We start from the raw sequence: 57,280 nt of genomic DNA, 5'->3' as shown, positions 1-57,280 counted from the left end.
GTGCTCAAGCACCAGCTGCGCCCGCTCATCAGGGGCATCGACGACGTGGCGATGACCAGTATTGCCGCGTGCGGCGACGTCAACCGTAACACGCTCGTCTCCAACAACCCGCACCTCTCCCCCGCCCACGCCGAGGCGCTCGACTGGTGCCTGAAGATCGATCGGCACCTGCTGCCGCAAACCACGGCCTATCGCGAGATCTGGCTTGGCGACAAGCGTTTGGGCGAGGGTAAGGAAGATCACGAACCGATCTACGGCAAGCATTATCTGCCGCGCAAATTCAAGATCGCGATCGCCATTCCGCCGAACAACGACGTCGACCTCTACGCCAACGATCTGGGCTTTATCGCCATCGTGGGCGACGACGGCAAACTCGAGGGCTTCAACGTGAGCGTCGGCGGCGGTATGGGCATGACGCACGGCGATGCGGCGACGTACCCCCGCACGGCGACTGTCATCGGCTATATCCCCGCGGATCGCATTGTTGAGGTGTCGGAGAAGGTGCTGCTCGTGCAACGCGACTTTGGCGACCGCACGAACCGCAAGCACGCCCGCCTGAAGTACACGATCGACGACCGGGGCGTGGAGTGGTTCAAGGAGGAACTCAACCGCTATCTCGGCTGGTCTCTCGCGCCGGCCCGTTCGTTCCGGTTCACGACCAATGGCGATCAGTACGGCTGGCTCAGGGGCGCGGACGATTTGTGGCATCTCACCCTCTTCATTCAGAACGGACGGGTGAAGGATTGGGACGACTACCGCCTGATGACCGGTCTGCGCGAGATCGCCGGCGTGCATGACGGCGACATTCGCATCACGGCGAACCAGAACCTGATCGTCGCTCGGGTGAGCGACGCGAAGAAGCCGCAGATCGAAGCGCTCGCGAAGCAATTCGGCCTGCTCGACGGCAAGCACCAAAGCGCGCTGCGAATCAATTCGATGGCGTGCGTCGGGTTCCCGACCTGCGGTCTGGCGCTGGCCGAGAGCGAACGCGCGCTGCCCGGCCTCGTCACACGGCTGGAAAAAGTGCTCGACGACGCTGGGCTCGCGGGCGAGCCGATCACTATCCGTACGACAGGTTGCCCGAACGGCTGTGCGCGCCCCTACCTCGCCGAGATCGGTCTGGTTGGCAAATCGGCGGGCAAGTACAACCTATATCTGGGCGCGGGCTTCCACGGTCAGCGGTTGAACAAGCTATATAAAGAGTCCCTCAGCGAAGAGCAGATCGTTGCCGAACTCACGCCGGTCTTTCAGCGTTACGCCCTGGAGCGCGACGACGGCGAGAAATTCGGCGATTTTCTCGTACGTCAGGGAGTGGTGAAGGAAGTGGTTGAAGCCCGCGAGGACTTTCACGGCTGAGTGCCCTGTGTACCAACGAAAAACCCCGGCAAGACTCGCCGGGGCTTTGGTACTGCTGAATCGCTGACTGCCGATGTGCTGACCCACCCCTTCGCGGTCTTCAAGCGGTGCATCGACGGTTAGTCGGTACTGCCGGAGTACGGCACCATGCAGCGCCTGACAGTCTTCTCGTAGTCACGCGGCAGGTTGCTGCCGGGTGTTTCGTAATACTGAAGACGCGATCCGAAACCGCCTTGCATGATGTCGACATACGGGTTGTAGATGGCGGTGCCCTGCGCATCCCGGCCGCGATAGACACGCACGCGGTCGGCGCCCTGGCGGGCATACGACGTCGAGTCGACATTCTGCGACAACTCGCTCCAGCCGTGATAAATGCAGTTGAGCACCATGAAGCGATCGGCCTCGGTTCCCTGGTCGAGCAGTCGACCCGTTGCCGGATCGGGCCGGCTCATCTGGTTGATCGGGCCACATCCCGCCATGCCAGCCGCTACGCCGACCAGAATCGTCACCGCCGCCATCCGCGCCACTCGCTTCATACTTCGACACCCTCAACTGAGCAAAAGATGGGCAATGGTACCCGGTTCGGCGCGTCGCCGCCATGAACCCGCCCTACCTGCGCCCTCGCCGGGCCCTTTCGCGGCGTCTTCGTCAGGCGTGCATCATGCGACTCATGCGACTCACGCGGCCAGCGAAAGCGAAGCTGCGCCCACGGCATGCAAGGCAGGGCGCCGCCCCCCGCCATGCGCGGGACCTTCGTCGCCCAACTGGAATCGCGCCATTTCCTCGCGCAGCGCGCTCGTCTGATCCTCCAGCGACGCGGCGGCCGCAGCGGCTTGCTCCACGAGCGCGGCGTTCTGTTGCGTCACGGTATCCATCTGCGTGACGGCCTGATTCACCTGCTCGATGCCGCCGCTCTGCTCATCCGATGCCGCCGAGATCTCGCCCATGATGTCGGTCACGCGGTGCACGGCCTGAACAATGTCGTCCATCGTGCGGCCGGCCTCAGCCACGAGCGTCGAGCCATCGGCCACCTTCTGCGCCGACGCCTCGATGAGCGTCTTGATCTCGCGCGCGGCCGTGGCGCTGCGCTGTGCCAGTGTGCGCACCTCGCCCGCCACCACGGCGAAGCCGCGTCCCTGTTCGCCTGCGCGGGCCGCTTCCACAGCAGCATTGAGCGCAAGAATATTGGTCTGGAACGCGATACCGTCGATCACACTGATGATGTCCACGACTTGCGACGAACTCGTCGAAATCCCCTGCATCGTGTCGACCACACGGGCGACAACCTGACCACCGCGTGCCGCGATATCCGAGGCATTGACCGCCAGTTGGCTTGCCTGACGGGCGTTGTCGGCGTTCTGTTTGACGGTCGCGGTCAATTGCTCCATCGACGACGCCGTTTCCTCCAGCGAAGCGGCCTGCTGCTCGGTGCGGGCCGACAGATCGGTATTGCCCGCCGAGATCTCCGCCGTAGCCGTGGCCATGGCATCGCAACTTCGGCGCACGCCGCGAATCGTGCCGGCGAGGCGCGACTGCATCGTGTCGAGCCCGCGCATAAGCATCGACATTTCGTCTTTGCCGCGCACCTGTACCGCGTTGTCGAGCTGACCGGCCGCGATGTTCTCGAAGGTCGCCAGGGCTTCGCCGAGCGGGCGCATGATCGCGCCGCGCAGCGAAAAATAGCAGGCGATGGCCATGAGCACACCGAGCACCGTCGCGCCGATACTCAACCAGCGGAACGCCGCCAGTTCCGACATGGACGCTTCGTACGTGTCGTGCCCGAGCTTCATCTTGTAGGCGGCCAACGCATCGCTGGCCGTGGTGAGCACGGCATAGTGCTTGGGCAGCACGTTCATCGTGATGTCGTCCATCGCCGTACGATCGCGCGCGTCGATGGCGGCGAGCATCGGGTCCATCCCCTGATCGAAGAACGTGGCGCGGCGCGCCGCAACGTCGTCGGCCAGACGCTTCTCCTGCGCGCCATGCGGCAACGCCTGATACGCCGCCCAGGCGGCGTTCGCTTCCTTAATCATGCTTCGGGCGCGGGCGGCCACCTTGTCGGCATCGGGCGATTCGGGATGAAGCACCACGCGATCGAGAATGGCGCGAGTGCGCGCAAGCGTGGCGTTATCCTTGCCCAACGCCACGGTAGCGGCAAGGTGATTGGCATACGTCTCGCGAAGCGCATCTCCGGTGCGTGTCATACCGGCAATGCCGAGCGCGCCCAACAGAATCAACAATGCAGCCAACAGCGCCATCGTGATACTCAGGCGCGCCTTGATCGAGAAGCTACGCAACATGTGTTGTCTCCGTCTTATGTAGTGGTTTTCCCACCCCGGCCCGGCCTCTTTCGGGCCGGTAATACTTGTCACATCGGCGTGTCGCACGCCAGACTTGAGCATCCTGCGGGTTTACGTGCCCGCGCGCCAAGTCATCGGTCGACGTCCGATTGATGCAAATCAAGGGGTCGGCACACGAGGATACCGCTCGCCGCTTGTTTTGCAAGCCAAAACGACAGGCACCGGAGAAAAGCGACTCGACACGGCCGGTGACTCGGGGAAGCGGGCATGATCTTATGTCATTTTATATATTCATCCGATATATTCGAAACATGATCGAAGGACTTGAGAAACTGCTGGCCGCCGGCAAAGACAACGCGCTGTTGCGTTTCGGACTCGGGAAGGCGTATCTGGACGCCCAGGACTTCGCCGTTGCAGCGGTGCATCTGACCCGTTGCGTGGCCTTCGATCCCGCGTATACGGCGGCGTGGAAGCTGCTGGGCAAGGCACGCCAGGGGGCTGACGATATTGACGGCGCCCGCGATGCGTGGACGCACGGCATTGCCGCTGCGCAGGCGCACGGCGACCGGCAGGCCGAGAAGGAAATGACCGTTTTTCTCAAACGGCTGGGCTGAATTCGCATCGTACGAATCCCCGATTTCACTCTTCGGGCGTTCGCCTCTCGGGCGTGGTATCTTGCAGCTTGCCCTTTTGAGACGCAATCCAAATGCCTGCAATCTCGACCTGGCTGGCCTTCGCGCTGGTCGCCATCGGAATGGCCCTGACGCCGGGACCGAACATGATGTATCTGGTCTCACGCTCGCTGTGCCAGGGGCCGGCCGCAGGGCTCGTCTCGTTGGGTGGCGTGGCCTTGGGTTTCGTGTTCTATATGATGTGCGCGGCGTTCGGTATCACCGCCCTGCTTTTCGCCGTGCCGTTTGCCTACGACTTATTGCGCTTCGGCGGTGCGATCTACCTGTTCTGGCTGGCCTGGCAGGCGCTCAAACCGGGTGGCCGGTCGCCGTTCGAGGTACGCGTACTCGAGCGCGACAGCAATCGCCGTCTGTTCCTGATGGGCCTGTTCACCTCGGTACTCAATCCGAAGATCGCGATGCTGTATCTCGCGCTGCTGCCGCAGTTCGTTCATCCGGAGCACGGCAGTGTGCTCGCGCAGTCGTTGGTACTGGGCACCACGCAAATCATCGTTAGCGTGGCAGTGAACGCTTCGGTTGCCCTGTGCGCCGGCAGCATCGCCCGATTCCTTGGGCAGCGCCCTGCGTGGCTGCGCATCCAGCGCTGGCTGATGGGCGGTGTGCTTGGTGCGCTGGCCGTGCGCATGGCCACTGAAGCGCGCCGCTGAGCAAGTGACCGGCACTGCCCAGGCGTGTCTCGTTTCTTGACTTCGTCGCCCTGGACCGGCCCGGAACCCCTCCGGCGCCCTCACCACTCCAACGTCTCGCGGTTTGCCGTGCCTGCGCCCCCATTTTTTTGGAGGGTGCCGCGCCGGGCGTGGCATACTGCACCGATTTCGCCGCGCGGCGGGGATCCACGCAGCGCTAGGCCGGCTGGCCTGTTCCCATCCTGCAATTTTCGTTGGGTATGTCCTTGAAGCATTGTTTGCCGCCTCGTGCGCCGTCTGATCCGGCGCACCGCAACTCCCCCGTCATTCCGCCCCAGGCATCGTCTGCCCACGTTGCCTCGCCACCTGCCCCCGGTCGACAACGTGGTTTCGGCACTTTCGCCGCCATCCTCGTCACGTTGGCAGGCCTGGCCATCGTCGGCGCGCTGCTCACCGGTTACGCGCTGATCGTCATGCGCCCGAACCTGCCGCCGCTGGACGTCATCACCGACTACCGGCCAAAGGTGCCGTTGCGCATCTACACGTCCGATAACGTGCTGATCGGCGAATTCGGCGAAGAGCGCCGCAGCTTGGTCACCATCGACCAGATTCCGGATGTCATGAAGAAGGCCGTGCTCGCGATCGAGGACTATCGTTTCTACGATCATGGCGGCGTCGATTTCATCGGCATTCTGCGTGCGGGCGTGTCCGACGTATTGCACGGCGGCGCGGCGCAGGGCGCCAGTACGATCACGATGCAGGTCGCGCGCAACTTCTTCCTCTCGCGAGAGAAAACGGCCACGCGCAAGATCTACGAAATGCTGCTCGCTTACAAGATCGAATCTGCCCTGTCCAAGGATAAGATTCTCGAGCTGTACATGAATCAGATCTATCTGGGTCAACGCGCGTACGGCTTCGCGAGCGCGGCCCGCATCTATTTCGGCAAGGACCTGAAGGACGTCACGCTCGGCGAAGCGGCGATGCTGGCCGGACTGCCCAAGGCGCCGTCGGCCTACAACCCGATCGTCAACCCGAAGCGCGCGAAGATCCGGCAGGAGTACATCCTCAAGCGCATGCTCGATCTGGGCTATATCTCGCGCAATCAGTACGAAGACGCCCTGCACGAGCCGATTCGCACGCGTACCTCCGGCAACGAATACAACGTGCATGCGGAATACGTCGCCGAAATGGTGCGTCAGGCCGTGTACGACGAATACAAGGACGACACCTATACGCGCGGCCTGACCGTCATCACGACGCTCGACTCGAAGAAGCAGCAAGCGGCGTACGAAGCGGTGCGCATGGGTGTGCTCGACTACGAACGCCGTCATGCCTATCGCGGCCCGGAAGGCTACGTGGAGCTGCCTGCGGCGATGCCCGACCGGCAGCAACTGATCGAAGACACGCTGCTTGAACATCCCGACAACGGTGATCTGGTCGCGGCCGTGGTAGTGGCCGCCAGCGCGTCGCAGGTCACCGCGATTCCGCTCTCGGGCGATGCGGTCACCGTCAACGGCGACGGCATCGGCTTCGCAGCGTCTGCCCTCTCGGCCAAGGCCGGTGAAAAGGTACGTATCCGTCCGGGCTCGATCATCCGCGTGATGAAAGACGCGCGCGGGAAGTGGCGCATTGTGCAGTTGCCGGAAGTGCAAGGCTCGCTCGTCTCGCTCTCGCCGGACGACGGCGCCATCCGCGCGCTGGTCGGCGGCTTCGACTTCAACCAGAGCAAGTTCAATCGCGCGACGCAGGCATGGCGTCAACCGGGCTCGACATTCAAGCCGGTGGTGTACTCGGCGGCGATCGAGAAAGGCGTGAGTCCGGCGACGATGGTGATGGACGGCCCGCTCAACCTGCCACCTGCCCAGACCGGTGGCCAGGCGTGGGACCCGCATGACGACGACGCCTTTAGCGGCCCGATGACCGTGCGCGAAGGCCTGCAACGCTCGAAGAACCTCGTGGCGATCCGTCTGCTGCAATTCGCGGGAACGCAGTACACGCAGGAATATGCGACGCGCTTCGGCTTCGATGCCGACAAGGTGCCGCCGTATCTGCCGATGGCCCTGGGCGCCGGGCAGACCACACCGCTGCAATTGGCCGGTGCCTACGCGGTGTTCGCCAACGGCGGCTATCGTGTTGCGCCGTATCTGATCGGAGAGATCCGCGATGCGCGCGGCAACGTGCTCAATAAGGCCGCGCCCGTGATCGCCGGGGTAAACGCCGCCCGCGCGATTTCTGCGCCCAACGCGTTCATCATGAACAGCCTGTTGCAAACAGTGGCGCAACGCGGAACGGGCTCGGGCACGAACGTGCTCAAGCGTGCCGATCTGGCGGGAAAAACCGGTACGACCAACGACGCCCTCGACGGCTGGTTCGCTGGCTATCAGCCTTCGCTCGTTGCGGTAGCGTGGCTCGGTTTCGACCAGCCCAAGACGCTTGGAAGTCGTGAGTTCGGTGCGCAACTGGCGCTACCGGTATGGACCAAGTACATGGGCGTGGCGCTGAACGGCGTGCCGCAGCAACAGATGGCGATGCCCGAAGGGGTCAGCGTCGTGAACGGCGAGCTTTACGAGACCGACAAGTTGCCGGGCAACGGCTTTGTTGCGAGCATTGGTATCGACGACAACGGCGGTGGCTTCTCGCTGCCGTTCTTCGGCAACAATTCGCCGTCGCCCGCTGCCCCACCGCCTGCTTCCGGTCAGCCCCCATCGCCGGGGGGCGTCGACGTCAACGAGAAAGCGCGCATCCTCGACATGTTCAAGCGTCCGTGACCTACCGTGCGATGTCTGCCCGCGCAAGCTGACAGACGTTCGCCGAATCCGGGCGCCACGCACGGCCACCCGACAGGTGGCCGTTCTTGCATTTTCCCGCCCCCGGCTTCGCGCCCTCCCGAGGCTAGCGCAAGAACGTACAAGCGCGCGGCACGGCGCACGCGCTATCCTCAACGGACTCATCACTCACCTTTTACCCTCAGGAAAGCCCTCACCATGCCGGTTTCGTCCCGCGCGGCCAGCTTTGCCGCAGGTGCCCGCGATACCCTGCCGATGATCGTCGGCGCGGCCCCGTTCGGCCTGATCTTCGGTGCGCTGGTTGCCACCACGCCCCTGGCGACATGGCACGGTCAACTCATGTCGCTCGCCGTTTTCGCCGGGTCCAGCCAGTTCATCGCCGCCGGTCTCTTCGCGACCGGCGTGGGCTATGTCGTCCTGTGGACAACGACGTTGATCGTCAATCTGCGTCACATGCTGTACGCCGCCAACCTGTTGCCCCACGTGCGGCATCTGAATCTGCGCTGGCGTGCCTTGCTGGGATTCCTTCTGACGGACGAGACGTTCGCCGTGACCAGCAGCCATTTCCACCGGCACCCTGACGACCCCATGGGTCAGTGGTATTTCTTCGGCTCAGGCCTGTCGATGTACATCAACTGGCAGGTGTGGACACTTGCCGGCCTGTTGTTCGGCACCGCATTCCCGCGCTTGCAGACGCTCGGGCTCGACTTCGCGATGGTCGCCACGTTCATCGCGATCATCGTGCCGCAGATGGCCCGCATGCCGTGGGCTATCGCGACGGTCGTTGCAGGGGCGAGCGCGTATCTGTGTCAGGGCTTGCCGTACAAGCTCGGCTTGCTCGTCGCCGTGACGCTCGGGATCGCCGCCGGCATGCTGACGTTGCACGCAAGGCGTCGCGACGGCGGGCGGGCGTCGCCCACCGGAAAGCGAGATGGCGGCCTGGGCGCGAATCCCCCGGATGAGCGCACCGGCTTGCGCTCGCAGGAAAGCACCACGGGAGGTGCGCAATGAACTACGTGCTGGCGATTCTCGGCATGGCGACCGTCACCTTCGCCGTCAAGGCGGGCATCTTCGTGCTGGGTGACCGCGTGCGCTTTCCCGAATGGCTGCGCGAAGCGCTCTCGTTCGTCCCCGTGACGGTGCTCACGGCGATCATCGTACCGATGACGCTCGCGCCGCACGGCAACGGTCTCGAGTTGACGTGGCGCAATCCTCAACTCGTGGCGGCACTGGTAGCGATTGCGGTATGCGCCGCGACGCGTCACCAGTTGCTCACCATTGGCGCGGGACTCGCCGTCTTCTTTACGTGGCAGTTGGGCGTGTTGGGATGACCGCCGGGTGCGCATGGCGCGCATCACACACATTACGCACAAGACATCACGCCTAAGAAAAAAGCGCCCCGAGAGGCGCTTTTTTCATGGCATGGCAAACCGTGCGTCAGACGGAGACCGTACCGAGCGTGCCTGCACGGTAGGCGGCGACGAACACGTCGAAATCACCCACCTGCGTGCGCTCCAGTTCCGCCTGCGTATCGAGCGACTTGCGAGCCAGCGTTTCGAAGTGCTCGATCACGCTTGCATCGAGCGGCATGTCGCGCAGCGTCTGCGCATGGCGCTTGCTCTGCGCGAGCGCAAACGCCTGGAACGCACCGCCCTTCGTGCCGCGCAGCGGTTCAAGCGAGGCCATCACACGCGCGGACGGCGTGAGCGAGACGTCTTGCACCTTCGCGCGTTGCAGCGACATCGTATGCGCGTAATGCGCCCCGCCACGCTGCGCGTCGAAGGCGGCTGCCGTGCGGTCGATGCGATCGAGCAGCGCCTCGGCCCAATCGAACAGCGTGACCGCCTGACCGCCGCGGTGCAGCACGAGGCCCGGCTTACGGCCTTCTTTGACGACGTGAGCGAAGTTGTCGCGGTTCTCCATGTTCTCGGCGTTCGAGCACGACGGGCTGTCTTCGAACGCGCAGAACAGCAGAAAGGCATCGATGAAGCGTGCCGTGTCGACGTCGATGCCCGCCGGCTGGAACGGATCGATATCGATGCAGCGAACTTCAACGTACTGCACGCCACGGCGCGCCAGCGCCTGCACCGGACGCTCACCACTGTAGGTCACTCGCTTGGGACGAATGGTGGCGTAAAACTCGTTCTCGATTTGCAGCAGGTTGGTCGAGAGCTGAATCCATTCGCCGTCGCGCTTGGTGCCGAGCGCTTCATAAGCTGGGTGCGGCTGGCTTACGGCTTGCGTGAGCGCATCGATGTAGCTGGGCAGGCAGTCGTAGCACGGCGAAACTTCGGACTGCGCGCTGTTCTGATAGCCCAGATCGCTCATGCGCAGACTGGTCGCATACGGCAGGCCGAGCGTGCCTTCGTCGAACGATTCCAGCCCATGCTGGCGGCCGCGCAGGAATTCCGCGTGCAGCACCGGCGAGGCGCCGAACAGATACATCAGCAGCCAGCTATAGCGGCGGAAATTGCGGATAAGCGCGACATAGCGGGCCGATTGATAGTCGCGGGCCGAGTCCTTGACACCTTCGCTCTCGCGCAACAGTTCCCACACGGGTTCGGCCAGCGAGAAGTTGTAGTGAATGCCTGCGATGCACTGCATCGGCTTGCCGTAACGCAGGGCGAGGCCGCGGCGATAGACATGCTTGAGCATGCCAATGTGCGACGTGCCGTAGTCGGCGATAGGAATCACGTCTTCCGGCGGCAATGCCGGCGGCACCGAATCGCTCCACAGCAACTCCGCGCCGAGCTTGCGATAGGCGAACTGATGGATTTCGCCCAGACGCGCGATAACGTCGGCGGCGTCGTGCTGAGGCGGTGTGATGAACTCGAGCAGCGCTTCGGAGTAATCGGTCGTGATCTCTTCGTTGGTCAATGCGGAACCCAGCGCGCGCGGATGCGGCGTCAGGGCAAGCGCGCCGTTGTCTTCGACGCGCAAGGTTTCACGTTCGATGCCGGACAAGCCCTCACCGAGCAGCGCACGATGTGCGGGTTGCATGATGAGCGCCAGGCGCCGGTCAAGCAGCGCGTGGCCGGCATGTTGTCCGGTGTGAGCAGTTTGTTCGTGTTGACGATTCTGTTTTTCCAACTTCCATCCCTCTGGACTGGCGCAATGCTCTGGCATGGCTTTCGTCGCCGACACCCTTCACGGCGCGAGGCCATGACCGGTGCCAATTCGGCGGCGTATGCGGGTTCTACGGGGTGCCGATGGCAGCGGCACGACCGCCGGAGCCGGAACTCCGGGGGACACGCTCGATGCGCGGCACGGCGCGAATTTGGCCTGAGCATAACTGAAAACGCCAAAGCGCGCCGGACGCCGCCTCAATCCCGCATCAGTCCCGGCCGTGCAGGACGACTCACGCGAGTTGAGCGATGAACGCGCCTGAATGCACGATGAATGGTGATCGTCCGACACCTTGATCTGCCCACTGAAGGACCGGTGCCGGGCAGGACGGGACGCACGACAACAACGACCGGCCGCAGCCTCAGCCTCAGCCTCAGCGTCTGCCTGAGTCCCCCTGCGCGAAAGCCGCATTGGCGGCCCGGCGCAGCATGCCGATACTGGCGTCATGACGAATACTCAACACCTGACCAACCTCGTTCCCTTGCTATCGCTGGGGCTCTTCACCTTCCTGCTCGCCGGCTTCGTCAAGGGCGTGATCGGTCTGGGTCTGCCGACAGTGGCCGTAGGGTTGCTTGGCTTGGCCATGCCGACGGCCGAAGCGGCTGCGCTGCTCATCGTGCCGTCGCTTGTCACGAACGTCTGGCAATTACTGGCGGGCCCGCGCTTTGCCGCGCTGGCGAAGCGCCTCTGGCCGATGTTGATCGGCATCGGTATCGGCACCTGGGCGGGCGGCGGATGGCTCGCCAATGGGGGCGATTTTGCCGGGATGGCGTTGGGCGTGGCACTGCTCGCCTACGCCGTAATGGGACTCGCGGCGGTACGTCTGCATATGCCGAAAAGCTGGCCTGGCGCACGCGTGAGCGCGCTCGGCGGCGTGATCGGTGCCATGACCGGTTTGGTGACGGCCGCGACCGGCGTGTTCGTCATTCCGGCCGTACCGTTTCTGCAAGCGCTCGATCTCGACAAGGACGATCTGGTACAGGCACTCGGTCTGTCGTTTACCGTATCCACGATGGCGCTTGCCGCCGGTCTGGCGCACGACGGCATCTTCCACGGCCACGCGATCGGCGTGTCGCTGTTGGCGCTTGCGCCCGCGCTTGGCGGCATGTTCTTCGGCCAGTGGGTGCGTACTCGCGTCAGCGCTACCGTGTTTCGCCGCTGCTTCTTCGTGGGGTTGGCGATGCTGGGCGCGGAGTTGGTGATTCAGCATATGCGCTGAATGCCGTGGCGCGATGGCGGAATGGCGGGACAGCGGGACGGCCGCCGCTCGCCCACGCATCCGACACATCCGACGCATCGGCATCATTTGAGATCGGCGAAATCGACGTCCCAGAATTCCATCTCCCGGCGGTTTTGCAGATCTCGCCCCTCTTCTGCGCGGCGTAGTTCGACGCGACGAATCTTGCCGGAGATTGTCTTCGGCAGATCGCAGAATTCGATGCGCCGGATACGTTTGTATGGCGCCAGGTGATCGCGACAGAAGCGCAGAATGTCGAGGGCGAGTGTATCGTCGGCGTGAAAACCTGCGCGCAGGGTGATGAACGCCTTCGGCACGGCAAGCCGCACCGGATCGGGGCTCGGCACCACACCGGCCTCGGCCACGGCGGGGTGTTTGATCAGTTCACTTTCCAGTTCGAACGGGCTGATGCGGTAGTCCGATGCCTTGAAGACATCGTCCGCCCGGCCGACATAGGTGAAGTAGCCGCGCTCATCGCGCATGGCGACGTCACCCGTGTGGTAATAGCCGTCGCGCATGGCCTCGGCGGTCTTCTCCCTGTCGTCTTCATACCCCTGCATCAATCCGGTCGGACGCGACGACAGAACGAGCGCGATCTCGCCTTCGTCTGCCTCATTGCCGTTGTGATCGAGCAGCACGACGCGATATCCCGGCATCGGACGCCCCATCGCTCCCGCCTTCACCGGTTGTCCCGGCGAATTGCCGATCTGGCAGCACGTTTCGGTTTGGCCGTAGCCGTCGCGAATCGTGATCTTCCAGGCGCGTTTGACCTGCTCGATCACTTCGGGATTGAGCGGCTCGCCCGCGCCGATCAGTTCGCGGAACTTCACTGCGTGGTGTGCCAGATCTTCCTGAATCATCATTCGCCAGACGGTGGGCGGCGCGCACAGCGTGGTGACGCCGCAGCGTGTCGCTGTCTCCAGCGCGGCACGCGCGTCGAAGCGCGCGAAGTTGTAGATGAAGATGGTCGCGCCAGCATTCCAAGGCGCGAAGAAACAGCTCCAGGCGTGCTTCGCCCATCCCGGCGAGCTGATGTTCCAGTGAATGTCGCCCGGTTGCAGGCCGAGCCAATACATCGTGGCGAGATGACCGACGGGGTAACTCTGATGCGAATGCATCACGAGCTTCGGACGCGACGTGGTGCCGGAGGTGAAGTACAGCAGCAGCGGATCGGTCGCAAGCGTGGTGCCGTCGGGGGTGAATTGATCCGAGGCGTCGTAGGCGGGCGCAAGTGGCGTCCATCCGTCCGGCGGGTTGTCGCCGACGGCGATGCGCCCGTAGTCACCGGGCAGATTGGCGAACTTGAGGGCGTCGCGTGCGGTAGTGACGACGTGGCGAACACGGCCGCGCTCCAGCCGGTCGGCGAGATCGCCTGCGGTGAGCAGGGTTGTCGCGGGAATCATGACAGCGCCGAGCTTCATGCAGGCGAGCATGAGGTCCCAGAGTTCGACCTGGTTAGGGAGCATGAGCAGCACGCGCTCGCCGCGCGACACCCCTTGTTCGCGCAGGAAATTGGCAACCTGATGAGAGCGTGCGGACATCTCGGCAAAGGACAGGCGCGTCTCTCGACCGTCCTCTTCGACAACCCAGAGCGCGGGACGATCGTTGCCTAGGGCTTGGGGGTCGAAAAAATCGAGTGCCCAGTTGAAGCGAGAGAGAACCGGCCAGCGAAAATCGCGGTACGCCACGTCGTAGTGGGCACGCTGCGCGAGAAGAAGATCGCGCGCGGCCTCGAACCCCAGGATTTGCGGCATCGCTCGCTCCGAGCCCGGACGGGCAGGATTAGGCAGAATTCCATTATCGTGAGCCCCCTCGAATTCAACATCCGGAATAACCATCATGGGGTTTTGTCGGCGGCATACGCCGTACTGCCGGCGCATGATGTAAAAAAATATGCGGGCAATGCGCATTCCCCCTTCCTTTCCCGCACGAAGCTCTGCTATAATTGCCTGCTTTCGAGCAATGCATCTAAACGACGCATTTCTCACGGGGCGTAGCGCAGCCTGGTAGCGTACCTGCATGGGGTGCAGGTGGTCGGAGGTTCAAATCCTCTCGCCCCGACCAAGAATTGAACCCGCACAGTCTTTGGCTGTGCGGGTTTTTTCGTTGGCGACGAAATTTTGTGCAAGTCGGTCGGGATACTAGAAAATTTCTAATATTTTTGCGAGCGCGTAGGACTACTACGCAGATTTTGGTGCGGCCCTTGCACTCATTTGCGAGGCATCAGACAACGTCAAAAAAACGGCCGAGCCCATCGATCGAGCGCCGAGCCAGTCGTTAAACTAATCCTTATGACCTCATCGAGCCACTCACCGACCGGCGGCGGTACGCCATAGTATTCGCTGAACAACTGCCGATCCGGTACGCGGAAGTTGGCTCGCATGACGGGGATCCCTCGATTCGAGTGTGCAGCACAGTTACTGTGCAAAATCACCGCGATTGCGCTGATTTCCCCCCTCCCCACCTCCGTGGAAGCCACCATGCGTGACCGGCTCGCGCCGCATTTATTCTTCGTGGTTGATCCGAACCGCCGACGTAAGCGATCATGCCCCACAGATCTGCGATCTGCGAAGGAACGGGCAAAGAATGGCGGCAAATCAAGAGCCATAGCGCTCACTGTCGAACTGCGAACCTCAATCTCTTGAATCAATGGAGATGCGTCGGCTTCAGCATACATAGCGGCCCTCGCAGAACGCGACAGCATTCGAGACAGTTGAATCCAACGGGGAACCCTGCATGAAATCGAAACTCGCGTTGTTGCTGACGCTGCTTTGCGCATCCTTCGGCGCTACCGCAGCCGGTGAATTCACACTCTCTTACTTCGGCGACGGTAAGTCTGCGGATTTAGCGGCGCTGATAAGCGATCTCATCACCCCCGAATACTTGAAGCGTTTTCCCGCGAACCAGTACGAGATAGTCCTGATTTACCATTGCACGCCGGTTGCAGCCCGGGGGGATATCGTGTGCACGGCCACATCCGGTGTCTCCCCGAAGATCAATGCGGCCAGCCGTGCGGGTGGACTCGTACCTCTGGAACGCTTCAACACCGCCGCCCTTCAGCCGAAGGGCGCATCCACGCGCGACATTGACGAAACTCGGGACAAGGTGATCAGAGAGAGTATTCGCGCCATGATGGCGGACCTCCCAGCTGCGCCCAAACCTCGAGCAGATCGCCCTCGTCTTTAGACGAATTGCCACGAGTAAGTTAATACCGGGTTATTCCCATCTCGATCGCCCTCGACATCTGCGAAGCGAATCGAGAGCTCATGTTCCGCCGCGAGCGGTATTTCGTTATTGTCCTCTGCTGCTCTGACATCAAACAGCAGTGCCGAACACAGCCCCCACGCCCGCTGTCACCGCCATGGCAAATGTGCCCCAGAAAGCCACGCGCAGGACACTTCTGAAGAGGGGTGTTCCGCCAACGGCAGCAGCCGCAACGCCGAGCAGGGCCAGAAAGAGAATCGATGTCGCCACGATCCAATACAGCAGGCTCTGCTCCGGTGCCAGCAGAACCACGGCCAGCGGCATGGCCGCGCCCACGGCGAAGCTCCCGGCAGACGCCAATGCAGCTTGCAACGGACGGGCGCTCAACGCCTCCGAGATGCCCAGTTCATCGCGCGCATGCGCGCCCAGCGCATCGTGCGCCATCAACTGTGTTGCGACTTGATCCGCGAGCTGTTGATCCAAGCCACGCCGCACATAGATGGCCGTCAGTTCCCGATGCTCTGCATCGGGGCTGTTCTTGAGTTCTTCACGTTCACGCGTCAGATCCGCCTTTTCTGTGTCGGCCTGCGAATAGACCGATACGAACTCGCCTGCAGCCATGGACATGGCGCCTGCCACCAATCCCGCCACGGCCGTGGTCACGATGCTGGCGTGGCTTGCATGGGCCGCAGCTACACCTGCGACCAGACTGGCCGTGGAAATGATGCCATCATTGGCCCCAAGGACGGCGGCACGCAGCCAGCCGATATGTTCGGTGCGGTGACGTTCACGATGGGTGCGACGCAGAAACTTTGTCATTTTAGATTCCGATCCATGTAAAGCAGCTTCGGGCAATCCAGTTCGGGTAAAACGTCCGGGAAGCGTGCGAACCCGTGAAGCGGTGCATCGACACAGGTCGGCGAGTGGGCAGTCCCAAAGGAATGTTCGGCTTACGCGCTGCGCTCATGGTCAGCGACCCGAGCAACGGCATGGCCAACATGAACCGGCCAACGGCCCCCGTCTCCAGTGGCGCCTGGCAAAAGAGTCCATGGAATGCTGTGCGACCGGTTTCCGAGCGTGGGTGGCTAGCGCCAAGCGGTCGCTGCTTGCGCACTTGGCGCCTCGTAGGCTCGCTTGCAGGTTGGACCGGCGATGTGGTGCGGTCAGCGAATTCTGCAATGCCTCCCGCAGTGTCGTCAACCCGGCCGAGCAGCCCTGCGAGCATAACCGGCGGCGGCACGCCATAGTCTTCGCTGAACAACTGCCGATCCGGTACGTGGTAGTTCGAGCACATATGGTGGATACGTCCCAGCGTCAGCCAGAGCACCGCGACGCAGTAATGCCGCTCTGTGGGGCCGGCTTCCCATCGCGCTCAATCCTGCCGTAATGGTCCTTGTCGCTCATCCGATATACATCCCCATAGCCACTAGCGAGCGCTACCGCAAAATCGGTGTCGTTCAGGCGCGTTAAACCTCCCGTATTTCCAGAAGCCCCTGAGTCGCCAACGAAGGCGAACCTGATACCGCCTCCCGAAATGGAGATGGTAGTCCGTACGCATCCCTTGAACACCAGGTGCCGTCCAACAGCGTGGTCAGCGGCTGGGCAGACGCTGGGCCGGTGTCGGTCCTCACCTTGATTTCCCTGACTGAGAATCGTGAAGTACGGTGTGCGGTCGACGTAGTAGTCGACTTTCGAGCACTGCGGCGCCGTAGGAGCCTTTCGTCGACGTTGTCGGCGCAACGATAATCGACGCCTCACATGAACCTGTGTATTGCTGACAAGCACAATTGTTGCCCTGCGCGAATACCGCGACTGACGCAAACATCAGCAGTCCCCCGATGAGCCTCCGCATACCTCTTCTCCCCGTGGGGTTTGCCCGATTCTATCTCCGCAAAGGAACCGTCGGCGACCTGTTGCCTGTTGAGGTGCTTCCGGCCAGCACCAGCGTCGGGGCCGTACCCGTCGCCCACTCGATGCGCGGGTGTCACGCCGGCGGCGCGGCGCATGAAGTCCTGCTCGATCCCGAAACCGGCGCAATGGATTCGCCCAAGGTTCTGCTTCGGCAAGGCCGCATTCCAGTACTCGACGAATACGCGGCAGCATTGCGAACGGCGTGTGGTATGCCCGTCCATCCGCGGCCGACACAAGTGCACCGTCGTAGCCGGTGCAATGGTCGAAATTGCCAAAGGCGCAACAACGCTTCTCCACGATGGCGTGTCGCTGATCGCCGATTAGTCGGCCCAGCGAACACTATCGATCCGGCAAAGCGAGCAGGCATGCATTGATGCCACATCGGGAAACGCAATGAAGGAACGCGCAAATCAGGAGCGCTCGACCGCCCCGCCCCACAGCGCGCGAATTGTCGCAATGCCATGTGCCCCGGCGTCACGCGCCCCGGCCAGAGTGTCGAAAGACATTCCCCCAACGCATAGACGGGAACCGACGTCAGCGCCACAAGTTCGCGAAATCGCGACCAGCCGAGGGGGACCGCCGTGGTAGGGGGCGCGGTCGGAAGGACGGGGGAAATGGTCAGCAGATCGGCCCCCATCTCGCTGGCCTGTCTGACTTGGTGCTCGTCGTGACAGGCAGCGCTAAATTGCCCACGCGGCGGCAGCCGGCGCCTGCACGCCATCAAACGCGTGCTCGTGAGGTGTATGCCATCGGCCTGCAATGCTTCAGCCACGTCTAGCGGCGCGTTCAGCAGCAGCCGCGCATCGTAGCGTCGGCACCGAGTCAAGGATTTCTCCGCCAACCAAGCATATTGTGCCGGCGTCACGGTCTTTGCACGTAACTGCACCAATCTGACCCCTGCCCGCAATGCGCTGTCCAATTGCTCGACAAAAGCCTCCAACGGCTCGTTGCGCGACGGTTCGGGGGTAATCAGATACGTACGCGGGAATCGCGTGATCTGCTCCATCGAAATCAGCGTCCGGCTCCAGAAACGTGGGGGCTGCCGGCGTTCTCGTGTGGAAGCTGGTCGACCAACTGGCGACGATTCGCGCGGGAGACACCATAGGCCACCGGTGCCGCCAGCAAGCCGCTGGCGGCAATGTAGATCGCCGGTGCAGTCAGATCGCCCGTCACGTTGATCAGATACGCGCACACGACAGGCGCGGTCCCACCCAGAAGGGCCGTGGAGAACGAATAGGTGATGGCCACGCCGAAGTCTCCCCAACTGCGCTTAAACAGATCGGGCAGAATGACAAAGATCACGCCCCCCAAGCATCCATTCATGATGGCAAACGCCGCTTGGGCAGCGAGCAACGTGGCGAAATCACCTTGCTGCAGCATGTAGAACAGCGGATAGACGCTGAGCGCCATCGACACGATTCCGACAAAGGCTAGCGTAGATGCGTCGATGAAGCGAGAGACGTAACCTGACACCACCATCGAGAAGAACAGGATCAATAACGCCGCGACATTTGACAAGCGAGCGTCCGAGCTGGATACGCCGAGGTAACTATGCAAATAGCTTGGCATCCACACGAACAACGAATAGATGCCGATCTCCAGGAAGGCGACCAGGATGAAGGCCTGCACCAGTGGCCTTGCCGTTCGCGAACGGGCAGTCTGTGGTGTCCGCGGCTTCCGACCGACAGTGATAGACGATCGCAAGGAATAGACCAGGATCGACAACGGGATACAAAGAAGAAACGGCCATCTCCACGTATCGGGCACGTATGCCGAGATGGGCGAGTCTGCCAATCGCACCGCATTGGCGATGTATGGCAACGCGAAGATCGTCCCGGAGGCGAGCAACATGCCAAGCAAGCTACTCCCTGCGGCCAGCGCGCAGTACAAACCTCGATTCCTGCCGCTCACACTCAACGAAACGTAGTAGCCGGTTAATGGTGCCTCCCCCCCTGCGCAAAAACCCTGCATGACCTTCAGCATCAGCAAAAGGACGGTCGCGACATACCCCACAGACTGATACGTCGGCAAGAGCGCGATCAGCGATGCCGGAATCGCCATCCCGAGCAAACTCAGTTTCAATGCTGGCCCCGTACCGCGTCGACTGCCCAAGAGTCCAAAGAAAATGCTGCCTAAGGGCCGCGCCAGATAACTGCTCGCGAACACGAGAAAACTCAGCATCAGGACATTCTTGTCGCTGGAGGCCGGAAAGAAAAGCCAACCGATTTCCAAAGCCATGAATGCAGTGAGCGAGAACTCAAACCATTCGACGGTATTTGCCGTTAACGCGATTTTCAGGACTGGATTGAATTTTCGTCGCATGACATTTTTCTCTTGAGGATGTGTATGACGTGCGCAAGATCTCCATCAACGATCTTGTTCCGCAGAGTCGCGCAATGGCACTCGACGGTTCTGTCGGAGATGCCCATGAATCTGGCTATCTCCTTGTTGGAATAGCGCTCCGATCTGAGCAGGAATACGTAAATCTGCGCTTCGGTCGGCAGAAACAGGAAGTCAGTATCAGCACCAAAGAAGACCAACGATCGCTTGATTGCTTCGGCGATCGGATGGAAATACCGGTGAATCTGATAGACGCGAACTGGTGGAATTGTTCGTGTTATGTCGTGGCGATAGGTAACGATGCCGAGAACTTTCCCGTTGAACCCGAATATTGGGAATTTCGTTATCTCATCCATTTGCACATTGCCGCGACTGTCGACAAATGGACTCCGTTGGATCGCGGGAGATTTCGTTTCCCGAGCAGCGATATCGAGCATCTCCACCAATCTCGCGTATTGCCTCCCCCATTCCATGGTGGGAAATGCAATGTCTTGAAATTCTCAGCCCGGTAATATCCCTCCAATCCTGGACACCAAACTATCTGAGATTGTGAACATTGTTGATCACGTATCTGCCGGTATCGGCTTCTTTCAGGCTCGCTGGGACCGGAAAGTTCTCTGTCAGGCTGAACAGGTTGCTGTCGGATTTCGTCATGTGCGCGGCGTATTTGATTGAACTCGAAATGAGTGACCTTCCTGTACGCATCTAACCTCAGTGGTTAGCACCGATGCTCACACGAGTCGACCAGGAAGTAATTCCGCTTGCGTGGAGGCAAGGTCGATATGACGGCGCCGTTGGCGTGCCTTATGCGTTCGGTGCATAAGGCACGCCAACGAGCCAGGCCCTTCCCAGCCAGCACCGCTGCGCCCAGCAGGTCCTCCCGAGAATCGTTCACCGTCAACACGGGAAATGGAGTTCTCATGTCAAGGCAGGAACGCAACGGAGACGTCGTAAATTGGGCAAAAAAATCAGAACAGGCCCAAGGAAAGACGACTCGGGTGAAAGGCGCAGTGTCATACGCCCACCGGGTCAAGTGACCTTTTCAGGATTTGCGGTGTGGCAATCCTCGAAGGGCGCCTATGTCATGAACACATCGGACACCACAGACGGCAGGCTGATATTTGGAAATCCAAAACGGCACGTTTGCATTGCCCGACACGCCGATTTTGCGTCGGCATGGGAATGCGCTTTGAAAGTCGGCCCGTATGACCTGGTGATTTATGCGGAACCTGATGGAACGGTATTCATCGTCGGATAGGAAGCGTCGTCGCCGAAGGTCGATAACGCCAAACGAAGACGTTTGCCGGCAGACGTTCTGCGGCAGCGCGGGCAAGGAGGGAGCGAGGGATGGCCCGCACGAGGCAGACGCGACCGGAAAATACCGGTCGCGGAACTATCAGAGGGATCTCAGGCGGTCAAGCGTTCGAGCAATGTGCGGGGCCGCGTGGCGCGACCTTGCGCCGCCAGCGCCGCCTCATGCCAGCGCGCCGTCGGTACGTCCGCAGGCGAGAGCAGGCTGTCGAAGCCGCACGCCCACAACATCGCCAGTTGATCCGGCAGCAGCGGGCCGGCTGCACGAATCCCGCCTTCGAAATGCCACTTCTCGCGCAGGAATTTCGCCAGCGTGAAACCCCGTCCATCGCGCGACTTCGGAAACTCGATCACGATGAGTTCGAGTTGTGGCAACAGGGCTGCAATGCGCGCCGGATCGTCGTGGCCCTGTATGCGGATACCGGCCGGCGCCGCGCCCTGTGCGTTCGCGGCAAGCCATGCGTCGAGCGGCAACACGTGCTTGCTACGCGTCTCCGTGGTGACCGGCTCGTCCGCGCCGCGATAAGTCCAGACGTCTGCGGCAGGCAGTCCGTTTCGATCAATCAACATGCAAAGCTCCCTTGAATTCTTCTGCCCCGACGCGTCCGAGCGTATCGATGAAGCGCTCCCCCTCGTGGCGCAACGAGAGATAACGGCCGAGAATGTTCTCAATCACCTGCGGCACAGCCTCGTATGTCACCCCCGGACCGAGAATCTTGCCAACCGCAGCGTTCTCATCGGCCGATCCGCCCAGCGTGATCTGATAGTTTTCCTTGCCTGCCTTGTCGACACCCAGAATGCCGATATGCGCGACGTGGTGATGCGCGCAAGCGTTGATGCAACCGGACACGTTGAGTGTCACCGGCCCGATATCGCGTTGCTGCTCTTCCGTGAATCGCAGTGCGATACGTTGCGCCACCGGCACCGAGCGTGCGTTGGCCAGCGCGCAATAATCCAGCCCCGGGCAGGCGATGGCGTCCGAAATCAGCCCGATGTTGGCCGTGGCCAGTCCGCCCGCTTTCAGACGCGTCCACAGCGCATGCAGTTCGTCGCGCTTCACGTGCGGCAGTACCAGATTCTGTTCATGCGTCACGCGCAGTTCGTTGAACGAATAGCGCTCAGCCAGTTCTGCCAGCAACAGCATTTCCGTCGAGCTGGCGTCGCCCGGAATGCCGCTCGCCGGCTTGAGCGAGACGACCGCACTGATATAGCCGGGCACCTTGTGCTCGTGTGTGCAGGTGTCGACCCAGCGACGGAATTCGATGTCGCGCTCGTAGGCTTGAGCAAACGCGTTCGATGTCTCAGGCAGCGTTTCGAACTCGGGTACGATGAAACGGCCGCGAATCGCCGCGACGACATCGTCGCTGAGCGGGCGATGCGAGAGTGCGATGCGTGCGAACTCTTCCTCGATCATCTCGATGAACTTCGCGGGCTGCATCTCCTTGATGAGAATCTTGATGCGAGCCTTGTAGATGTTGTCGCGACGCCCCAGCGCGTTGTACACGCGCAGAATGGCTTCGACAAAACGCAGCAGGTCAGCCTCGGGCAGCCACTCGCGCACGAGCGTGCCCACGATGGGCGTGCGGCCCAGGCCACCGCCGGCGTAAATCTGGAAGCCCACTTCGCCACGTTCGTTCGTCCGCGCGAGAATGCCGATGTCGTGAAAACGCACGGCGGCGCGATCGGTCTCACCGCCGGTGATCGCGATCTTGAACTTGCGCGGCAGATATGTGAATTCGGGATGGTCCGTCGACCACTGACGCAGGATCTCTGCGTACACGCGCGGGTCGACCACTTCGTCCTTCGCCGCACCGGCGAACTGATCGGTCGTCACGTTCCGAATGCAGTTGCCGCTCGTCTGAATGGCGTGCAGATCGACGTCAGCGAGCTTCGACAGAATCTCGGGCGAGTCCGTGAGCGTCGGCCAATTGAATTGAAGATTCTGGCGCGTGGTGAAGTGGCCGTACCCCTTGTCGAAACGGTTCGCCACATAGGCGAGCTGGCGCAACTGGATCGCGCTCAACGTTCCGTACGGAATGGCAACGCGCAGCATGTAACCATGCAATTGCAGGTACAGGCCGTTCATCAGGCGATAGACCTTGAACGCGTCTTCGCTAAGTTCGCCGCTCAGACGCCGGGCAACCTGCTGGCCGAACGCTTTCGCGCGGTCCTTGAGGAACTCGCGCTCGGAGGGGTCATAACGGTAGATGCCGGCATGTTCCGGCGCCACGGTCAAAGCGGGGGCGTGCGCCAGCGCCGTTTGCACCGTGCCTTCCGCCGCCTGCTTGCCAAGGTCTTCACGAACCGACGGCCCACGCGAGCGCAGTTGCTCACGAAAATCCACCGGGACGGGGCCGGCCTCGCCCACCTCCGCCGCGCGCGGCACGGGATCGACGATCAGATTGGCCGCCTGTGCCTCCTGCGCGGCCGCCTGGGCCTGGTCGAGTTCCTGCGCGTCGAACACGTGCGCCTGCGTCAGGTCATCCACCCAGTTGTATTGCTTGTCCAGCCACACGACCAAGCCATCGTGCAGCCGGTTTGCCGAAATCAGGTTGCCTGCATTCATTCCACGCTCTCAGTGCTTTTAGTTTTGGTCGCAAGTCGCGAGTCGACCGGCAGGCTATCAAGAGGCACGGGAATATACGACCATTTAGTAGTTATTTACTCATTACGTGACGTTGTTTGGGCTGTGCAGCCCCGCCAGACAGCGCCCGGCCGTCGCTTCGGCCGACGGCAGAGAAGTGCCGCGGGCGCTCCATCCTGGCCGCGCGGATTCTCGCGTCCGCTTCATGCCATGCCCGTATCGATGCAATAAAGCGATTTCACGGCGTCCGATTTGCCGCAAAAATAACTGTATTTTTATACAGTAGTCATGCTACATTTCCGATCATCACAACTTCATCGCGAGTGACACCATGAGCGACGCCAAATCCGTCAAGTTCATCGTCGTGCCCTACCGCAAGAATAAGGACGGCGTACTGCAGCCCGGCGAGTTGCGCCAGGCGAGCACCGAATTCGGCGCGGTACGTATCGCGCAATCGATGGCGTCCGGGTTCGCCGGCATCGCCGCCTACGAAGTGCTGGTCGATGAAGAGGACGGCACGATGGACGCGCCACGCATCCTGTTTCAGGAAGGCGCCATTCCCGCCATGGCGGAGTAAGCGCGTCCCTGCCCGATCACTCCGGCCGCGACAACCGGGGGAGGCTGTCGAACGAGCGAGTCTGACGCGGATGCTGAAGATTTCGCGTGTCGAGCGCACGGGTCGTCGCCTCCTGTTCCTGTTGGCTCGGGCCAGTGGCCGGACCGTTGCGCTCGCTTGCCGCGCGATTAATGGTCGCACTGGCGCTCTGGGCGTCCACCACGCTGTCTTTGCGGCCGCCCAGCGCCGACACTGCCGGGGGGACGGCGGGCGTCTGATTCGTCTGCCGTATGCTGCCGAGATCTCCGGCCCCCAGATATGACTGGGCGTTCGCTTCACCGAACATCAGGGCCCCCGTCAGGCACAGGCAGACGGCGATGAATTGGCGATGGCGCATGGTTACCTCCGTTTGATATGTTGGATGTCTTGGATCTGTTCCAGGACGCGCCTGCATCGAGGCATCCCGATCACTTTCCGCTTTCCCGATATGGCTGCATTGTCGCAGCGACGAGACACCTTGTCGCCTGCATAAATCACAGTTGCCTCCCCTCTCAATTCCGACAGCCCTTTCTGCTACACTTCGCGAAAATCGAGCCTCAGGCTCAGCAGAAATACCGTGACCACGGGGGAATCTCATGTCGAACGACGTCAGTTTTCGGCGGGCATCGGATGCGGTCCGGGCGGTCGGCGCCGGCGATGCAGGCTGGCTCGATGTGGTGCACACGGCGCGCGAGTTTCTCGGCGCGGACGCCGCCACATTCCTGTGTCATGATAAACAAAGCCGCTCGGTTCGCTTCGTCGAACAGTCCGGGCACGAAGCCCGGTTGATCGAGGAATACGCTCAGCTTTACTACCGATACGACGATTCCGCCCGCCGCTTCTGGGACGCCCCGGCCGGCACCTGGTACAGCTCGTCCATCGCACTCAAACACGAATCGCAAAACGACCGCGTGTTCTGGAACGAGTTCATGCGGCCCAATCAACTCCAGCAGTTGGTCGGCGTCCTGATCTGCAACGACGACGATACCCTCACTGCCCTGAGCATCCAGCGCACGCATGTCGTCGAGCCAACCTTCGCTAACACCGCGAAGATCGCGGAGTACGAGCGTCAGCTTACCGCAGCCTTCGCGGCCCGGCGGGCGGCCGCCCGGGCGAGCCTCGACGCACTCAGCCAGATGCTCGACCCCACCCTTGAGGGCTTGCTCATCGCATCGCCAGATGGGTGGGTGCTGGCATATGCGCCGGGGCTCGACGTGCTGCTGGGCGGCAATGACAGCCAGCTCATACTCAATCAGCGCCGGCTCGTGCATCGCCAGCCCGAATGGCAAAACCGGTTGACGAATTCCCTCCGGCAGGTCAACGTCAGCCGGCAACCAGCGTCGCTGGTCTTGCCCGATTCGTGGGGACATGCCTACCGGACGACGCTGCGTCCGCTTGGCAGCCAGATGAATCACGGACTGCGCGCGGCCGTCGGAGTGCGCATCGAACGGCGCAGCATCTTCAATGTTCCGAGCGAAACTGCCCTGCGCCAGCATTTTTCGCTGACGCAAGCCGAAGCCCGCCTCTTCCATCATCTTGTCGCGGGATTGACGATCGGCGAATGCAGCGAAGTACTGGGCCTGGGTACCAGCACGTTGCGCACCCAGCTATCGGCCATTCTGCGCAAGACGGGCTGCCATCGTCAGGGAGAACTGCTGCGACTTGCCACCATGCTGGCGCCGTAGCCGTCGGGGCGGTGCACGCCTCGGCGCGCGCCTTTACGACACATCGCCCGCCTTGCCCACCTCGTCGCTGGAAAGGTCTGGCTCGCGCAGCACGACGGTGCTGACGCGATTGCGTCCGCTTTGCTTCGCAATGAAAAGCTGCTCGTCGGCTGCCTTCAGCACGGCATCGGCACTGTCGCATGCGCCCGGGACACCCGTCGCAGCGCCAACGCTGACCGTGACCAGGCCCGCCGCGCTGCCCACGTGGGCAATGTGCAGACGCTCTACGTCGCGGCGAACCTGCTCGGCCACGGCGGCCGCGCCTGCGGCATCCGTATCGGGCAAGACCACCGCGAACTCCTCTCCCCCGTATCGCGCCACCATATCGGCGTCGCGTCGTATATGGCCGCCGATGTTCTTCGCGACGGCGCGCAATACGCTGTCGCCGGCCGAATGGCCGTACTCGTCGTTCAGGTGCTTGAAATGATCGATGTCCACGAACAGGACGGAGAACGGACTGCCCGAGCGTTTTGCCCGTCGCCACTCGCGTGCGAGCTTGGCGTCGAGTGCGCGCCGGTTACTCAGCCCCGTCAGACCGTCGGTCACGGACAGGTTCACGAGCCGCGCCGCCGTACTCGCGCGCGTACGAATCGCCGCGACGAGCAACCAGGAGCCTGCGATGAGCGTTGCCGCACAGATGGCCGCTATCGAGCCGAATATCAGGGCGTGACGGCGCCACTCACGCGCGAGCGCCCGTGTCGACGGTGTCACCACTACATACATCGATGCGCCCGGCACACGTACCGACCGGTAGTCCGCAGCGCGCGCGCCCTCGGGAAACGAGAGTGCCGCCGTCAGATTCTGCTCGCGTGTCGCGTCTCCCGGCAGATTGACGAGCGTTCCCGGTCTGGCGCGCTCGCACGGGCTGCACGCCAGCACAGTGCCCTTCTCCTCCACAACGTCGATGCTCCTCAGATCGGACGAATCGTTGACGTTTGCCTGCGCACCCAGCCGATCGAGCCGCAACGCGATGACCGCCACACCGGCAAACGAACGATCCTCAGCGGAAATGCGGCGGGTGAGCGCCACCGACAGCACGCCGCCATGCGTTCGCGACGCGTAAGGCTGAGAGATATAGAGTCCCAACGACGGATTCGCTTCATGGGAGCGGAAATAATCGCGGTCGGCCACATTCACGATCTTGTCGTGGACAGGGTCGAGCGGCGCAGAAATCCGCCCAGACTTGTTCACGACATACGCGTCATAGAGAAAGTCGCGGCTCAGCGTCTGCCCGAAACGCACCCGGTCGCGCACTCGTTCGGGAAAAAGCGGCAACTGCGAATCCTCGGCCTCGCGCACCATTTCCTTGAGCAGCGTGTCGTAGATCGCGATATTTCCACCCAGACTCACCGCCACGACAGACGCCACACTTTGGGCTCGCTCGAGCGCGTGGTCGTAGCGGGCTTGCCGGTCGGCGCGCAATAGCATCGCCACTCCGATCAGAATCGCCAGCGCAATGACGGTGCCCACGATGCCTACCATCGATGGATAGTCGTCAAACTTGTCGAACAAGGCGCGTCGACGGCGCCCAACCCACGTCCGAAGACTGGGCACACTCAAGCGTGTAGTCATAGTTATTGGCCTGATGGGATGCGAGCGCCGACGTCAGTGAGGATGTCGCGCAATGTCGTCGAGCAACGGCACGATGGCCAGCGTGACGAGCACCAATGCGAGTGGAATGGTCGCCGAGAAACCCAGATGCTTGAAGCCGAGCGCACCTGCCAGCCCGCCCAGGAAGAACATACCCAACAACGAACAGAGCAAACGCAGCTTCTGCCGGTCCCCCATCACACGCGGTAGCTCGCGTGCGACACCGGGCCGGTTCCAATAGACCAGCTTACCCAGCTCGATGCCGATGTCGGTTACCAGCCCCGTGACATGCGTCGTGCGAATCTCGGCCCGGGAAATCTTGGTGATGATGGCATTTTGCAACCCCATGACATAGCACAGCAAGCCAACGGTAGCCGGCACATACAGCACGCGATGGTGTTCGAGATTGGCGCCCATTGCACCGAACGTCAGCAGCAGCACTGCTTCAAACATCAGCGGTGCGGCATATTCGCTATGCGTATGGTGGCGTCGTCCCCAATGAACCAGCACGGTCGAGGTCACGGCCCCCAGCAGGAACGACACCAAGGCGCTCAAGCCGGCAAGCACGAGCACGAGTTGCCCAAGCGCGAGATTGTCGGAGAGCGACGCGACAATGCCCGACATATGCGACGTATACATCCCTACGGCGAGGAAACCGCCCGCATTCGCCGCGCCCGCCACGAACGCGAGCGAGCAGCCCAGACGCCGGTTCGCCGCGTCCGTGCGCACTGGCTGGGTGAATCCACGTAGGTAGTTGATCGGCATGTCGCATGAGTTCAGGAGCTTGGCACAAGCGGTATTCTAATGCGCGTTGACGCTATATCAACGCCTATATCGCGCCTGTGCACGGCCCATGCCCTATGAAGGGACAGCAAACGGGATCGAGAGCGACGCCTGCGTGAGACATCGGGACACAAAAAAACGCCGGGACACGGGGCCCGGCGTTGTTCATTGTCGAGGCGCCTGACACGCCCGCGCGAGGTAACCGCGTCGAGATTACTGCTCGATCTGACGGTTCCAGCGCTGATCCCATTGCGCGCGACGCTGATTGATGGCGTCCCAATCCACGGTCTTGAGGTGCTTGACCAGATCGTCGAGCTTGCCCAGACGCTTCTGCATCGCGGGCGGCACGCTCGCTTGTGTGTTGGTCGGAATGTAGGCACCGGCGGCGGCGGCCAGCGACTGGCCCTTGGCCGACAGCAGGTACTGCGCGAGCTTCTGCGCCATGGCGTTGTCCGGGCTGTTTTTCACGACGCACAGGTCGACAAGCAACTGCACCGCACCTTCCTTGGGCGCGACGTACCCCGCCTGAATGCCCTTGTCCTGCAAGTCGCTCACGGCCGTCGGAGTCAGCGGGAAGATGGCTGCTTCGCCGGTCTGGATCATCTCCGAGAGCTTGGCCGAGTTCGGGATGTACTCGACAACGTTCGGCCCCACGGTCGTGGCCCATTTGGTGAAGCCCGGCTCGACGTTCGTCTCGCTGCCGCCCCATATGCGGTTCAGCGCGAGGAAGGCGTGCAGACCGAACGTGCTGCTCGATGCCGACTGGAACACGACCTTACCCTTGTACTTCGGATCGGCGAAGTCGCTCCACGATGTCGGCGCGGCCCAGCCCTTGTCCTTGAAGAGCTTGGTGTTGTAGCCGATACCGGTCATGCCCAGTTGCACGCCGGCGCCCATGTCGTCTTTCACGCGGGCAGACGGCATCAGTTCCTTGAGCACGGGCGAATCGTCGAGCTTCTGGCACACGCCCATGCTGATCGCGCGCGCCATCACGCCGTCGTCCAGAAACACGACATGCATCTGCGGGCTGTTACGGTTGGCGAGCAGCTTGGCCAGCACGTCGGACGACGTACCCGGCACGACCACGACCTTCACGTTGTTGGCCTTCTCGAACTCCGGGAAAACCTGGCTCGTGTAAGCCTTTTCCATCGGGCCGCCATTCATGCCGATGTAGAGCGTTTTGGTCTGCGACCAGGCCGCGCTGCTCGCGCCCAATGCCAGCGCCGCAGCGCACATGACGACCTTTCGGGATAGCTTCATCGTGGTTCTCCTTGCGTTTCCAGGGGGTAAGGAATGTAGTTTTTGGGACGGACTCTGAACGTACGGGATTCGTCTGCGTATCATGCCTCGACCATGACCGGCGCGAACCGGTCGACGGCAAATGCCTCGATCGGCGTCACCGTCTCGCCGCTCGCGACCAGATCGGCGAGGACTTCGCCAACGCCGGGGGCCAGCAGGAAACCGCCGCCCGAGAAGCCGAAGGCATGCACAAGACGCGGTGTCGTGCGGCTCATGCCGATGATCGGGTTGTTGTCGGGCGTCTCGCCCTCCACGCCGCTCCATGTGCGAATCAGCAACGCGTTACGCAACCCCGGCAGCAACGCGCAGGCCTCGCGCATCACGGCGCGCGTCGTGTCGGCCGACGGCTGGGCGTATTCGCCGTCGCCGGTGCCGCGTCCGCCACCGATCACGCAGTTACCGCGCTCGACCTGACGCGCGTACACGCCGCCGCCGTACACCCCGAGGTTGTGGGCAACGAACTTCGGCAGTGGCTCGGTCACCCACATGTTCGGATAGATGGCATGCATCGGCACGCGCTCGCCGAACGTGCCGGCAATGTGATTCGCCCAGGCGCCGGAAGTGTTGAGCAGCCAGTCGGCGCTCACATGCAACGCATCGCCTTGCGCGGGTTGGGCCGTGAGCTGAAAGCGCACGCCGTCGTGAACCACCGACGTGATCGGGGTACGCTCACGCACGTCGGCGCCCAGCGCACGGGCCGCGCGCGCAAAGGCCGGCGACACCAGACGCGGATTCGCATGCCCATCGCTCATGCACAGCGAGCCACCGACGGCACCGTCGCCCAGCCACGGAAAGCGCCGGCGAAACTCGCCACCTCGCAATACGGTCGTGGTCAGACCGTAACGGCTCGCCATTTCCGACCATGCGTCGAGCGGCGCCAGATCGCTCTCGCGGCGGGCAAGACGCAGATGGCCCGAGCGCACGAATTCGCCGTCGATGCCGATCAACTCAGGCAAGCGATCCCAAATCCGGCGCGCGCGCATCGCGAGCGGCAGTTGTTCTTCCGGACGGCCCTGACAACGCACGCCGCCGTAGTTCACGCCGCTGGCCTGCGCGCCGCAATAGCGCCGCTCGAACAATGCAACGCGCAAGCCGCGCTCGGCCAGCGCACGCGCGGCCGATGCACCCACCAACCCGCCACCGGCAACGACAACGTCGTAATGCAAGGTCTCACTCATCGCGCGCCTCCTCGGGGATGGCCGCAACGTTCTCGTCGAACAGCATCGGTGCAATCGGAATCGGTTTGATCGGGGCCTGCGCACGCAGACGCCCCACTTGCGCAAGCGTCTGCCCGCTCGCCTGCGCCAGCAGATGGCATGCCGCCTCGCCGCACATACGGCCCTGACAGCGCCCCATACCCACGCGTGTGAGCGCCTTGAGCCGGTTGATTTCGGTGACGCCGTCATGGCGCACGCAATCGCGCAACGTGCGCGCATCGACCTCTTCGCAACGGCAGACGAGCATGTCGTCGGGCCAATGCACCGACGGGTTTTCCGGCATCGCGAACGCCTGCTCGATCCCCTCGCGAAAGCGGCGAATGCCGGCAAGCTTGCGTTCGATGACGGCAGCATCGGGGGCGTCGGGAGTCGCCGGCGCCGCGATCCCGAGATCTTCGAGCAACGCCAGCGCCGCGCGGCGGCCCGCGAGTTCGGCCGCGTCTGCGCCGGCAATACTCGCGCCATCGCCTGCCAGATAGATGCCCGGTTGCGAACTGCGGCCAGCCGCGTCACGCTCGGGCAGCCAGCATCGATTGAGTTCGTCGAAAACGAAACGGCAACCTGCCAGATCAGCCAGTTGCGTCTCGGGGCGCAGGCCGAAGCCCAGCCCCACTGCGCTGCATTCGAGCGTGTGTTCGCGGCCGTCGCGTTGCCAGCGAATCGCCCGCACCCCTGCTGTGCCGTCAACCCCTTCGAGCGTCACACCCTGTTCGATGCGGACACCGTGCGCACGCAGCCATCCCACGTAATAGAGGCCCTTGGCGAAGGTAGCCGGCTGATTCAGCAGGCGTGGCGTGGCCTTGACCTGACTGGCGAACGCGCTGGTGTCGAGCACGGCCGCCACGTTCGCACCGGCCCTCGCATATTGGTACGCCACGAGATACAGTAGTGGCCCGGTGCCCGCGAACACCACGCGATCGCCGATGGCACAGCCCTGCGCCTTGAGCGCCACTTGCGCGCCACCCAGCGTGTACACGCCCGGCAACGTCCAGCCCGGCAGCGGCAGCACGCGATCGGTCGCGCCGCTCGCAACGATCAGATGCGTGAACGGCACCGGCTTTTCGCGGCCGCCGTGCATAGTGTGGAGCTGCTTCGGATCGCAGGCCCAGACCAGTGTCTCGGGTCGATAGTCGATCTGCGGCAACAGCGCCGCCATTGTGTTGTGGATAGCGTTGGCCTTGGCGGCCTCGAAGCCGTACAGCGCCTGCTTGGTTCGCGTGAACCCCGCCCCCGCCGGGGGTTGCCGGTAAATCTGCCCTCCCCAGCGAATGTTCTCGTCGAGCACGATGGGATGCAGACCGGCCGCCACGAGCGTCTGCGCTGCACGTATGCCGGCAGGGCCTGCGCCCACGATGACGATCTCGGAACGCTCAGTCATGCGAGCCTCCGCGCACCGCATTGGCCTCGGTCGCGCGGGTCAGAATACGCATGCCGTCGTGTACCGGTGTTGTGCACGCGCGCAGGCGCGAAAGCTGCGCGCCGCCCCCTGCGACAGGCACGGATTCGCAACGCACCCAACAGTCCTGACACGCGCCGATCAGGCAAAAGCCTGCGCGTGGCGTGCCGCTGAATTCGCTGATGCGCACGTGACGCTGATGCGTGAGGATGGCCGTGAGCAGGGTATCGCCCGCAAGCGCCTGCACCGGCTCGCCGTCGAGATAGAACGTGACGGGCGAGCGCGACGTTTCGGCAAGACGGGTCAGTTGCGAATGACCGGGCGCGCGTGAGTCTGGCGAAGAATAAGAAGAACGGGTCATGAGAATCTGCTTAGCGCGCGCGTTCAATGCTGGCCGATCAGGATGCGGTTCAGGCCGTAGACACGGTCGAGCAGCAGCATCGCGCCCAGTGTCACGGCAATGACCAGCGCCGAGACGGACGCCATCATCGGATCGATCGACTCGGTCGCGTACATGTACATGCGCACGGGCAGCGTGACCGTTTGCGGCGCCGTGAGGAAGACGGACATCGTCAGTTCGTCGAAGCTGTTGATGAACGCGAGCAGCCAGCCGCCGGTAATGCCCGGCAGAATCATCGGCATGGTCACGCGCCGGAAGGTCGTCCATGCGCCTGCGCCCAACGACGCCGCCGCGTGTTCGACGCTGCGGTCGAGCCCGCTGATCGACGCCAGCACGAGGCGCATGATGAACGGCGTCACGACGATCATGTGCGCGAAGGTCAGCGACACAAACGAGCCGGTAATGCCGAGCATCGCGAAGAAACGCAGCAGTGCGATGCCGAGTACAAGGCCCGGGATCACCAGCGGCGAGAGCAGTAGGCCGTTGAGGAAGTTACGCCCCGGAAAGCGCGAGCGGCCGATGGCCAGTGCCGCAGGCAGCGCGATCACGAGCGAGAGCGTGGCCGAGAGGACCGCCAGCTTCAGGCTGGTGAAGAATGACGCGATGAAATCGGGATAGTCGAGAATCGCGCGGAACCAGCGCAGCGACACGCCGCGCGTGGGCAGCGAGAGCGTTTGTTCCGGCGTGAACGCGACCAGCACGACGATGATCATCGGCGCGAGGACGAAGAGGATGACGAGCGTATGGAACGCAAGCGCCAGAGGACTGTTTTTACGCATGATGGCGAATAGGTTCTGTTCTGCGGGAGACGTGCCCTGGCCTTAACCCATGCTGCGCGAATAGCGGCGCTCGAGCAGGCGGTAGTACGTCAGCATCACGATCAGGTTCGCCGCGAGCAGCAGCACGGCGATGGTTGCGCCCAGCGGCCAGTTCAGCGAACTCAGAAACTGGTCGTACACGGCAGTGGCGGCGACCTTGAGGCGGCGTCCGCCCAGCAGACTCGGGATCGCAAACGCGCTGGCCGACAGACCGAACACCATCAGGCTGCCTGACAGAATGCCCGGCACCAGTTGCGGCAACACGATGCGGCGCAGTGTGGTCGCAGGCGAAGCCATCAGCGACAATGCGGCGTTCTCCGTCTGCGGATCGAGGCGTTGCAGCGATGTCCACACCGGAATGACCATGAACGGCAGCATCACGTGCACGAGTGCGACGACGATCGCGAAGTTGGTGTACTCCATCTTGTACGGCCCCATACCAAGCAGACCGAACGCCTGATTGATCAGGCCGCCGGAGCTGAGCAGCATGCTCCAGCCGAATGCGCGCACCACGATCGACACGAGCAACGGCGAGAGGATCACCAGCAGGAAGAGCGAGCGCCACGGGTCTCCCATGCGCGAGAGCACGTAGGCTTCAAACGTGCCCACCACCGCGCACACCGCGGTGACCGTCAGCGAGATGCCGAACGTACGCACGAAGATCGTGTGGAAGTACGAGTCGAACAGCACTTCCTTGTAGTTCTCGAACTGGAACGCGGCCATCGGGCCGCTCGCCGGATCGAACTGATAGAACGTGAGCGCAAACGTCATGAGCAGTGGGATGAGCACCAGCGCCACGAACAACAGCATGGCCGGGGCGCTCATGACCCACATGGGCAGAAACGCATGCCAGGGGGCACGCGTGGCGGGCGCGGCGTCGGCGCGCGGCACTTGCAGCGTCTCAGCCATTCGCGCGCACTCCCGCACAGACGAAGCGAACCGCTTCCGCCTGCCAGTCCAGGCCAACCGGCGCACCTTCGCTCAGCGGCTCGCCGCCTTCGTTCTGGCAACACACGAGCACTTCGCCCAGCGCGCTGTCTACGCGGTACAACCACTGGCTGCCGAGGAAGAAGCGGCTCGTGACCGTGGCCGGCAGACGGCCCGCCGATGGCGCGCACAGACGCACCTTTTCCGGGCGCAAGCACATGGTAATGGTGTCGCCCACCGCCATGCCGCGATCCTGGACCGATAGATCCGCCAGCGACGCGCGCTGCATGAGTTGCGCGCCCAGTTCGATATGCAGATGTTCGTCGTCTCGCGCGGTCACGCGCCCGGCCAGCATGTTGGCCTTGCCGATGAATTGCGAGACGAACGGCGTTTCCGGACGCTCGTATGCGCGGTACGGCGTGTCGACCTGCGTGATGCGTCCGGCTTCCATCACCACCACGCGATCGCTGATCGACAAAGCTTCGGACTGGTCGTGCGTGACCATGATCGTGGTCGTGCCGATCTTGCGCTGGATCGAGCGCAACTCGAACTGCATGTCTTCGCGCAACTTGGCGTCGAGGTTGGACATCGGCTCGTCGAGCAGCAGGACGGGCGGCGCGATCACGACCGCACGGGCGATCGCCACGCGCTGGCGCTGACCGCCGGAGAGTTCGCGCGGAAAGCGATGACCCAGGGTGTCCAGTCGCACGAGGGCGAGCGCCTCGCGAACCCGTTCCCGACGCTCGGCCTTGTCCACACCTCGCATCTCGAGACCGAAACCGACGTTGTCCGCCACAGTCATGTGCGGAAACAGCGCGTAGCTCTGGAACACGATGCCCAGTCCGCGCTTGTTCGGGCGCATGTGCGTAATGTCGCGCCCGTCGAGCGTAATGCGCCCGGTCGTGGTTTCGACAAAGCCCGCGATCATCTGCAACGTGGTGGTCTTGCCGCAGCCCGAAGGGCCGAGCAGCGAGACGAACTCGCCCTTTTCCACCGAGAGATTGACGTTCGAGACTGCGCTCAACTCGCCAAACGTCTTGGAAACATCCGTCAAGGTCAGGAAAGACATGGTCACTACCTTCGGGCGCATGCACGCCGCAAGAAATGCAATTGCATCGAACAGTAGCGAGCCAAATTCCTTGTCGCAAGATAACGATTCCGCTAAATGAGATAAATTTTATGATTATTTCGTTTGACGGAATATTTAACCGATTAGCACGTGATTTCGTTTCGCATCACCGTCTCGGGATAATCCCTAACTTACCGCGGATAATGGGTGTTTTTGCAGGTTTCGATCAGGCAAGCTAGTTTTCAAGAAACACCGGCTTACGCTAGTATTTCGTTTGACGGAATATTTGAGACTCTGATGAACACCTCCGATTCGCCCCGTGCGCCGAAGTCGTCGACGCTGGAAACCGCTGGCGCGGGCATTTTGCAGCGCACCTTTGCCGTCATCCGTGCGCTGGGCGACGCCAAGCCCGAGGGTGAGCGCGTTACCCACGTCGCCAAAGCCGTCGGCCTCAGTCAGGCGACGGTGCATCGAATTCTGCACGCACTCATCGCCGAGCAAGTGGTGGAGCAGGACGAAACGTCCAAGCTCTACCGGCTGAGCATCGACTTCTTCGCGATGGCCGCACAGGCCGGTAACCCGAGCGGCATGCGCACCCTTTGCCGCCCATCGCTGCTGCGCCTTTGCGCGAGCCTCGGCGACACCATCTTCTTGCTCGTGCGCAGCAGCTTCGATGCCGTCTGTCTCGACATGTGCGAAGGCCCCTTCCCCATTCGTTCTTTCACCGGCGACATCGGCGGACGCGTGGCGCTGGGCGTCGGTCAGGGGAGTCTGGCAATTCTCGCCTTCCTGCCGGAAGCCGAGCGCGAAGAGATCATTCGCTTCAACGTGCCGCGACTGCGCGGCTATGGCGTGCTCGACGAGGTCTACCTGCGCACCGAGATCGAACGCGTACGTCAATTGGGCTATGCCGGCAGCAATAGCGGCGTGCTCGATGGCATGGCGGGAGTGGCGGTTCCCGTGTTCGACCGCACCGGGCATGCCGTCGCCGCACTGAGCGTGGGCACGCTGGCCGCGCGGCTGTCTCAGGATCGTCTGCCGATGGTCGTGGAATTGCTTCGGCGTCAGGCTGAATTGATCGGCCCGCAAACCAATCCGTTCGATGTGGCGATGCGCCGCCCGATGCACGGCCTCACACGCGCACTGACGACCGAGCCGCTGGCCTGACGCCGCCGAGAGCGGGCACACAGGACAGGCGGCGCCGCTCCGGTGAATCGCTGGGCCAGGTCGCATTTATTGATGGCCGAAAATGGCCAGCCGGGATCACCCACAACTGCGAGAATCGCGGGCGGGGTCCGGCAACACTCTTGCGCCCGGAAATTCCCACAACCTCATTGACTGCCGGCCCCTCTGCGGAGACATGACATGGCATCAGGCGAACATCAGTACCGGATCGGCGTCGAGTGGACCGGCAATCAGGGCAGCGGTACGTCGGGCTATCGCGAGTACGGACGCAATCACGAGATTCGCGCCGACGGCAAGCCGACGATCCCCGGCTCGGCCGATCCCGCCTTTCGCGGCGACGCCGCGCGCTGGAATCCCGAAGACCTGCTCGTGGCGGCCACAAGCGCCTGTCACAAGCTCTGGTATCTGCACCTCTGCGCCGAAGCTGGCGTGGTCGTCGAGCGATATGTCGACGATGCGATCGGCACCATGATCGACACGGCGCAGGAAGGCCGTTTCACGCGCATCCTGCTGCGCCCGCACGTGACGATTCGCGCCGGAGGCAACGCCGCGCTCGCGGCCGAACTGCATCATGAGGCGCACGCTAGGTGTTACGTCGCCAATTCGGTCAACTTCCCCATCGACTGCGAGCCGCGCATCGACGTTCTGCCGGACTAAGTCAGGTCAGGTCCGGCAGCGCCCGCTCAATTACGCGGCAAGCTGTCTGGCCAGCGCCGCATCGCGCTGCTGCGCCCGCGCAAACGACTCGCGGGCACGAAAGCGCTCTACGTACGCCTTGACGGACGGTGTCTCCGGCACGAGCTTGAACTGTGTGAGGAAATGCATGGCATTGCCCCACAACGCGTCGGCCGCTGTGAACGACTCGCCCAGCCACCACGGACCGGCGTCCTGCGACAGATGCCGCTCGAGCGTCCACATAACCGAATCGTAGTCGCCATACGGGGAGCGCGAGCGCTCGGCGCTTTCGCGCCCGAGCGACTTGTCGACCACGGCCGGCTCGACACACGAGCCGTAGAAGACCATCCAGCGCAGATAGGGCCCGCGACGCGGATCGCCCGGCATCGGCGCCAGCCCCTTCTCCGGATAGAGTTCGGCGAGATACATATAGACAGCCGCCTGTTCGGTGACGATCGCATCGCCGTGGCGAATCGCCGGCACCTTCCCCATCGGATTGAGATCGAGGTACTCCGAACCGCGTTGCTCGCCGGTCGCGAAGCGCAGCAGGTGAAGATCGTGCTCGGCCTGCAATTCATCGAGCAACACGAGCACTCCCGAGGAACGAGTATTGGGAGCGTGAAAGAACGTAATGCGCCGGTCCGTCGTCATGTCGTGTCTCCAGTCCATCGTCTCGTTATGTGCGGACGGCCCTGGTTCGGCCGGATACGCTCAGATCGCCGCCGTCACGTCATCGAAAATGTTACTTCATCGGCTTGGGCGCGGGTGGATTGTTCCGGGGGTCGGCTGCATCGGTGTCGAGCGTGTCGCTCGTCGGCGTATCGACCGGCTTCGCGTTCTGGGTTCGCGACGGATTCATGAGGGTGTCTCCGGTGTGGTGAATGTCGGTTCGACGTGGCGTGTTCCGCCTCAGTATAGGAGGCGCTTCCCGACATAGCATGGGGACTCGACTAGGACGAGCACATGAAATACTGCCCCAGCATCTGATCCGGCACGCGCTCCCCGCACCGTGCCGTTTTGTACGGCCCGCAGCTCACGCCGCGGGCCGTCTTTTTCGGGTGTCGGCCTTCGTCGCGGTCACCATCGGCTTTTTCCCGGCCGCGCTATCATGGCCGCCTGACATCACACCTCGTCTGCCGAGTGCCCGCCATGACCGAACGCTTGCCTGTCGAACTTCCCAAAGCCTATCGCCTGCTCAACCACGGACCGACTGTTCTTGTGGGAAGTGCTCATGACGGGCGCCGCAACGTCATGGCCGCCGCCTGGTCGATGCCGCTGGATTTCTCGCCGCCGAAAGTCGCCGTCGTCATCGACCGCAACACGCTCACGCGAGAGTTGGTCGAAGCCTCCGGCGAGTTTTCGCTGAACGTGCCCGCGCGCGACATCGCCCGCGAAACACTGGCGGTGGGCTCGATCTCCGGGCGCGATATCGACAAGTTCGCCGACGGCACCGGCGTGCAGGCCTTCGATGGCTCGCAAATTGCCGCACCGCTCATCGACGGATGCCTCGCGTGGCTCGAATGCCGCGTGATTCCCGAGCCGCACAATCAGGATCGCTACGATCTGTTTCTCGGCGAGGTCGTGGCGGCCTGGGCCGATCCGCGCGCGTTTCGCGACGGGCACTGGCAGTTCGAGCCTGGCGCGTCGCGCAGTCTTCATTACATCGCCGGCGGCAACTTCTTCGAAACCGGCGAAGCATTCGAAGTCAAGCCATGAGCCATTCTCTGCCCGCCTCAGACAACGCCGGCCCCATACGCGATGACGCTCACGACCTCACGCTCGCCGCTCGCGCCCTCTGGCGCACGAACGGTGCAAACGGCTCGATGCCCTTACATTTGCCAAGCGACGACAGGCGCGTCAGAATTGACGCCGCTATCGACGTTTTCGACACTACCGGCGCTGGCAACGACAGGACTCGAGGGACGCCATCGTTCCCCCCCGGATCGCCCGCCGCCCCTGAGCCGTCTGCGAAGTCAACATCCCTATTCGGGCCGTTGCCGAACTCGCGGTCTGAGCCCTCGCCCGCAGCACTGCTGTCGTCCAACCGCCGGGCCTTGCCCGCTCGCCACGACATGACCGCACCCGGAATCCATTCACACGAACCGCTTGTACCCGCGTCCCTCTCACGGCTCGCACCAACTGGCGGGGCAAGTCTCGACGAGGCAGAGCGTCTCGCGGCACTGCGCCGTTATGAGATTCTCGATACACCGCCCGAGCCGGCGTTCGATCGCATCGTGCGGCTGGCCTCTCACGTGCTCGGCACGCCAATCGTACTCATCTCGCTGATCGACGAAACGCGCCAGTGGTTCAAGGCGCGTCAGGGCATCGATGCTGCGCAGACACCGCGTTCGATGGCCTTCGGCGCGCATGCGATTCTCGGCGACGACGTGCTCGTCGTGCCCGACGCGCGTGCCGACCGGCGCTTCGCCGACAACCCGCTGGTTACAGGAGAGCCGAACATCCGCTTCTACGCCGGCGCGCCGCTGCGCACGCCGGAAGGGCATTGCCTGGGCACGCTGTGCGTGATCGACCGCCGGGCCCGCACGCTCGACAACGAGAAACGCGCCCTGCTCGCCGATCTGTCGGCGCTCGTCGTGGACGAACTCGAACTGCGTCGCGTCAACCGCGTGCTCGGCGACATGGCCATGCGCGACGGCCTGACCGCCGCGCTCAACCGCCGTGCCTTTCTCATACAGGCCGAACGCCAGTTCGCTACCGCCCGCGCACAGCAACGGCGCCTGTCCGTGCTGATGCTCGACATCGATCATTTCAAGCGGGTCAATGACACTTGGGGGCATGCAATTGGCGACCGCGTCATCGTGGAGTTGACGCTGGTCTTGCGAGCAACGCTGCGCAAGGGTACGGTGATCGGCCGTCTCGGCGGAGAGGAATTCGCGGTACTGCTGCCCGAGGCCGATGCACAACGCGCGATGCAGGCGTCCGAACGTTTGCTCACCGCCATCGGCAGTGCCAGCGTGCCCGGCCCTAACGGACCGGTGCGCATTTCCGCCAGCATCGGCATCAGCAGCCTCGCCGTGGACGACGCCGATTTCGGCACGCTGCTCCAACGTACCGACCGGGCGTTGTATGCCGCCAAGCAGGCCGGCCGCAACCGCGCGGCGGTGCTGTAATCCCAACCCGCGACTAACGAAAGCGACGAGCACGATGGGCAAAAGCCGACTGGAAGCCTTCAGCGATGGTGTGATCGCCATCATCATCACGATCATGGTGCTGGAGATGAAAGCACCGCACGGCAGCGAACTGGCCGACCTCCTGCCGGTTGCGCCGACATTCCTCACCTACATCCTGAGCTACGTCTACGTTGGCCTGTACTGGAACAACCATCACCATCTTTTCCATGTCGTGCAGCGGGTCTCAGGCAGCGTACTCTGGGCCAATCTACACCTGCTTTTCTGGCTGTCGCTGGTCCCGTTCGTCACGCACTGGCTGGGAGAAAACCATTTCACCGCGTGGCCAACGGCGCTCTACGGCATTGTGCTGTTCATGGCCGCCATGGCGTATTACATCCTCACGCGAACCCTGCTGGCCGTGCATGAAGAAGGCGGTAACGCGAAACTCGCCACCGCCCTGGGGCGCGACGCAAAGGGCAAGCTGTCGGTGGTGGCCTACGCACTGGCCATCGGTCTGGCGTTCGTGGTGCCGGCTGTCTCGCTCGCCCTGTATGCACTGGTCGCCGCCGTATGGCTGATTCCCGATCGCCGGATCGAGCATGTGCTCAAGTCGTGAGACGGCTGCACACCTTCCGAACGATGCACGGCAACAGTCGACGGGCATCGGGTTTTTACGTAGTATCCGCTCCATTATGCAAAACGTAACTTTTGAACTCACGGGCGAATTCGTCGCCCTGAACGACTTGCTCAAACTCACCGGTCTCGTGGATTCGGGCGGCGCGGGCAAAGTCATGGTCGCCAACGGCGCAGTCAGCGTCGACGGCCAGATCGAGACCCGCAAAACCTGCAAGATCCGCGCCGGCCAGACCGTTTCGGTCGACGGCGTGCGAATCCGCGTCAAGGCAGCCTGACGCCGGCGCACCGCTCGCGGCCTCCCGCCCCCACCCGCTGTCGTATTGCCTGCCCCGGCAAGGCGTCGCCGTCCGGCGCCCTCCCGGTTTCTCCCATGTGAGCCTGCCGTCGCAGGTCGCTATACTTGAAAGCGTTTTGGCGTGTCAGCTCAAGTCACCCCCGACAATGATCGAAGGACGTCCGAGGAGGCCCTTGCGATGGTCGTGCCCGGTTCACCGTCCGCCACCGGCACCACACCGGCCCCTGGGCGCGAAGCGCTGCTAGCGGCACTCGACCGCTCGCTGGGCATGCTTACGCTCACGCCGGACGGCATCATCGTCGACGTCAACGACAAGCTGCTTGGCATGTTCGGCTACGCGCGCGCCGACCTGATCGGCAAGCCGCACGCCGTGCTGTGCGAACCGGACGACGCCACCTGCGGCGACGCCCTCGCCCAAGTCGTCACCACCCACCGCTCCCACACCGGACAAGTGCGCCGCCATTGTCGCGACGGCAAACCCGTCTGGCTCGAAGCGACCTACAACCCGGTATTCGACGACACCGGCAAGCTCGCCTTCGTGATCAAGCTCGCAGTGGATGTGACCGCCCGCGTGGAGCGTCAGGCGGCCGACGACGCCCGCCTCCATCTGCTGTCGCTCGGCGTCGACGAGACCGACAACGCCGTGCTCATCACCGATGCACACGGCTGCGTGCGTTATATCAACGCGGGCTTCACGCGCATGCTGGGTTACGCCGCGAGCGAGGTAATCGGTCAGTCCGTTCACGCCCCGTCCGGCGGGTTTGGCGAGACACCAGTGGGTGAGCGCACCGATGGCTCATCGGCCATCGACGTCAAGCAGGCGCTTGCAGACTGTCTCGTCGCCGCCAGCGACGGCCGAAGCTGCCACAGCGAAGTGCTCGTACGCACGGCACAACATCAACCGCTGTGGGCCTCGGTCGTGACGAACCCGATTCTCGACACGAACGGCAAGCTCCTCAACGCCGTGGTGCTGTTTACCGACATCACGCAATCGAAGATCCAGGAAGTGCTGCAACACAAGGCCCTCGCCGCGATGGTGCGCGATGCACCGCTCGCGGAAGTGCTCACACTCATCTGCCGGGAACTGGAGCAGATCGCCCCCGAGGTACTGGCCTCAGTCGTGCGCGTCGATGCCGAGGGCCGGTTACGCCCCCAGGCGGGGCCGAGCTTGCCCGCGCCATATCACCAGATCATCGACGGCATCGCCATCGGACCGAATGTGGGCACCTGCGGCACGGCGGCCTTTCAAGCACGGCCAGTGATCGTGACCGACATCGCGAACGACCCGCGTTGGGCCAACTTCCGTAGCATGGCGGCCGAATTCGGGCTGGCCGCGTCGTGGTCCATGCCGATCATCGCGAACGATGGACGTGTGCTCGGTGTACTCGCGTTCTATTACCGTACGGTGCGCGGCCCGGACGCCCTGCATGAACGGCTCGTCGACGTGTGCGTACATCTGTGCAAGCTGGCCTTCGAGCGGGATGAATCGCGCACGCGCATCCGTCAACTGGCTTTCTCGGACAGCCTCACCGGCCTGCCCAATCGAAGCATGCTCGGCGTGCTCGCCGCACAGGCCATCGCCAGCGCAGACGAGCTGAACACGCGCATGGCCGTCATCTTCATCGATCTGGATCGATTCAAGCAGATCAACGACTCCCTGGGCCATCAGGCGGGTGACGTGCTGCTGCGCACCATCGCCCAGCGCCTGCGACGCTCGCTGCGCGGCGCGGATATCGTCGCTCGCTTGTCGGGCGATGAGTTTGTGGCCGTGCTCACGGAGTGTGACCCCGAACGGCTCGATATCGCCGTCGAACGCATGCGTAGCGCGCTGACCGCGCCGTGCCAGGTCGATGGCGTGACGCTCGTGCCTTCGGGCAGCTTCGGCATCAGCCTGTATCCGAATCACGGCAGGGCGTTCGACCTGCTGCTGCAACGCGCCGACATGGCGATGTATCAGGCGAAGATGACCAGCCCGGGCAGTGTGCGCTTCTATAACGAAGACATGAACATCCACGCGCAGGAGCGGCTTGAGCTGGAGACCGCCATGCGCGACGCCCTGCGGCGTGAAAAACTCCAGCTCTTCTATCAGCCGCAAATCAATCTGCTCGACGAATCGGTGTACGGTGCCGAAGCGCTGACCCGCTGGACGCATCCGCTGCACGGCGAGGTATCGCCGTCGCGCTTCATTGCGTTGGCTGAAGAATGCGGGCTGATCGGCGAACTGGGTATGTGGACGCTGCGCGAGTCATGCCGGCAACTGGCGGATTGGCGGCGGCGCGGTGTGGGTATTCTCAATGTATCGGTCAACCTCTCGCCGACCAACTTCCACGATCACGACCTACCCCGCATGATTGCCGAGACACTCGCCGATCATGGATTGCCCCCCTCCTGCCTGGCCATCGAGATCACGGAAAGCGTGCTGATGGATCACAATCCGAGCACGCTGCGCATCATCGACGAGGTCCACGGCATGGGCGTACGTCTGTCGCTGGACGACTTCGGCACGGGTTACTCGAGCCTGAGCTACCTGCGCCGGCTACCGGTCTCGGAACTGAAACTCGACCGCAGTTTCGTGCACGACATCACGCGCGACGAAACGGTGCGTGCGCTGACCAACGCGATCATCAGCATCGGGCGCAATCTGCATCTCACGGTGGTGGCGGAAGGCGTGGAAGACGAAGCCCAGCGAGATCTGCTCGTCGCTCAGGGCTATCGCGTGGCGCAAGGGTATCTGTTCTCCCCCGCGCTGTCGGCGGGTGACCTTGAACACTGGCTCGAACAGTGGTCGGCACGGCAACGCGCACCGAATCCCGTTCCCTCCTGAATCACGGCGCGAGGCCCAGTTCCATCTGGTGCAGCGCCGTCTCGATGGCCTGGCTCTGTTCGGCGTTGAGCAAGTCGGCCGCAATGCTTGTCTGGCGACGATAGATCATCTCACCATAGACATTTGCCAGCGCGCGCGCCGACTGACACAGCGACCAATGGCTATCGGCGGCCTGATGCCCCGTCCAGTAGTTGATCGCCTGCTCGATTTCGGCGATGGAATAATTGGCTTTCATGAGAGGTTCTGTCTCGCCGTGGAGTTGAATACTGTGATTATATACAGCATCAAGGATACGCTGAAAACCGCATCGCGTTGCACTCTGCACATGGCCCGATTCTCAGGCGCGCGTTTCGGAACTGCAACACTTGATGAGAGGCAAACCGCACACGCGTTCCGCCGCACCTCAGCAACTCTATAAAAATCACACACTTACGCATTCAGGCACGATATTGGCTTCAGGGTCCGGGAAACGCCGTGCAGCGGTTTGCGATGCTCACGCGGCAGGCGTCCCCCATGATCGCCCCGACGGAGCCAGCCATGCCGCCGAGACACGCCACACCCCAGATGCAGTCCGCTCTGCACGCTGCCGCGCCGCTGCGGTACGGTCTCATTGCGTTCTGTCTGCTCATGGCGCCCGGCGTGACTCGCGTCCATGCACAATCGATGCCGCCGGCCGTCACGGCCCCTGCCGATCCGTTTCATCAACCGTGTGTTGCCATCCATGCCTCACCGGATGCGCACGGCAGACCTCGCGTCCTCGCGTTGCGAGACGTCATCGCACTGATGGCTGCGGCAAACGCCATCGTCCGCAAGCAATCCATCGACCTCGACGACCGCTGCACGATGCCTCCTGCCTTCGCACCGACGCGTGACACCGACTCGACAAACGTCTGGTATGCGGATGCCCTCGCCGACGACAGGCACGCCACCTCACGGCACTCCGGTACAAGCGTCTTGCACGGCCTCATGTCCTGAGCGGCGGCGGACGACGTTTGCTATGCTGCGTCTTTCGCGTGCATCCCTTGCTCAACGCCTCGCACGCCCAGATTTTCCGGAATTTAAATGCCCGCCAATACGCCCGATACCCCCACCCCGTCCGACAAGTCGCGTCACGCCAAACCGGCACCGGCCAACGTCACACCGCCGCCGCCCGGCGCCGTACCGCTCGCCTGGGTTGGATTGCTGGCCGCCGCCGCGTGGGTGCTCAAGAGCCCGCACCCCACGTGGGGCGTCGGTGTCCTGTGCCTTTGTGCCGGCCTGATTTCGTCGTTCGGCGCGCGCCGCCGGGGCCGCATGCCGTGGCCCGCGTTCTTCACGGGGCTGTTGCCCGTAGGTGTCGCGCTCTTCTTTGCGCTGCTCATGCTGCGTCCGCTATTCCGGTGACAGTTCACGGACGAGTCACGGAGCTGACACCGTCAGGCGACAGAGCGTGCGTCGATGAGTTACCCACAGCTTCTGTGGATAACCCACTGGATAACCCGGCAACACCCCTTCGAAACGCCCGCCGCTACAGGCTGTCAAGAGGATTGCCCGTTTCGGCATCAGCCTTGGATAAATTTTTTACGCTTGACGTTTTGCCCCGCTTCTGTGCGGAGATGTCATGGCTTTGACATGGCGCAATCCGGCGGGAAATGACCCGCCAGATTGCCCGAAAACACGAGGTATCTCGCGTAAGGCAGGGTTCGCAGCGTAGGCGAATCGGCCTATGATGGAGTCACGCGATACTTCGCCATGCATGACTTGAGACCCCTCGCAGGGTCCGCGGCTCAGCGGCCGTCTCGCTTTTCAGTGACTTCGGGAGAACCGTCTCGTATGACCCAATCCGACAAACCGTCCGTTACCTCATCCTCGCCTGCCGACGCCCCGCTTACCGAGGCCGAGCGCGTCCATCTGGACGATCTGCTCGCGCATCACTCGGTCACCGAAACCGTTGATCGCGCCTCCGTCATCGACCTGATCAAAGCGCTGCGCTCGCCCGAGGTGAAAACGCCGGAAGACCGCGAGCGCGTGGTCAAGGAAAGCCGGCTGTGGCGGGAGGTGTCGCATCGCGATACCGCCATGTCGCTGCTCAATTCGCTTGCACAGATGGCGCCGATCTTCCTCAACCAGATTCACTGGTAAAAGCTGTCGCGCCGGTCGCCGCCGGCGCGCACCCTTCCCCCCTTTTTCTCCCGTGGTGCCCTTCCGCGCCACGAATATTCCCGCCAATTGATCTGGATTAACTTTGCGTGCGAACCGTCGCCCGCGAGCGGGACGCTGTCCGATGCGTGCCTTACAATGCGGGTCGCGCAAGTTTTCCCTGTTGACCCGACACCATGACCACCACGCTGGACACCCCGACCGAATTCAAGAGCTGGATCTGCCTGATCTGCGGCTGGACCTACAACGAAGCCGAAGGCGCACCGAACGACGGCCTCGCCCCCGGCACCCGGTGGGTCGACGTGCCCGCTGATTGGCGCTGCCCCGAGTGCGACGTTTCGAAGGAAGATTTCGTGCTGTCGGAGTTCTGAGTCTGGCAGCCGCGATAGGTTTGAAGCCGGTTTGGTGCCGGTTTGGCGCTCGCGCCGCGGGTAAAACCGCCCGGCACGGCGTCAGTGATGCCAGCCCCATCCCCGACCTCGGCCGCGCCAGCCGCGGTCGTAGCCGCCCGACACGCCAAAGGTGACCACCGGTGCGGGCACAACATAGCCGGGCGCATATCCCGCATCGTAGCCCGGCGCATAGCCATAATTGTCGTAGTAGCCGTACGCCGGCGAGCCATACGGCACGGCAACACAACCGGCCATCATCATGGCGACAGCAGTGCCACCGGCCAGCATAAGTAAGCGTTTCACGATAAAACCTCCCGCATGAGCCATTCGAATCTCGCGCGGAGAGATCGACGCCGGATCTTCGGCATGTCATCGATCGTCAACCGCGCCTGCCTGACTCGTTAGACAAGCGAGTTTCCATGAAATGCGCGGTGAAGTGGCCCTTCTTTGGTTACCAAACGTGACATTGGTAACGACGATGGAATATCGCGCTGTCGACGCTCGGCCGGTACCGGGGCCGTCTCGGATCAGAACACCCAGCAGCGGTCGCGGCCGGCACGCTTGGCACGGTACAACGCCATGTCGGCACGCTCGATCATGTTCATCGGCGAATCGCCCTCCTGCCACTCGGTGATGCCGAAGCTCGCCGAGAAGCGCAGCGGCGGTTCGCTGCCCTCAAGCGATTCGCGCTTGCAGCGCTCGCGGATGCGGTCCGCCACGCGAAGCGCATCGCGCTCGCTGGCTCCCGGAAGCAGAATCGCAAACTCCTCACCACCGATACGGCCGATCAGATCGTCACCCCGCAACGTCGACGAACACACGAGCACAAAACGGCACAGCACCTGATCGCCGATGGCATGCCCGTAGGTGTCGTTGATCGACTTGAAGTGATCCAGATCGGCCACGATGAGGCTCATCGGCTCATTCTTGCGTTGTACCCCTTCCAGCAACTGATCGAAGCGATGGAAAAAGTAACGGCGCGTGAGGCTTCCGGTCAATTCGTCGTAACTGGCTTCGAACGCCAGTTGATTGTTCACCGCGCGCAGTTCCTCGTTCGACAGGCGCATCTCGCGATGCTGCACACGCTCGCGCCAGTAGGTCCATCCGGCGAGCGCCACGATAACGACACCGCCCAGATAGAGCAGGAAACACAACGCGAGGTCTTTGGCGTGCTGCCGGGTGAGCGCTTCCCAAGCGTCGACCTGTTCCACGGCGTAGACAACCAGATCGTTGCTCGAACTTGGGCGCGACGTGATGACAAAGGGCTTACGGAACTCGTCGAACTCCGACATCCGGTCGAGCAATTCCTGCGGCACCCAGGCATTCGAGCGGCCAGGCGCGCGCTTGAACAGCGAGATCGGCATGCGCGCGAAGTCGTTGCGCTGGTACAGCGCGAGACGCTCGGCGTCGGACAGCGCCCCGACCTTGCCGTCCAGCATGAAGCGATTCTCGAAGCGCGGGTCGTTCGCCATGATGACCACGCCGTTGCCGTCAGTGACGAACGACTCGCCGCTGCCCACCCAATGACGCAGGCGCGTGAGTCCGATCTTGGTCATCACCACACCGATCAGAGCGCCATCGCGATACACGGGGGCGCTGAAATAAAGGCCAGGCGCCTGAGGCTCCCAGCCCGCGGCATAACTCTCGAAACGCGCGCCCAATAGCGCATTGGTGACGTACGGCATATCGGCCACAGACTGGCCGATGGGCGACGGTGTATCACGGAAATTGCTCGCAGCCGCGCATACGCCGCGCGTGTCGATCACCCAAACCCGATCGACGCCGAAGTATCCCTGAGCCCCGCGCAGAAATTCGTTGGCGCGGGCCACGACCTCGGCTTCTGCGACACCGCCGCGCGCCGGGCGCAGGACATCACGCAGCAGATCCACCTCGGCCAATGTTGAGGGAATGGCCCGCACCATTGCCAGATCCGTATTGATCGCGTGAATCATGCCGTCGGCGACCCGGTCGGCCACCATTTGACCAGCGTCGACACTCTGTGCGAGCTTGTCGCCGACCAACGACGTGGCAGTCCTGTCCGCCGCAACCCAGCAGGCGACCAGCACGCCGGCCGAGACGCAGACGGCATAAAGCCAATGCTTTATCCTCATCCGAAAATCAAACGCTCGTTCTAATATTTTTATACTTCTTACGTTGGCAAAGCATCCGCCTCTTTCGAGTCGCGTCTCTGTCTATTCCCCGGACAGAAGCTCTGGTCGCGACTGGCATCCCTAGTGCCGGCAAATGCCCGCCAATTCTGATTTGCGCGTCAAACTCATTTCCTCGTTCCGGATCCCTGGCTTGTCGCGCCCCGAGCCTTCGGATCCTGGCTACCTCGCATTGTCCACCCTGACAATTGCAAGCTGTTGACAACCTGCCGCCCTCACCTCTGAGCGCTGCTGGCGACGACGCGCAGCCACACGCACGCACCGTTGAACATCATCGCGAAGACCGGATAATTCTATAGCACTCCGACGATGAATCCGCAGGAAAAACCGACAGACGGTCGATTTATTACGAGCGCCTATTTAATCTATTAATTAGCCGAATGCTCTCTTTTCGTTTACAACCACTTTATCGGCAAATACCGAAACGGGCGATCACCGAATCGAGCAGTTCGATTTCCACCGGCCGAGAAAACAAATAACCCTGCGCGCACAGTGGCACGAAATGGCGCAGCCAATCCAGTTGCCGTTCGTTTTCCACACCTTCGACGATCAATTCGATGCCCAACGAGCGCGCAATATTGACGATGTTCGAAATCATGAGACACGATCGTGACGAATCGGGAATCGACTCCACGAAAGAACGATCGACCTTGAGCGTATCGACAGGGAAACGCGTCAGATAAGACAACGACGAGTAGCCGGTACCAAAGTCGTCCAGCGCGATACGCACGCCCGCCCGTTTGAACTGCTCGATCTTCATTTCCACGAGCGCCGGATTCTTGATCATCACCGACTCGGTGATTTCCAGTTCAAGGCGATTCGGCTCAATCTCGTATTCCTTCATGAGGCGCTCGACAAGCTCCCCAATGTCGCCACGCCAGAACTGCACCGACGAGACATTCACGGCAAGCCGCAGCGACGCCATCGGCGTGTCTCGCCATGCTTTCAATTGCCGGCACGCCTGCGTGAGCGCGAACTCGCCGATCGCTACGATCTGCCCGGTCGTCTCGGCCAGCGGGATGAACTCGCCCGCGCTCAGCACGCCGCGCTCCGGGTGACGCCAGCGAATCAATGCCTCCGCACCGCGCACGCAGTCGGCCTCAAGCGTCACGATGGGTTGATAAGCGAGGAAGAATTCGCCGTTGGCCAGCGCCTGCTCCATCTGGCGCTCCCACACGACAAGCTGATGCGCCTGGTACGTCATCTGCTGTGTATAGACACGCACCACGCTCTTGCCGGCTTCCTTCGCGGAGTACATGGCGAGATCCGCCTTCTTGATGAGATCTGCCTCGGTCTCGCCGGCCTTGGACCAGAACGTCACACCGATACTCGCGTGCAGCGCAAACGACGTGCCGTCGGCCACCATGGGCGCCTTGAGGGCGGCAAGCAGCATCTCGCCGAGGGGTTCGGCTTGCACCGGTGCGTCGTCATCTTCGAGCAACACCATGAACTCATCGCCGGCAAAACGGGACAGCATGGCGCCCGGCGGCATGCGTGGCGCGAAGCGCTCGGCCACCTGGCGGATGATCTCATCGCCCTGTGTGTGGCCCAGCGTATCGTTCACGCTCTTGAAGTTGTCGAGGTCGATGTGAAGCAACGCAACCTTGCCGACCCGGTCGGGGTCGGCCAATGCGCGTCGCAGCGACTCCATCAAAGCGTAACGGTTGGGAAGTCCGGTAAGCGCGTCGTACGAAATCAGACGCGTGAGTTGCTGATCGCGGCCGATGAGCCGCTGCATCAGGTAAGCAATGAGCGCGAAGAACACGACGAGCGCGACCGACACGAAAGTCGCCATCGTCAAATACACGCGCTCCACGTGCCGGTACTCGGCCAGTTCCTCATCCATCGACAAACCGACTTGCACCGCCAGCGGATAGTCGCGCAGATGACGGTACGCCACGATGCGCTCGATGCCATCGATGCGATCTCGTTGCACGCCTGAGTTGCGTTGCTCAACCGCGAAAGGCGGCAACTCCCCCATGCCGGTAATCGCCACGCTCGCACCGGTGCTGCGCGCGAGCAGCGCACCGTCGTCGGCGATCACGGCGATCTGTCCGAATTGGCCGAGCACGGCATTCGTGTAGAAATCGGCAGTGAAGTAACTCGGCTCCTGCGAGACGACGACCACCCCTGCAAAGCTGCCATCGGAGTTGTTCAGTCGCCGGCTGAACTGGAGAACCCACTTGTGCGAGACGCGACCGAAGACCGGATGGCTGATGTACAGGCCGTCGCTCGCCGCATCCAGATGGACCCGGAAATGCTCCCGGTCGGCAATGTTCACCCTGGTGCTACCGGGCATCGTTGCCGCGATGACGTCGCCCTTGGCATCCGCCACACTGACCAGCACCATGAAACGATCCGTGACGATCCCTTCGGTCAGCGTGCGCGTCAGCTCGAAGTCGCCACGCCGTCGCTCGTACTCGTACTTGACGAACCGGGTGATCTGATCGACTTGACGGATGGCCCGCAGCGTCTGCTGCTCGAGCGCGGTGGCCACAGTCGATGCCGAGGCGGCCGTATCGCGCAGAACGGCCTTGTGCTCGATGGAGATGCGCCAAAGCACAGCGGTCCAGACAAGGACCAGAATCAGGAAACCGAAAATCAGAATCGCGACAATTGCGCGATAGGACGTCGCCCAAGGCCAGCGCCGTGCCCCCGTCGTGCTCGGTTCCGCCATAGATCAAGATCCTTTCAGCCTTCGCGCCCCGCGCAGAAGGTCGGTGTTGGCCCGGTTGTCAATAGGATCCAGGGGGCGTCACTGACGGACGCCATCGTTTTCGGCAAGTGTAAGGCAATCGCAGCGCCCCCGGAAGTCGTTCGAGGCCCCCTCAATCGAGGGATGTATCGCGCTCATCATGCCAGACGAACACCGCCCTGCCCATCAACGGGCCATATCTCGGATTACGGACAATTCAACCCCCACTGCATTAGGAGAATCCCGAGGTACGGGGCCAGCCTGCCAAATGCCCCGACAGGCCGTCGCTCCTTGCGGAGTGACCATGCTCGGGAATCGCTGAAAAAGAAGAGACGCATCGGTCTCCGACGCGCCACGCGCTCACGACTTGAGCAGATCAAGGAGGGATTCGAGTCTACGGCGCAAGTCGGCGACGTCGAGCGCAGCGTGGGCTTCGGTCGCCGTTGGCGCGCCGCCTTCTGCGGCAGCACCGCCCGCCGCACGAGCGCCACGCGGCGAGTCGGCTTCGAGGCGGTTACGTGCGCCATTGATGGTGAAGCCCTGCTCATAGAGCAACTCCCGGATACGCCGGATCAGCAGGACTTCATGGTGTTGGTAGTAACGGCGGTTACCGCGCCGCTTGACCGGCCGCAGTTGCGTGAACTCCTGCTCCCAATAGCGCAGTACGTGCGGCTTGACGCCACACAGCTCGCTCACTTCACCGATGGTGAAGTAACGCTTGGCGGGAATCGGCGGCAAGGCAACGTGATCCATCGCGGCGTTGGCGGAATCGGACGACGGTTAGATTGCGGACAAAAAACCAACGGCCGCCACAGAAGCGGCGGCCGGGATTTACTTGCTCACTGCGCCAGATTCGACGATCGACTTGAACTTCTGGCTGGCGTGAAAGGTGACGACACGACGCGCGGCAATCGGAATGGCCTCGCCGGTCTTCGGATTCCGACCTGGCCGTTGTGGCTTGTCGCGCAACTGGAAGTTACCGAAGCCGGACAGTTTAACGCTGTCACCCGACTCAAGCGCGTCGCGGATCGATTCGAAAAACGCCTCGACCATATCCTTCGCTTCGCGCTTGTTCAGACCAACGTGCTCGAAGAGCAACTCGGCCAGTTCGGCCTTGGTCAGCGTCGGCGCCTCGGTCGAGACCTCGTTCACTTCGCTGCGCCCCAGCGCGATGCGCTGCGCCGCGAGCATGGCTTCAAATTCACCAGGATTCATTTCGTTCATACGTCCCACGCGATGGCGATGACAGCGCGATGACCTACTCGCAACCGGATCTTTTATTGAGTTTTCAGGCGCGCAAACGTGCGCCAAACCCTTCTACCCGTTGTACCAGTGCGTTAATGGCGCCCTGGACCGTCTCGTCCTGCAACGTACCTGAGGGGTCTTGCAGAGTAACACGAAATGCCACGCTTTTGTCCTGCGCACCAAGCGAGCCCGACGCGGCGCCAGCCTTCGGCCGGAACTCGTCGAACAATCGTACCGATTGCACCACGCTGCATGCCGGATCGTCGTCACGCGCGGCCAGCATGGCATCAAGCAGCCCTTGCACGGGCTGCGCCTGATCGACCACGAGTGCGATATCGCGCGTGACCGGTGGGAACTTCGAGATGTCCTCGTAGCTCGCAACGTCGCGCACGAAAAGTGCCTCTGCCTCGATCTCGAACAGCACCGGCGCCTGCGGCAAATCGTACTTCTGCTGCCAACGCGGATGCAACTCGCCAATGAATCCGACGCGCTTGCCGTCGACCTCAATCGCCGCACTGCGTCCCGGATGCAACGCCGGGTGCTCGGCCTTCACAAAGCGTGCCGTACGCGGGGACAGCAACGCCTCAAGATCGCCCTTCACGTCGAAGAAGTCGACCTGACGCGCCACGGCGCCCCACTGCTCTTCGAGCACCGGGCCGTACGCGAGCGCCGCCACCGTGACCGGCTGGCGGTAACCGCCAACGCTCAGCTCACCCGAGGCCACCGTGCTGTCACGATGGTAGGTGCGGCCGATTTCAAACACGCGAACGCGCGATGCCTTGCGATTCAGGTTGTAGCGGGTGGTCGCGATAAGGCTGCCGATGAGCGTCGAGCGCATCACCGCAAGGTGACTGGCGATCGGATTGAGCAGCTTGATGGGGCTGCCGTTACCGGCAAAGTCCGCTTCCCACTCGACATCAACGAAGCTGAAGCCGACCGTCTCATGATAATCGCGCGCGGCCACGGCATGACGCACGGCGTGTTGCGAACGGCGCCCTTCCTGCGTCGGACGCATGGCGCTCGCAGCAACCGGCGGATTGGCCGGAATACGGTCGAAACCGTAAATCCGTGCAATTTCTTCGATCAGATCTTCTTCGATCTCGATGTCGAAGCGATACGACGGCGGCGTGACTTCGAACACACCGTCTCGCAAGGTGAACGGCAAGCCAAGACGCGTGAAAATGGCGCTCATCTCCTGCTCGGAGACCGGCACGCCCAGAATCTTGATGGCACGCGCGACACGCATCTTCACCGGCTGGCGCTCGGGCAACTTCGCGACCTGATCTTCGAGCGGACCCGCCTGGCCACCGCAGATCTCGAGCACCAGTTGCGTGGCGCGCTCAAGCGCACGCACGTTGCCGGCGAAGTCGACGCCACGCTCGAAACGATGCGACGCATCACTGGTGAAGTTGTACTTGCGCGCACGGCCCTGAATCGCCTGCGGGAAGAAAAACGCACCTTCGAGGAAGATATTCTGCGTTTCCAGACCCGCCTTGGTCGAGTCACCGCCCATGATGCCGGCGAGGCCGATCGGGCCGCTGCCGTCGGTAATGGCGAGCACGCTCTCGTCGAGCGTCACGGTCTGTTCATTGAGCAACTTGAGCGTCTCGCCCGCACGGCCGAAGCGCACGTCGATACCGCCTTGCAGACGGTTCAGATCGTAGACGTGCAGCGGTTGCCCCAGTTCGAGCATCACGTAGTTGGTGATGTCGACCAACGCGGAAATGCTGCGCTGACCTGCGCGCTCGAGGCGCTCCAGCATCCAGCGCGGCGACGCAGCGGCGGCGTTCACGTGACGGATGATGCGGCCACCGAAACGTCCGCAGCCTTCTGGCGAACTAATACGCACCGGCAACGTGTCGGTGATCGTTGCCGCCTGAGCGTCCTGCCCCGGCAAATCCTTGAGCGGTGCGCCGGTGATCGCGGCGACTTCGCGGGCGATACCGAGCAACGACAGACAATCCGCCTTGTTCGGCGTGAGCTTGACGACAAATACCGTGTCGTCCAGATCGAGATACTCGCGGATGTTCATGCCGACCGGCGCATCTTCCGGCAGGAGCATCAGGCCGGCGTGGTCTTCCGAGAGCTTCAGCTCACGTGCCGAGCACAGCATGCCGAAACTCTGCACACCGCGCAGCTTGCCGATCTTGATCTGGAACGGCGCACCGCCGGCTTCGGCCGGGGGCAACGCGGCGCCAACGGTCGCACACGGCACCTTGATGCCAGGCGCCACGTTCGGTGCGCCGCACACGATGGTGAGCGTCTCGCCAGTACCGGCGTCGACCTGACAAACATTCAGACGATCAGCATCCGGATGACGGGCGACTTCGAGTACCTTGGCCACCACCACACCCGTAAAAGGCGGGGCGACGGGGTCGGTTTCCTCGACTTCGAGCCCGGACATCGTCAGGGCATGCGCCAACGCGTCCGTCGACAAATCCGGGTCGACCAGGGTACGCAGCCACGATTCAGAGAATTGCATGGATCAGTTCGCTCGCAGTTAAATCTTCACATCCCAAAGCCCGGTGGCAGCGGCTTCGCGCGCCAGCCCGGGGCCATCGGCATCGATTACATGAATTGGCGCAGGAAGCGCAGGTCGTTCTCGTAGAACAGTCGCAGATCCTGAACGCCGTAGCGCAGCATCGTCAGACGCTCAAGACCCGAGCCGAAAGCAAAACCGATGTAACGCTCCGGGTCGAGCCCCATATTGCGCACCACCGACGGATGCACCTGCCCCGAGCCCGAGATTTCCAGCCACTTGCCGGCGTTCTTACCGGTTTCAAATTGCATGTCGATTTCGGCCGACGGCTCCGTGAACGGGAAGTACGACGGACGGAAACGCACCTGAATGTCGTCGCGTTCGAAGAACTTGCGCAAGAAATCGGTGTACACGCCCTTCAGGTCGGCGAAGCTGATGTCTTCAGCAATCCACAAACCTTCGACCTGATGGAACATCGGCGAGTGCGTAGCGTCGGAGTCGACGCGATACGTGCGGCCCGGTGCGATCACCTTAATGGGCGGCTTGTTCATACGCGCGTAGCGCACCTGCATCGGGCTCGTGTGCGTGCGCAGCAGCAGCGGCTTGCCGGCATCGTCGTTACCTTCGACATAGAAGGTGTCCTGCATCGAGCGCGCCGGATGGTTCTCGGGGCTGTTCAGTGCGGTGAAGTTGAACCAATCGGTTTCGATTTCGGGGCCGTCGGCCACGTCGAAACCAATGGAACGGAAAATCTGTTCAACGCGCTCCCAGGTATTGAGCACGGGGTGCAGGCTGCCAGTGCCCAGGCCTCGACCGGGCAACGTGACGTCGATGGCCTCGGCGGACAAGCGCGCGTCGAGCAGCGCATCGGCCATGGCCTGGCGGCGTGCCTGCAAGGCGCCTTCGATCTGTTGCTTGGCCGCATTGATCCGTGCACCTTCGCTCTTGCGCGCTTCGGGATCGAGCTTGCCGAGGCCTTTGAGCAACTCGGTCAGTTGGCCGGTCTTGCCGAGAAAGCGGGCTTTCTCGTTTTCCAGCGCGGCGGCGTCGGGAGCGGCGGCGAACGCACGCTGCGCTTCGCTGACGATAAGTTCCAGATCCATATGCTACAGACTCAAGTTAGGCGGTCGGGATGGCCGCGTGTTCAAGCAAAAAAGCGAGCGAAAAGGCAAGCGAAAAACAAAAGGGGGCTCCGATGAGAGCCCCCTCCTGGCGAATGGCGCGCGGTAAAACGCGCTATACGCTATTTACAGCTTAGGCTGCGACGGCGGCTTTCACCTGGGCGACAATCGCGGCAAACGCCGGCTTGTCGTTGATGGCCATGTCGGACAGCACCTTGCGGTCGAGTTCGATCGAGGCCTTCTTCAGACCAGCGATGAACACGCTGTAAGTCATACCGTGCTGACGCGCACCTGCATTGATACGCGCAATCCACAAAGCGCGGAACACGCGCTTCTTGTTGCGGCGATCGCGATAGGCGTATTGCCCAGCGCGCATGACCGCTTGCTTGGCGATGCGGAAGACGTTATTGCGGCGGCCGCGGAAACCCTTGGCTGCAGCGATGACTTTCTTATGGCGGGCCCGTGCGGTGACCCCACGTTTGACTCGAGGCATGTTTCTCTCCTATCTAAGTCGGGGTTTAAGCGAAGGGCAGCATTGCGCGTACGGAGTTCAGATCAGACTCATGAACGCCGACGGCACCGCGCAGGTGACGCTTATTCTTGGTGGTCTTCTTCGTCAGAATGTGACGCTTGAAGGCCTGACCACGCTTGACGGTACCGCCAGGACGCACGCGAAAGCGCTTCTTGGCACCGCTCTTGGTTTTCATCTTAGGCATGAAAAACTCCGAGTTTTTAACATGATCACAGGTGTGACGCCAAAATCGCGCCCCTTGTAGAACCCGGGATCACTTGTGTTCAGGGCCAGACTGCACCCTGCATCGCTGTCACGCCCTTACGGGCGATGACGGCAATTCCTTACAACCCGGCGGTGTCACTCGACACCGCCACGGCATTACTTCTTCTTCGGCGCGATGACCATGATCATCTGACGGCCTTCCATCTTCGGCATCTGTTCCGGCTGACCGACCTCTTCGAGATCAGACTTCAGACGTTCCAGCATACGA

The 57,280-nt window shown here is 62.5% G+C and carries 52 protein-coding genes, 1 tRNA gene and 2 pseudogenes (2 of these 55 only partly in view); 22 read left to right on the top strand and 33 right to left on the bottom strand.

Annotated elements, in window-relative coordinates; all coding sequences use genetic code 11:
- Nucleotides 1-1,356, top strand: the 3' portion of a protein-coding gene (locus PHO31112_RS17190; RefSeq protein ID WP_150621580.1) for an NADPH-dependent assimilatory sulfite reductase hemoprotein subunit. The gene continues 369 nt to the left of window position 1, outside the view; 1,356 of the gene's 1,725 nt are visible here — the last part of the coding sequence; its start codon lies beyond the left edge, outside the window; it ends in the stop codon at nt 1,354-1,356.
- A gap of 119 nt (nt 1,357-1,475) precedes the next feature.
- Here PHO31112_RS17190 and PHO31112_RS17185 read toward each other — a convergent pair whose 3' ends face one another.
- Both PHO31112_RS17185 and PHO31112_RS27945 read right to left on the bottom strand, forming a co-directional pair.
- Nucleotides 1,476-1,892 (bottom strand): hypothetical protein, encoded by a 417-nt coding sequence (locus tag PHO31112_RS17185; protein WP_150621579.1) that lies wholly within the window; start codon nt 1,890-1,892, stop codon nt 1,476-1,478.
- Between the two features lie 141 nt (nt 1,893-2,033).
- Nucleotides 2,034-3,656 (bottom strand): methyl-accepting chemotaxis protein, encoded by a 1,623-nt coding sequence (locus tag PHO31112_RS27945; RefSeq protein WP_150621578.1) that lies wholly within the window; start codon nt 3,654-3,656, stop codon nt 2,034-2,036.
- 311 nt (nt 3,657-3,967) lie between these two features.
- Here PHO31112_RS27945 and PHO31112_RS17175 point away from each other — a divergent pair, with 311 nt between their 5' ends.
- From PHO31112_RS17175 to PHO31112_RS17155, 5 genes are all read left to right on the top strand, one after another.
- Complete coding sequence (locus PHO31112_RS17175) at nt 3,968-4,270, top strand: hypothetical protein (protein ID WP_150621577.1); 303 nt, start codon at nt 3,968-3,970, stop codon at nt 4,268-4,270.
- Between the two features lie 92 nt (nt 4,271-4,362).
- Nucleotides 4,363-4,995, top strand: a complete 633-nt coding sequence (locus PHO31112_RS17170) for a LysE family translocator (protein ID WP_150621576.1) — start codon at nt 4,363-4,365, stop codon at nt 4,993-4,995.
- A 239-nt stretch (nt 4,996-5,234) separates the two neighbouring features.
- On the top strand, nt 5,235-7,742 hold the full coding sequence (locus tag PHO31112_RS17165) for a penicillin-binding protein 1A (RefSeq protein WP_425495210.1): 2,508 nt from the start codon (nt 5,235-5,237) through the stop codon (nt 7,740-7,742).
- Between the two features lie 216 nt (nt 7,743-7,958).
- Nucleotides 7,959-8,771: an AzlC family ABC transporter permease gene (locus PHO31112_RS17160; RefSeq protein ID WP_150621575.1), complete on the top strand. Its 813-nt coding sequence runs from the start codon at nt 7,959-7,961 to the stop codon at nt 8,769-8,771.
- On the top strand, nt 8,768-9,091 hold the full coding sequence (locus PHO31112_RS17155) for an AzlD domain-containing protein (RefSeq protein WP_042116427.1): 324 nt from the start codon (nt 8,768-8,770) through the stop codon (nt 9,089-9,091). Before PHO31112_RS17160 ends, PHO31112_RS17155 begins: the two co-directional genes overlap by 4 nt.
- Nucleotides 9,092-9,197: 106 nt before the next feature.
- Here the strand turns inward: PHO31112_RS17155 and gshA are convergent, their stop codons facing one another.
- Nucleotides 9,198-10,886 carry a glutamate--cysteine ligase gene (gene gshA / locus PHO31112_RS17150; protein ID WP_281355105.1) on the bottom strand — a complete coding sequence of 563 codons (1,689 nt, stop codon included), beginning with the start codon at nt 10,884-10,886 and terminating at the stop codon, nt 9,198-9,200.
- Nucleotides 10,887-11,331: 445 nt separating this feature from the next.
- On the opposite strand from gshA, the gene PHO31112_RS17145 reads away from it, so the two are divergent.
- Nucleotides 11,332-12,105, top strand: a complete 774-nt coding sequence (locus PHO31112_RS17145; RefSeq protein WP_150621573.1) for a sulfite exporter TauE/SafE family protein — start codon at nt 11,332-11,334, stop codon at nt 12,103-12,105.
- Between the two features lie 83 nt (nt 12,106-12,188).
- Here the strand turns inward: PHO31112_RS17145 and PHO31112_RS17140 are convergent, their stop codons facing one another.
- Entirely contained in the window at nt 12,189-13,877 is a 1,689-nt protein-coding gene (locus PHO31112_RS17140; protein ID WP_150621572.1) for an AMP-binding protein, read from the bottom strand.
- Nucleotides 13,878-14,110: 233 nt separating this feature from the next.
- Between PHO31112_RS17140 and PHO31112_RS17135 the strand changes: the two genes are divergently transcribed.
- A tRNA-Pro gene (locus tag PHO31112_RS17135) sits at nt 14,111-14,187 on the top strand.
- 672 nt (nt 14,188-14,859) lie between these two features.
- Nucleotides 14,860-15,309, top strand: coding sequence for a hypothetical protein (locus PHO31112_RS17130; protein WP_150621571.1), 450 nt, complete (start codon nt 14,860-14,862; stop codon nt 15,307-15,309).
- Between the two features lie 129 nt (nt 15,310-15,438).
- Here the strand turns inward: PHO31112_RS17130 and PHO31112_RS17125 are convergent, their stop codons facing one another.
- From PHO31112_RS17125 to PHO31112_RS17095, 6 genes are all read right to left on the bottom strand, one after another.
- Nucleotides 15,439-16,146, bottom strand: a complete 708-nt coding sequence (locus PHO31112_RS17125; RefSeq protein WP_150621570.1) for a VIT1/CCC1 transporter family protein — start codon at nt 16,144-16,146, stop codon at nt 15,439-15,441.
- 1,165 nt (nt 16,147-17,311) lie between these two features.
- Complete coding sequence (locus tag PHO31112_RS28240) at nt 17,312-18,244, bottom strand: thiamine phosphate synthase (protein ID WP_246178315.1); 933 nt, start codon at nt 18,242-18,244, stop codon at nt 17,312-17,314.
- Nucleotides 18,245-18,249: 5 nt separating this feature from the next.
- The gene (locus tag PHO31112_RS17110) at nt 18,250-19,560 is read right to left on the bottom strand and encodes an MFS transporter (protein WP_246178314.1); all 1,311 of its coding nucleotides are present in this window, start codon (nt 19,558-19,560) and stop codon (nt 18,250-18,252) included.
- Nucleotides 19,533-20,015: a LuxR C-terminal-related transcriptional regulator gene (locus PHO31112_RS17105; protein ID WP_246178322.1), complete on the bottom strand. Its 483-nt coding sequence runs from the start codon at nt 20,013-20,015 to the stop codon at nt 19,533-19,535. The genes PHO31112_RS17110 and PHO31112_RS17105 overlap by 28 nt, the downstream gene beginning before the upstream one ends.
- 970 nt (nt 20,016-20,985) lie before the next feature.
- Nucleotides 20,986-21,459, bottom strand: coding sequence for a DUF934 domain-containing protein (locus PHO31112_RS17100; RefSeq protein ID WP_150621569.1), 474 nt, complete (start codon nt 21,457-21,459; stop codon nt 20,986-20,988).
- On the bottom strand, nt 21,449-23,455 hold the full coding sequence (locus tag PHO31112_RS17095; RefSeq protein WP_150621568.1) for a DUF2849 domain-containing protein: 2,007 nt from the start codon (nt 23,453-23,455) through the stop codon (nt 21,449-21,451). The genes PHO31112_RS17100 and PHO31112_RS17095 overlap by 11 nt, the downstream gene beginning before the upstream one ends.
- Before the next feature lie 349 nt (nt 23,456-23,804).
- Between PHO31112_RS17095 and PHO31112_RS17090 the strand changes: the two genes are divergently transcribed.
- Nucleotides 23,805-24,050 carry a hypothetical protein gene (locus PHO31112_RS17090; RefSeq protein ID WP_150621567.1) on the top strand — a complete coding sequence of 82 codons (246 nt, stop codon included), beginning with the start codon at nt 23,805-23,807 and terminating at the stop codon, nt 24,048-24,050.
- Between the two features lie 16 nt (nt 24,051-24,066).
- Here the strand turns inward: PHO31112_RS17090 and PHO31112_RS17085 are convergent, their stop codons facing one another.
- Entirely contained in the window at nt 24,067-24,426 is a 360-nt protein-coding gene (locus PHO31112_RS17085) for a hypothetical protein (RefSeq protein WP_150621566.1), read from the bottom strand.
- Between the two features lie 238 nt (nt 24,427-24,664).
- Between PHO31112_RS17085 and PHO31112_RS17080 the strand changes: the two genes are divergently transcribed.
- Nucleotides 24,665-25,753 carry a helix-turn-helix transcriptional regulator gene (locus PHO31112_RS17080; RefSeq protein WP_150621565.1) on the top strand — a complete coding sequence of 363 codons (1,089 nt, stop codon included), beginning with the start codon at nt 24,665-24,667 and terminating at the stop codon, nt 25,751-25,753.
- Between the two features lie 33 nt (nt 25,754-25,786).
- Here PHO31112_RS17080 and PHO31112_RS17075 read toward each other — a convergent pair whose 3' ends face one another.
- From PHO31112_RS17075 to PHO31112_RS17035, 10 genes and pseudogenes are all read right to left on the bottom strand, one after another.
- Entirely contained in the window at nt 25,787-27,304 is a 1,518-nt protein-coding gene (locus PHO31112_RS17075) for a GGDEF domain-containing protein (protein ID WP_174995758.1), read from the bottom strand.
- Between the two features lie 93 nt (nt 27,305-27,397).
- Nucleotides 27,398-28,147 (bottom strand): YoaK family protein, encoded by a 750-nt coding sequence (locus PHO31112_RS17070; protein WP_150621563.1) that lies wholly within the window; start codon nt 28,145-28,147, stop codon nt 27,398-27,400.
- A 231-nt stretch (nt 28,148-28,378) separates the two neighbouring features.
- The gene (locus PHO31112_RS17065) at nt 28,379-29,425 is read right to left on the bottom strand and encodes an ABC transporter substrate-binding protein (protein WP_150621562.1); all 1,047 of its coding nucleotides are present in this window, start codon (nt 29,423-29,425) and stop codon (nt 28,379-28,381) included.
- Between the two features lie 80 nt (nt 29,426-29,505).
- Nucleotides 29,506-30,642 carry an NAD(P)/FAD-dependent oxidoreductase gene (locus tag PHO31112_RS17060; protein ID WP_150621561.1) on the bottom strand — a complete coding sequence of 379 codons (1,137 nt, stop codon included), beginning with the start codon at nt 30,640-30,642 and terminating at the stop codon, nt 29,506-29,508.
- Entirely contained in the window at nt 30,635-32,059 is a 1,425-nt protein-coding gene (locus PHO31112_RS17055) for an FAD/NAD(P)-dependent oxidoreductase (protein WP_150621560.1), read from the bottom strand. Before PHO31112_RS17055 ends, PHO31112_RS17060 begins: the two co-directional genes overlap by 8 nt.
- Nucleotides 32,052-32,438, bottom strand: a complete 387-nt coding sequence (locus tag PHO31112_RS17050) for a (2Fe-2S)-binding protein (protein ID WP_150621559.1) — start codon at nt 32,436-32,438, stop codon at nt 32,052-32,054. Before PHO31112_RS17050 ends, PHO31112_RS17055 begins: the two co-directional genes overlap by 8 nt.
- Nucleotides 32,439-32,461: 23 nt before the next feature.
- Nucleotides 32,462-33,256 carry an ABC transporter permease gene (locus PHO31112_RS17045; protein ID WP_150621558.1) on the bottom strand — a complete coding sequence of 265 codons (795 nt, stop codon included), beginning with the start codon at nt 33,254-33,256 and terminating at the stop codon, nt 32,462-32,464.
- A gap of 42 nt (nt 33,257-33,298) precedes the next feature.
- A complete protein-coding gene (locus PHO31112_RS17040; RefSeq protein ID WP_150621557.1) occupies nt 33,299-34,204 on the bottom strand; it encodes an ABC transporter permease in 906 nt (301 codons plus the stop codon).
- Nucleotides 34,197-34,466, bottom strand: a pseudogene (locus PHO31112_RS28235) (TOBE domain-containing protein); the annotation flags it as partial. The gene PHO31112_RS17040 and the pseudogene PHO31112_RS28235, both read right to left, overlap by 8 nt.
- 98 nt (nt 34,467-34,564) lie before the next feature.
- Nucleotides 34,565-35,291: pseudogene (locus PHO31112_RS17035) on the bottom strand (ABC transporter ATP-binding protein); the annotation flags it as partial.
- Between the two features lie 297 nt (nt 35,292-35,588).
- Between PHO31112_RS17035 and PHO31112_RS17030 the strand changes: the two are divergent.
- A complete protein-coding gene (locus PHO31112_RS17030) occupies nt 35,589-36,458 on the top strand; it encodes an IclR family transcriptional regulator (protein ID WP_150621555.1) in 870 nt (289 codons plus the stop codon).
- Nucleotides 36,459-36,656: 198 nt separating this feature from the next.
- Complete coding sequence (locus PHO31112_RS17025; protein WP_150621554.1) at nt 36,657-37,133, top strand: OsmC family protein; 477 nt, start codon at nt 36,657-36,659, stop codon at nt 37,131-37,133.
- Nucleotides 37,134-37,163: 30 nt separating this feature from the next.
- Here the strand turns inward: PHO31112_RS17025 and PHO31112_RS17020 are convergent, their stop codons facing one another.
- Nucleotides 37,164-37,802 (bottom strand): glutathione S-transferase family protein, encoded by a 639-nt coding sequence (locus PHO31112_RS17020; protein ID WP_150621553.1) that lies wholly within the window; start codon nt 37,800-37,802, stop codon nt 37,164-37,166.
- A 498-nt stretch (nt 37,803-38,300) separates the two neighbouring features.
- On the opposite strand from PHO31112_RS17020, the gene PHO31112_RS17015 reads away from it, so the two are divergent.
- From PHO31112_RS17015 to PHO31112_RS16995, 5 genes are all read left to right on the top strand, one after another.
- Entirely contained in the window at nt 38,301-38,867 is a 567-nt protein-coding gene (locus tag PHO31112_RS17015) for a flavin reductase family protein (protein ID WP_150621552.1), read from the top strand.
- 356 nt (nt 38,868-39,223) lie between these two features.
- A complete protein-coding gene (locus PHO31112_RS17010; RefSeq protein ID WP_150621551.1) occupies nt 39,224-40,282 on the top strand; it encodes a GGDEF domain-containing protein in 1,059 nt (352 codons plus the stop codon).
- Between the two features lie 34 nt (nt 40,283-40,316).
- On the top strand, nt 40,317-40,898 hold the full coding sequence (locus PHO31112_RS17005; RefSeq protein WP_150621550.1) for a TMEM175 family protein: 582 nt from the start codon (nt 40,317-40,319) through the stop codon (nt 40,896-40,898).
- A 76-nt stretch (nt 40,899-40,974) separates the two neighbouring features.
- Nucleotides 40,975-41,193, top strand: a complete 219-nt coding sequence (locus tag PHO31112_RS17000; protein WP_150583875.1) for an RNA-binding S4 domain-containing protein — start codon at nt 40,975-40,977, stop codon at nt 41,191-41,193.
- 198 nt (nt 41,194-41,391) lie between these two features.
- Entirely contained in the window at nt 41,392-44,037 is a 2,646-nt protein-coding gene (locus PHO31112_RS16995; RefSeq protein ID WP_150621549.1) for a sensor domain-containing protein, read from the top strand.
- A gap of 1 nt (nt 44,038) precedes the next feature.
- On the opposite strand, the gene PHO31112_RS16990 is transcribed toward PHO31112_RS16995, so the two are convergent.
- Nucleotides 44,039-44,272, bottom strand: a complete 234-nt coding sequence (locus PHO31112_RS16990; protein WP_150621548.1) for a DUF3717 domain-containing protein — start codon at nt 44,270-44,272, stop codon at nt 44,039-44,041.
- A 278-nt stretch (nt 44,273-44,550) separates the two neighbouring features.
- Here PHO31112_RS16990 and PHO31112_RS16985 point away from each other — a divergent pair, with 278 nt between their 5' ends.
- The 4 genes from PHO31112_RS16985 (at nt 44,551) to PHO31112_RS16970 (ending at nt 46,547) form a co-directional block, all read left to right on the top strand.
- On the top strand, nt 44,551-45,012 hold the full coding sequence (locus PHO31112_RS16985; protein ID WP_150621547.1) for a hypothetical protein: 462 nt from the start codon (nt 44,551-44,553) through the stop codon (nt 45,010-45,012).
- Nucleotides 45,013-45,099: 87 nt separating this feature from the next.
- Nucleotides 45,100-45,420, top strand: a complete 321-nt coding sequence (locus PHO31112_RS16980; protein ID WP_010806038.1) for a hypothetical protein — start codon at nt 45,100-45,102, stop codon at nt 45,418-45,420.
- A 429-nt stretch (nt 45,421-45,849) separates the two neighbouring features.
- Nucleotides 45,850-46,158 (top strand): hypothetical protein, encoded by a 309-nt coding sequence (locus PHO31112_RS16975; RefSeq protein WP_010806039.1) that lies wholly within the window; start codon nt 45,850-45,852, stop codon nt 46,156-46,158.
- Nucleotides 46,159-46,352: 194 nt separating this feature from the next.
- A complete protein-coding gene (locus PHO31112_RS16970) occupies nt 46,353-46,547 on the top strand; it encodes a rubredoxin (RefSeq protein WP_174995757.1) in 195 nt (64 codons plus the stop codon).
- Nucleotides 46,548-46,628: 81 nt separating this feature from the next.
- On the opposite strand, the gene PHO31112_RS16965 is transcribed toward PHO31112_RS16970, so the two are convergent.
- The 10 genes from PHO31112_RS16965 to infC all read right to left on the bottom strand — a co-directional run.
- On the bottom strand, nt 46,629-46,871 hold the full coding sequence (locus PHO31112_RS16965) for a hypothetical protein (protein WP_246178311.1): 243 nt from the start codon (nt 46,869-46,871) through the stop codon (nt 46,629-46,631).
- Between the two features lie 224 nt (nt 46,872-47,095).
- Complete coding sequence (locus PHO31112_RS16960) at nt 47,096-48,679, bottom strand: sensor domain-containing diguanylate cyclase (RefSeq protein WP_150621546.1); 1,584 nt, start codon at nt 48,677-48,679, stop codon at nt 47,096-47,098.
- A 463-nt stretch (nt 48,680-49,142) separates the two neighbouring features.
- On the bottom strand, nt 49,143-51,413 hold the full coding sequence (locus PHO31112_RS16955; protein WP_150621545.1) for a bifunctional diguanylate cyclase/phosphodiesterase: 2,271 nt from the start codon (nt 51,411-51,413) through the stop codon (nt 49,143-49,145).
- A 378-nt stretch (nt 51,414-51,791) separates the two neighbouring features.
- A complete protein-coding gene (locus PHO31112_RS16950) occupies nt 51,792-52,184 on the bottom strand; it encodes a MerR family transcriptional regulator (RefSeq protein WP_150621544.1) in 393 nt (130 codons plus the stop codon).
- A 78-nt stretch (nt 52,185-52,262) separates the two neighbouring features.
- Nucleotides 52,263-52,655, bottom strand: coding sequence for an integration host factor subunit alpha (locus PHO31112_RS16945; protein ID WP_039374116.1), 393 nt, complete (start codon nt 52,653-52,655; stop codon nt 52,263-52,265).
- Nucleotides 52,656-52,719: 64 nt separating this feature from the next.
- A complete protein-coding gene (pheT, locus tag PHO31112_RS16940) occupies nt 52,720-55,158 on the bottom strand; it encodes a phenylalanine--tRNA ligase subunit beta (protein WP_150621543.1) in 2,439 nt (812 codons plus the stop codon).
- An 86-nt stretch (nt 55,159-55,244) separates the two neighbouring features.
- On the bottom strand, nt 55,245-56,258 hold the full coding sequence (gene pheS / locus PHO31112_RS16935) for a phenylalanine--tRNA ligase subunit alpha (protein WP_150621542.1): 1,014 nt from the start codon (nt 56,256-56,258) through the stop codon (nt 55,245-55,247).
- 151 nt (nt 56,259-56,409) lie between these two features.
- The gene (gene rplT, locus PHO31112_RS16930) at nt 56,410-56,769 is read right to left on the bottom strand and encodes a 50S ribosomal protein L20 (RefSeq protein WP_150621541.1); all 360 of its coding nucleotides are present in this window, start codon (nt 56,767-56,769) and stop codon (nt 56,410-56,412) included.
- A gap of 25 nt (nt 56,770-56,794) precedes the next feature.
- Nucleotides 56,795-56,992 carry a 50S ribosomal protein L35 gene (gene rpmI / locus PHO31112_RS16925; RefSeq protein ID WP_010806049.1) on the bottom strand — a complete coding sequence of 66 codons (198 nt, stop codon included), beginning with the start codon at nt 56,990-56,992 and terminating at the stop codon, nt 56,795-56,797.
- A 176-nt stretch (nt 56,993-57,168) separates the two neighbouring features.
- A protein-coding gene (gene infC / locus PHO31112_RS16920; RefSeq protein WP_174995768.1) for a translation initiation factor IF-3 crosses the window boundary here: on the bottom strand, nt 57,169-57,280 show its 3' end. It continues 407 nt past the right edge of the window; the window shows 112 of its 519 coding nt (coding positions 408-519); its start codon lies beyond the right edge, outside the window; the stop codon is at nt 57,169-57,171.

This window comes from Pandoraea horticolens, from assembly GCF_902459555.1.
Classification (GTDB): Bacteria; Pseudomonadota; Gammaproteobacteria; order Burkholderiales; family Burkholderiaceae; genus Pandoraea; species Pandoraea horticolens.
Note: the sequence above shows the minus strand (reverse complement) of the source record. Positions and strands in the feature narration are given on the sequence as shown.

Coding starts and splice junctions, on each gene's coding strand:
- PHO31112_RS17185 (WP_150621579.1), bottom strand. CDS start 1,892: ATGAAGCGAGTGGCGCGGATGGCGGCGGTGACGATTCTGGTCGGCGTA.
- PHO31112_RS27945 (WP_150621578.1), bottom strand. CDS start 3,656: ATGTTGCGTAGCTTCTCGATCAAGGCGCGCCTGAGTATCACGATGGCG.
- PHO31112_RS17175 (WP_150621577.1), top strand. CDS start 3,968: ATGATCGAAGGACTTGAGAAACTGCTGGCCGCCGGCAAAGACAACGCG.
- PHO31112_RS17170 (WP_150621576.1), top strand. CDS start 4,363: ATGCCTGCAATCTCGACCTGGCTGGCCTTCGCGCTGGTCGCCATCGGA.
- PHO31112_RS17165 (WP_425495210.1), top strand. CDS start 5,235: ATGTCCTTGAAGCATTGTTTGCCGCCTCGTGCGCCGTCTGATCCGGCG.
- PHO31112_RS17160 (WP_150621575.1), top strand. CDS start 7,959: ATGCCGGTTTCGTCCCGCGCGGCCAGCTTTGCCGCAGGTGCCCGCGAT.
- PHO31112_RS17155 (WP_042116427.1), top strand. CDS start 8,768: ATGAACTACGTGCTGGCGATTCTCGGCATGGCGACCGTCACCTTCGCC.
- gshA (WP_281355105.1), bottom strand. CDS start 10,886: ATGCCAGAGCATTGCGCCAGTCCAGAGGGATGGAAGTTGGAAAAACAG.
- PHO31112_RS17145 (WP_150621573.1), top strand. CDS start 11,332: ATGACGAATACTCAACACCTGACCAACCTCGTTCCCTTGCTATCGCTG.
- PHO31112_RS17140 (WP_150621572.1), bottom strand. CDS start 13,877: ATGCCGCAAATCCTGGGGTTCGAGGCCGCGCGCGATCTTCTTCTCGCG.
- PHO31112_RS17130 (WP_150621571.1), top strand. CDS start 14,860: ATGAAATCGAAACTCGCGTTGTTGCTGACGCTGCTTTGCGCATCCTTC.
- PHO31112_RS17125 (WP_150621570.1), bottom strand. CDS start 16,146: ATGACAAAGTTTCTGCGTCGCACCCATCGTGAACGTCACCGCACCGAA.
- PHO31112_RS28240 (WP_246178315.1), bottom strand. CDS start 18,244: ATGGAGCAGATCACGCGATTCCCGCGTACGTATCTGATTACCCCCGAA.
- PHO31112_RS17110 (WP_246178314.1), bottom strand. CDS start 19,560: ATGCGACGAAAATTCAATCCAGTCCTGAAAATCGCGTTAACGGCAAAT.
- PHO31112_RS17105 (WP_246178322.1), bottom strand. CDS start 20,015: ATGCTCGATATCGCTGCTCGGGAAACGAAATCTCCCGCGATCCAACGG.
- PHO31112_RS17100 (WP_150621569.1), bottom strand. CDS start 21,459: ATGTTGATTGATCGAAACGGACTGCCTGCCGCAGACGTCTGGACTTAT.
- PHO31112_RS17095 (WP_150621568.1), bottom strand. CDS start 23,455: ATGAATGCAGGCAACCTGATTTCGGCAAACCGGCTGCACGATGGCTTG.
- PHO31112_RS17090 (WP_150621567.1), top strand. CDS start 23,805: ATGAGCGACGCCAAATCCGTCAAGTTCATCGTCGTGCCCTACCGCAAG.
- PHO31112_RS17085 (WP_150621566.1), bottom strand. CDS start 24,426: ATGCGCCATCGCCAATTCATCGCCGTCTGCCTGTGCCTGACGGGGGCC.
- PHO31112_RS17080 (WP_150621565.1), top strand. CDS start 24,665: ATGTCGAACGACGTCAGTTTTCGGCGGGCATCGGATGCGGTCCGGGCG.
- PHO31112_RS17070 (WP_150621563.1), bottom strand. CDS start 28,147: ATGCCGATCAACTACCTACGTGGATTCACCCAGCCAGTGCGCACGGAC.
- PHO31112_RS17065 (WP_150621562.1), bottom strand. CDS start 29,425: ATGAAGCTATCCCGAAAGGTCGTCATGTGCGCTGCGGCGCTGGCATTG.
- PHO31112_RS17060 (WP_150621561.1), bottom strand. CDS start 30,642: ATGAGTGAGACCTTGCATTACGACGTTGTCGTTGCCGGTGGCGGGTTG.
- PHO31112_RS17055 (WP_150621560.1), bottom strand. CDS start 32,059: ATGACTGAGCGTTCCGAGATCGTCATCGTGGGCGCAGGCCCTGCCGGC.
- PHO31112_RS17050 (WP_150621559.1), bottom strand. CDS start 32,438: ATGACCCGTTCTTCTTATTCTTCGCCAGACTCACGCGCGCCCGGTCAT.
- PHO31112_RS17045 (WP_150621558.1), bottom strand. CDS start 33,256: ATGCGTAAAAACAGTCCTCTGGCGCTTGCGTTCCATACGCTCGTCATC.
- PHO31112_RS17040 (WP_150621557.1), bottom strand. CDS start 34,204: ATGGCTGAGACGCTGCAAGTGCCGCGCGCCGACGCCGCGCCCGCCACG.
- PHO31112_RS17030 (WP_150621555.1), top strand. CDS start 35,589: ATGAACACCTCCGATTCGCCCCGTGCGCCGAAGTCGTCGACGCTGGAA.
- PHO31112_RS17025 (WP_150621554.1), top strand. CDS start 36,657: ATGGCATCAGGCGAACATCAGTACCGGATCGGCGTCGAGTGGACCGGC.
- PHO31112_RS17020 (WP_150621553.1), bottom strand. CDS start 37,802: ATGACGACGGACCGGCGCATTACGTTCTTTCACGCTCCCAATACTCGT.
- PHO31112_RS17015 (WP_150621552.1), top strand. CDS start 38,301: ATGACCGAACGCTTGCCTGTCGAACTTCCCAAAGCCTATCGCCTGCTC.
- PHO31112_RS17010 (WP_150621551.1), top strand. CDS start 39,224: ATGACCGCACCCGGAATCCATTCACACGAACCGCTTGTACCCGCGTCC.
- PHO31112_RS17005 (WP_150621550.1), top strand. CDS start 40,317: ATGGGCAAAAGCCGACTGGAAGCCTTCAGCGATGGTGTGATCGCCATC.
- PHO31112_RS17000 (WP_150583875.1), top strand. CDS start 40,975: ATGCAAAACGTAACTTTTGAACTCACGGGCGAATTCGTCGCCCTGAAC.
- PHO31112_RS16995 (WP_150621549.1), top strand. CDS start 41,392: ATGGTCGTGCCCGGTTCACCGTCCGCCACCGGCACCACACCGGCCCCT.
- PHO31112_RS16990 (WP_150621548.1), bottom strand. CDS start 44,272: ATGAAAGCCAATTATTCCATCGCCGAAATCGAGCAGGCGATCAACTAC.
- PHO31112_RS16985 (WP_150621547.1), top strand. CDS start 44,551: ATGATCGCCCCGACGGAGCCAGCCATGCCGCCGAGACACGCCACACCC.
- PHO31112_RS16980 (WP_010806038.1), top strand. CDS start 45,100: ATGCCCGCCAATACGCCCGATACCCCCACCCCGTCCGACAAGTCGCGT.
- PHO31112_RS16975 (WP_010806039.1), top strand. CDS start 45,850: ATGACCCAATCCGACAAACCGTCCGTTACCTCATCCTCGCCTGCCGAC.
- PHO31112_RS16970 (WP_174995757.1), top strand. CDS start 46,353: ATGACCACCACGCTGGACACCCCGACCGAATTCAAGAGCTGGATCTGC.
- PHO31112_RS16960 (WP_150621546.1), bottom strand. CDS start 48,679: ATGAGGATAAAGCATTGGCTTTATGCCGTCTGCGTCTCGGCCGGCGTG.
- PHO31112_RS16955 (WP_150621545.1), bottom strand. CDS start 51,413: ATGGCGGAACCGAGCACGACGGGGGCACGGCGCTGGCCTTGGGCGACG.
- PHO31112_RS16950 (WP_150621544.1), bottom strand. CDS start 52,184: ATGGATCACGTTGCCTTGCCGCCGATTCCCGCCAAGCGTTACTTCACC.
- PHO31112_RS16945 (WP_039374116.1), bottom strand. CDS start 52,655: ATGAACGAAATGAATCCTGGTGAATTTGAAGCCATGCTCGCGGCGCAG.
- pheT (WP_150621543.1), bottom strand. CDS start 55,158: ATGCAATTCTCTGAATCGTGGCTGCGTACCCTGGTCGACCCGGATTTG.
- pheS (WP_150621542.1), bottom strand. CDS start 56,258: ATGGATCTGGAACTTATCGTCAGCGAAGCGCAGCGTGCGTTCGCCGCC.
- rplT (WP_150621541.1), bottom strand. CDS start 56,769: ATGCCTCGAGTCAAACGTGGGGTCACCGCACGGGCCCGCCATAAGAAA.
- rpmI (WP_010806049.1), bottom strand. CDS start 56,992: ATGCCTAAGATGAAAACCAAGAGCGGTGCCAAGAAGCGCTTTCGCGTG.